Origin of the sequence: Fibrobacter sp. UWB15, assembly GCF_900177705.1 — a bacterium.
Classification (GTDB): domain Bacteria; phylum Fibrobacterota; class Fibrobacteria; order Fibrobacterales; family Fibrobacteraceae; genus Fibrobacter.
This window is the reverse complement of the sequence record NZ_FXBA01000014.1, coordinates 1-57,671: the sequence shown is the minus strand read 5'-3', so window position 1 is coordinate 57,671 and position 57,671 is coordinate 1. Positions and strand designations below refer to the sequence as shown.

At 49.7% G+C, this 57,671-nt stretch carries 44 protein-coding genes and 2 tRNA genes (1 of these 46 running past the window's edge); 25 read left to right on the top strand and 21 right to left on the bottom strand.

The features are described from left to right. Together cas1 and cas9 are read right to left on the bottom strand one after the other, a co-directional pair. Positions 1-589, bottom strand: partial view of a type II CRISPR-associated endonuclease Cas1 gene (gene cas1 / locus B9Y58_RS13775; RefSeq protein ID WP_073058178.1) — the 5' portion only. 308 nt of this gene lie to the left of the window's left edge; 589 of the gene's 897 nt are visible here — the first part of the coding sequence; the start codon lies at positions 587-589; the stop codon falls past the left edge of the window. A 13-nt stretch (positions 590-602) separates the two neighbouring features. Further along, positions 603-4,793 (bottom strand): type II CRISPR RNA-guided endonuclease Cas9, encoded by a 4,191-nt coding sequence (cas9, locus tag B9Y58_RS13770; protein ID WP_073058186.1) that lies wholly within the window; start codon positions 4,791-4,793, stop codon positions 603-605. A gap of 473 nt (positions 4,794-5,266) precedes the next feature. Here cas9 and B9Y58_RS13765 point away from each other — a divergent pair, with 473 nt between their 5' ends. Then, positions 5,267-6,205 (top strand): Rpn family recombination-promoting nuclease/putative transposase, encoded by a 939-nt coding sequence (locus B9Y58_RS13765; protein ID WP_233247993.1) that lies wholly within the window; start codon positions 5,267-5,269, stop codon positions 6,203-6,205. Positions 6,206-6,506: 301 nt separating this feature from the next. Here B9Y58_RS13765 and B9Y58_RS14975 read toward each other — a convergent pair whose 3' ends face one another. After that, positions 6,507-6,842: an endo-1,4-beta-xylanase gene (locus B9Y58_RS14975; RefSeq protein WP_233247994.1), complete on the bottom strand. Its 336-nt coding sequence runs from the start codon at positions 6,840-6,842 to the stop codon at positions 6,507-6,509. A 317-nt stretch (positions 6,843-7,159) separates the two neighbouring features. Between B9Y58_RS14975 and B9Y58_RS13755 the strand changes: the two genes are divergently transcribed. From B9Y58_RS13755 to rplI, 5 genes are all read left to right on the top strand, one after another. Further along, positions 7,160-8,101: an aldolase catalytic domain-containing protein gene (locus B9Y58_RS13755; RefSeq protein WP_073058176.1), complete on the top strand. Its 942-nt coding sequence runs from the start codon at positions 7,160-7,162 to the stop codon at positions 8,099-8,101. Positions 8,102-8,330: 229 nt separating this feature from the next. Then, positions 8,331-9,164 carry a hypothetical protein gene (locus tag B9Y58_RS13750; protein ID WP_085534950.1) on the top strand — a complete coding sequence of 278 codons (834 nt, stop codon included), beginning with the start codon at positions 8,331-8,333 and terminating at the stop codon, positions 9,162-9,164. Between the two features lie 126 nt (positions 9,165-9,290). Next, entirely contained in the window at positions 9,291-9,662 is a 372-nt protein-coding gene (rpsF, locus tag B9Y58_RS13745; protein ID WP_073058172.1) for a 30S ribosomal protein S6, read from the top strand. Next, entirely contained in the window at positions 9,662-9,913 is a 252-nt protein-coding gene (gene rpsR / locus B9Y58_RS13740) for a 30S ribosomal protein S18 (RefSeq protein WP_072801474.1), read from the top strand. Before rpsF ends, rpsR begins: the two co-directional genes overlap by 1 nt. A gap of 14 nt (positions 9,914-9,927) precedes the next feature. Next, positions 9,928-10,377: a 50S ribosomal protein L9 gene (gene rplI / locus B9Y58_RS13735; RefSeq protein ID WP_072801475.1), complete on the top strand. Its 450-nt coding sequence runs from the start codon at positions 9,928-9,930 to the stop codon at positions 10,375-10,377. Positions 10,378-10,506: 129 nt separating this feature from the next. Here rplI and B9Y58_RS13730 read toward each other — a convergent pair whose 3' ends face one another. Together B9Y58_RS13730 and B9Y58_RS13725 are read right to left on the bottom strand one after the other, a co-directional pair. Continuing rightward, positions 10,507-11,145 (bottom strand): 3'-5' exonuclease, encoded by a 639-nt coding sequence (locus B9Y58_RS13730; protein ID WP_233247991.1) that lies wholly within the window; start codon positions 11,143-11,145, stop codon positions 10,507-10,509. A gap of 55 nt (positions 11,146-11,200) precedes the next feature. Next, on the bottom strand, positions 11,201-11,713 hold the full coding sequence (locus B9Y58_RS13725) for a lysophospholipid acyltransferase family protein (RefSeq protein ID WP_073058167.1): 513 nt from the start codon (positions 11,711-11,713) through the stop codon (positions 11,201-11,203). A gap of 82 nt (positions 11,714-11,795) precedes the next feature. On the opposite strand from B9Y58_RS13725, the gene B9Y58_RS13720 reads away from it, so the two are divergent. After that, positions 11,796-11,868, top strand: a tRNA-Cys gene (locus B9Y58_RS13720). A 134-nt stretch (positions 11,869-12,002) separates the two neighbouring features. Here the strand turns inward: B9Y58_RS13720 and B9Y58_RS13715 are convergent. Continuing rightward, positions 12,003-12,653 carry a hypothetical protein gene (locus tag B9Y58_RS13715; RefSeq protein WP_143154723.1) on the bottom strand — a complete coding sequence of 217 codons (651 nt, stop codon included), beginning with the start codon at positions 12,651-12,653 and terminating at the stop codon, positions 12,003-12,005. Between the two features lie 148 nt (positions 12,654-12,801). Here B9Y58_RS13715 and B9Y58_RS13710 point away from each other — a divergent pair, with 148 nt between their 5' ends. From B9Y58_RS13710 to B9Y58_RS13680, 7 genes are all read left to right on the top strand, one after another. After that, positions 12,802-13,464 carry a DNA alkylation repair protein gene (locus B9Y58_RS13710; protein WP_073058164.1) on the top strand — a complete coding sequence of 221 codons (663 nt, stop codon included), beginning with the start codon at positions 12,802-12,804 and terminating at the stop codon, positions 13,462-13,464. Positions 13,465-13,579: 115 nt separating this feature from the next. Beyond that, a complete protein-coding gene (locus B9Y58_RS13705; RefSeq protein WP_073058162.1) occupies positions 13,580-15,553 on the top strand; it encodes a 4-alpha-glucanotransferase in 1,974 nt (657 codons plus the stop codon). A 75-nt stretch (positions 15,554-15,628) separates the two neighbouring features. Beyond that, complete coding sequence (locus tag B9Y58_RS13700; RefSeq protein ID WP_073058160.1) at positions 15,629-16,888, top strand: glycoside hydrolase family 13 protein; 1,260 nt, start codon at positions 15,629-15,631, stop codon at positions 16,886-16,888. A 158-nt stretch (positions 16,889-17,046) separates the two neighbouring features. Further along, entirely contained in the window at positions 17,047-19,692 is a 2,646-nt protein-coding gene (locus B9Y58_RS13695) for a protein translocase subunit SecDF (RefSeq protein WP_073058158.1), read from the top strand. A 164-nt stretch (positions 19,693-19,856) separates the two neighbouring features. Further along, positions 19,857-20,681 (top strand): hypothetical protein, encoded by an 825-nt coding sequence (locus B9Y58_RS13690; protein WP_073058156.1) that lies wholly within the window; start codon positions 19,857-19,859, stop codon positions 20,679-20,681. Positions 20,682-20,864: 183 nt separating this feature from the next. After that, positions 20,865-21,722 (top strand): TIGR02147 family protein, encoded by an 858-nt coding sequence (locus tag B9Y58_RS13685; protein ID WP_073058154.1) that lies wholly within the window; start codon positions 20,865-20,867, stop codon positions 21,720-21,722. Next, on the top strand, positions 21,712-23,046 hold the full coding sequence (locus tag B9Y58_RS13680; protein ID WP_073058152.1) for a hypothetical protein: 1,335 nt from the start codon (positions 21,712-21,714) through the stop codon (positions 23,044-23,046). The genes B9Y58_RS13685 and B9Y58_RS13680 overlap by 11 nt, the downstream gene beginning before the upstream one ends. On the opposite strand, the gene B9Y58_RS13675 is transcribed toward B9Y58_RS13680, so the two are convergent. The 9 genes from B9Y58_RS13675 to B9Y58_RS13635 form a co-directional block, all read right to left on the bottom strand. Next, positions 23,040-24,188, bottom strand: a complete 1,149-nt coding sequence (locus B9Y58_RS13675) for an N-acetylmuramoyl-L-alanine amidase family protein (RefSeq protein WP_073058150.1) — start codon at positions 24,186-24,188, stop codon at positions 23,040-23,042. The genes B9Y58_RS13680 and B9Y58_RS13675 overlap by 7 nt on opposite strands. Further along, positions 24,188-24,658 (bottom strand): SsrA-binding protein SmpB, encoded by a 471-nt coding sequence (gene smpB / locus B9Y58_RS13670; protein WP_073058148.1) that lies wholly within the window; start codon positions 24,656-24,658, stop codon positions 24,188-24,190. Before smpB ends, B9Y58_RS13675 begins: the two co-directional genes overlap by 1 nt. Positions 24,659-24,661: 3 nt before the next feature. Then, on the bottom strand, positions 24,662-25,801 hold the full coding sequence (gene obgE, locus B9Y58_RS13665; protein WP_085534949.1) for a GTPase ObgE: 1,140 nt from the start codon (positions 25,799-25,801) through the stop codon (positions 24,662-24,664). 30 nt (positions 25,802-25,831) lie between these two features. Then, positions 25,832-26,797, bottom strand: coding sequence for an N-acetyl-gamma-glutamyl-phosphate reductase (gene argC / locus B9Y58_RS13660; RefSeq protein ID WP_085534948.1), 966 nt, complete (start codon positions 26,795-26,797; stop codon positions 25,832-25,834). A gap of 122 nt (positions 26,798-26,919) precedes the next feature. Beyond that, positions 26,920-27,417 (bottom strand): YchJ family protein, encoded by a 498-nt coding sequence (locus tag B9Y58_RS13655; protein WP_085534947.1) that lies wholly within the window; start codon positions 27,415-27,417, stop codon positions 26,920-26,922. A gap of 180 nt (positions 27,418-27,597) precedes the next feature. Continuing rightward, positions 27,598-28,218, bottom strand: coding sequence for a methyltransferase (locus B9Y58_RS13650; RefSeq protein WP_072800714.1), 621 nt, complete (start codon positions 28,216-28,218; stop codon positions 27,598-27,600). Next, the gene (rlmN, locus tag B9Y58_RS13645; protein ID WP_073058142.1) at positions 28,218-29,285 is read right to left on the bottom strand and encodes a dual-specificity RNA methyltransferase RlmN; all 1,068 of its coding nucleotides are present in this window, start codon (positions 29,283-29,285) and stop codon (positions 28,218-28,220) included. The genes B9Y58_RS13650 and rlmN overlap by 1 nt, the downstream gene beginning before the upstream one ends. A gap of 101 nt (positions 29,286-29,386) precedes the next feature. Next, complete coding sequence (locus B9Y58_RS13640; protein WP_158278373.1) at positions 29,387-29,728, bottom strand: helix-turn-helix domain-containing protein; 342 nt, start codon at positions 29,726-29,728, stop codon at positions 29,387-29,389. Between the two features lie 193 nt (positions 29,729-29,921). Continuing rightward, positions 29,922-29,995, bottom strand: a tRNA-Arg gene (locus tag B9Y58_RS13635). 185 nt (positions 29,996-30,180) lie between these two features. On the opposite strand from B9Y58_RS13635, the gene B9Y58_RS13630 reads away from it, so the two are divergent. Beyond that, entirely contained in the window at positions 30,181-32,493 is a 2,313-nt protein-coding gene (locus tag B9Y58_RS13630; protein WP_085534946.1) for a penicillin-binding protein 1A, read from the top strand. Positions 32,494-32,576: 83 nt separating this feature from the next. On the opposite strand, the gene B9Y58_RS13625 is transcribed toward B9Y58_RS13630, so the two are convergent. After that, positions 32,577-33,122, bottom strand: a complete 546-nt coding sequence (locus tag B9Y58_RS13625; RefSeq protein ID WP_073058136.1) for a TlpA disulfide reductase family protein — start codon at positions 33,120-33,122, stop codon at positions 32,577-32,579. A 105-nt stretch (positions 33,123-33,227) separates the two neighbouring features. After that, complete coding sequence (locus B9Y58_RS13620) at positions 33,228-34,985, bottom strand: BamA/TamA family outer membrane protein (RefSeq protein WP_085534945.1); 1,758 nt, start codon at positions 34,983-34,985, stop codon at positions 33,228-33,230. A 126-nt stretch (positions 34,986-35,111) separates the two neighbouring features. Between B9Y58_RS13620 and B9Y58_RS13615 the strand changes: the two genes are divergently transcribed. From B9Y58_RS13615 to B9Y58_RS13605, 3 genes are all read left to right on the top strand, one after another. After that, positions 35,112-36,125 carry an FISUMP domain-containing protein gene (locus tag B9Y58_RS13615; RefSeq protein WP_143154722.1) on the top strand — a complete coding sequence of 338 codons (1,014 nt, stop codon included), beginning with the start codon at positions 35,112-35,114 and terminating at the stop codon, positions 36,123-36,125. Between the two features lie 480 nt (positions 36,126-36,605). Further along, positions 36,606-37,889: a serine hydroxymethyltransferase gene (glyA, locus tag B9Y58_RS13610; RefSeq protein ID WP_073058128.1), complete on the top strand. Its 1,284-nt coding sequence runs from the start codon at positions 36,606-36,608 to the stop codon at positions 37,887-37,889. A gap of 167 nt (positions 37,890-38,056) precedes the next feature. After that, positions 38,057-38,893: an ABC transporter ATP-binding protein gene (locus B9Y58_RS13605; protein WP_073058127.1), complete on the top strand. Its 837-nt coding sequence runs from the start codon at positions 38,057-38,059 to the stop codon at positions 38,891-38,893. Between the two features lie 15 nt (positions 38,894-38,908). On the opposite strand, the gene B9Y58_RS13600 is transcribed toward B9Y58_RS13605, so the two are convergent. Continuing rightward, complete coding sequence (locus B9Y58_RS13600; protein WP_233247990.1) at positions 38,909-40,789, bottom strand: BamA/TamA family outer membrane protein; 1,881 nt, start codon at positions 40,787-40,789, stop codon at positions 38,909-38,911. Further along, positions 40,786-44,754: a translocation/assembly module TamB domain-containing protein gene (locus B9Y58_RS13595; protein ID WP_144066158.1), complete on the bottom strand. Its 3,969-nt coding sequence runs from the start codon at positions 44,752-44,754 to the stop codon at positions 40,786-40,788. Before B9Y58_RS13595 ends, B9Y58_RS13600 begins: the two co-directional genes overlap by 4 nt. Positions 44,755-44,936: 182 nt before the next feature. Here B9Y58_RS13595 and sbcD point away from each other — a divergent pair, with 182 nt between their 5' ends. The 4 genes from sbcD (at position 44,937) to radA (ending at position 53,189) form a co-directional block, all read left to right on the top strand. Then, positions 44,937-46,199: an exonuclease subunit SbcD gene (gene sbcD / locus B9Y58_RS13590; protein WP_073058123.1), complete on the top strand. Its 1,263-nt coding sequence runs from the start codon at positions 44,937-44,939 to the stop codon at positions 46,197-46,199. Positions 46,200-46,201: 2 nt separating this feature from the next. After that, positions 46,202-49,321, top strand: coding sequence for an AAA family ATPase (locus B9Y58_RS13585; RefSeq protein ID WP_073058121.1), 3,120 nt, complete (start codon positions 46,202-46,204; stop codon positions 49,319-49,321). Positions 49,322-49,418: 97 nt separating this feature from the next. Further along, positions 49,419-51,719 (top strand): ATP-dependent helicase, encoded by a 2,301-nt coding sequence (locus tag B9Y58_RS13580; RefSeq protein ID WP_073058118.1) that lies wholly within the window; start codon positions 49,419-49,421, stop codon positions 51,717-51,719. A gap of 75 nt (positions 51,720-51,794) precedes the next feature. Further along, positions 51,795-53,189 carry a DNA repair protein RadA gene (gene radA / locus B9Y58_RS13575; RefSeq protein WP_073058116.1) on the top strand — a complete coding sequence of 465 codons (1,395 nt, stop codon included), beginning with the start codon at positions 51,795-51,797 and terminating at the stop codon, positions 53,187-53,189. Between the two features lie 82 nt (positions 53,190-53,271). Here radA and B9Y58_RS13570 read toward each other — a convergent pair whose 3' ends face one another. Further along, on the bottom strand, positions 53,272-54,666 hold the full coding sequence (locus tag B9Y58_RS13570; RefSeq protein WP_083532361.1) for a pentapeptide repeat-containing protein: 1,395 nt from the start codon (positions 54,664-54,666) through the stop codon (positions 53,272-53,274). Positions 54,667-54,785: 119 nt separating this feature from the next. On the opposite strand from B9Y58_RS13570, the gene B9Y58_RS13565 reads away from it, so the two are divergent. From B9Y58_RS13565 to B9Y58_RS13555, 3 genes are read left to right on the top strand one after another with little or no spacing between them, the layout of a single operon-like run. Continuing rightward, positions 54,786-55,979 carry an NAD(P)/FAD-dependent oxidoreductase gene (locus B9Y58_RS13565; RefSeq protein ID WP_073058114.1) on the top strand — a complete coding sequence of 398 codons (1,194 nt, stop codon included), beginning with the start codon at positions 54,786-54,788 and terminating at the stop codon, positions 55,977-55,979. Between the two features lie 4 nt (positions 55,980-55,983). Then, complete coding sequence (locus B9Y58_RS13560; protein ID WP_072800744.1) at positions 55,984-56,430, top strand: SufE family protein; 447 nt, start codon at positions 55,984-55,986, stop codon at positions 56,428-56,430. 21 nt (positions 56,431-56,451) lie between these two features. Beyond that, positions 56,452-57,054 carry a hypothetical protein gene (locus B9Y58_RS13555; protein WP_143154720.1) on the top strand — a complete coding sequence of 201 codons (603 nt, stop codon included), beginning with the start codon at positions 56,452-56,454 and terminating at the stop codon, positions 57,052-57,054. 50 nt (positions 57,055-57,104) lie between these two features. Here B9Y58_RS13555 and tsaE read toward each other — a convergent pair whose 3' ends face one another. After that, positions 57,105-57,512, bottom strand: a complete 408-nt coding sequence (tsaE, locus tag B9Y58_RS13550; protein WP_073058111.1) for a tRNA (adenosine(37)-N6)-threonylcarbamoyltransferase complex ATPase subunit type 1 TsaE — start codon at positions 57,510-57,512, stop codon at positions 57,105-57,107. Positions 57,513-57,671: the final 159 nt, after the last annotated feature.

Sequence of the window (57,671 nt, the reverse complement as noted above, 5' to 3'; positions counted from 1 at the left end):
TGGAAACTAAAGCTCTTGCAACGACTCCTCTCAAAATGGCGTATCCATAATTCAACATGTTGTTTGGTGAAACTCCATTTCTATCACGGACAAAATCAGAAATGTCGGGAAACATCTCTTTCCAGTAGTATGCTGCAGCAACGGCTTCTCGATTATCAACGTCTCCACTTCGTACGGAGTTTGCCCAAGCTGTCATATTGCCTATTTCGGCGTTTCTTGTGGCCTTCAAGATGGCTGCTTGATTCAAAATTTTCTGTTGGACCGTTTGTTGCCATAGTTGCTTTTTTAATGGAAGAGATGCTTCTATCTGTGCTTGGAACCTTTCGCTTTGCAGGGTGTTTCCTGAAAGGGGAAGTAGTAAGCCTGAGGGTAAATGCGTCTTATCGCAGTTGATGATTGCACAATTATTCTCTAGCAGGGCTCCGAGCAAAGCGTTGGTCACTGTAATTTGGGGTGAATCAAGGATTATGTATGCAATGTCTTCAATAGCCGCAGTAACGATTTCGTCATCGCGTTTCTTAATGACAAGCTGGTTGTCCTTTAGGCTTAAATACGCCTGATTCCCAAAATATAATGTCCGTTTAATCATAGGCTATACCCATTTAGTATTCACCTACAGACACAATTTGACCAATATGATTTACACGAACCTTTACAATGCCGTTTAATAAACTTAAACCACCACGTTTCCACGTTTTTCCCAAAAGCTTTTTGTTGTCGTTTAGCATCGTTTCTTGATGATGTCTAAAGAAATAGTCTCTGGTTGTAAATTTTTGTACCCTATACAAGTTTGGACTAATCAATGCATTATTCTTTGAATCTAGTAAATCGATTTTTTGCGGGTCAAAACCGGTTTCTTGATTCGGGAATACAAAGAATTCATTTTGCTTCATTGTGAACAGGAATTGCCATCCTTGCTCTTTGTTGTATTCTTTGTCAATGATTGGTAATCCCTTTGTGGCTCGTTGCGTCGCTTCGTAGAACGAAACGATATGTTCTTGCAAATTGCCGTCTGCATCCTGGAAAATCGCAACATGGTGATTGTTACCAGTATTCACGAAATCATGTCCTTTTCGCAGGGCTACAGCATTGTTTACAGCACGAATAGTAACACTCTTAATAGAAATTCCTTTTTCTTTATTCAGCCAAATAGGGTTATCCATTAAATTGTCAAAAGCTTTCTTTGCATCGTTATCGTACTCAGCTAAACGATCAAGTAATATTTGCTTTATTTTTCCATCAATCACTTTTTCAATAGATTTAGCATCTTTGAAATTTTGTGATGAAACTGCTTTGCGAATAGTATAGGTCGTTTCGTATGATTTCGTTGTTACAATTTCCGGAATCTTTGTTGTGTGCATTTCGTCCAAATAAATAGGCGATTTTGTAAGTGCATTTTTCCCCGTAAACGCTTTCTTAGCATCACCATTAAATGCATTTAGCCTTTCGAGCAAAGCGTCTCGATATTTGGCATTGCATACTGTTGCTATTTTTTCAGCAGTAAATTTTGCATCAATCTTTTCAGATTTTACATTTTCAGCCTGATAGCTTCCGTAAATAGACTCGTTGTGCAACTGTCCACGAGGTGTTAAAGTTTGTTGCTGATTTAACTTTCCATTTTTACCCTTACTGATATTTGTATTTCGTGTTACAACCTTATTTCGCGCCTTAATTGAGATAAGGGTATTTTCCAATTGCTCTTTTGCCTGTGCGCGGAATTCATCCAACGGAATCGGAGGAATGAAACAAAGTTTCCCCTTTTCGTTCCGGTAAAGTTCTTTTTGTTCTATAGTAGCTTCAATCCTTTTCACATCCGCAGGGTTTATATTGCTTAAATCATAATCCGCCAAATCTATGTATTCCTGTTCTGATTTAGGTACACGAGCATTTAAATTGTTCAAATATTGAATATAGCTGCGTTTGGTAAATGCAATCGTTAAAGCGTCCATCGCATGATGGCGATGGTCATTTCGTTTTGTCCAGTCAATTATCTTAAGAATCGTTCTGCCATCTTTGTCTTTATAGGTTTCTGTAAGTCCTTGTTTGTTATACTTATCCCAATTCAATTCTTGCATAACATCAACGAGTTGCCAATCTTCACGGAGACGGTCTGTGATTGCTCCTGTTGTAGGAATCACAAATTTTACAACATCTTCAAGCATCTCGCGAGCTTTCTTCGCAATGTATTGAGAATCGCGTAAATCACGTTCTATGAATCCAGAAGGAATATCGGCTTCATGCATCAGCAAATTTTTGTATTTCGCCTTGCTAATCATTCCTTCGTTATACATTTTGTCTATACGAGACTTGTATTGTTCTGCGCCATTTTCTCCATATTTAGTAAGGACAAAATCGTAAGCGGTAGAGTTGCTTTTCTCTATGTTGATTTGTCTTTTTTCAAGAGTTTTGTTGGCGAAAGAATCGTCGAAACGCTTTGCCTGGGGAATTATATGTTCAATATCAAATTCCTTACTGAACAATTTTTCTTGAGGAATATACGTGTCTGAATAAAGAGTTTTGAATCCGTTAGATTCTAGTTCCTTATACAATCTATAACGAAGTAAATCATTTTTGCTGGGACATTCCAAACCAAATTCGTTTATGAGAATTTTTCTATAATCGTCATAATCTGCGGCACTCTTTTTAATGGCGTTTGTCATTTCCTCCCGTTCTTTGGCGCTCTTCTTCAATTCTCTTGCTAATTCAATTCGAACTTCATCCGGCTTCCCGTAAGTGTCAATAATTAAATTGACCACATTTACCATTTGGTTCAAAATTTTTTCAACAACAGGATTCCTTAACGAGTTCATTGGAAGTGCGTCTAAATGATCTTTATAGACCTTATTTGCCAATTCATCGCGAGTGAGAGAACGTTTTGAGTGTTTGTATCCTGCGGATGTACAAGCGTCGCTATACATTTGACCTTGTTTCATGAAAGGCAAAATCTTTTTAATTGCCTTTGCCGAAAGACTTCCATAAGCGTCTTCAAAGGTAACGCTTGCTAAAATGGCTGCATAGTCTTCTTCCATGTTACAAAGATTTCCAATCTTTGCAATGAGATTTCTGTTGCCAGTAATAGACTTGTCATCTTGGAATGAATATAATAGGTGCCAAAGTTTGAATAAAGGCTGATTTTCGAGTTCTGGAGTTGTCAATGAGGAATTGTAACTCAAGAAGTCTGTTCTGATGTTCAATTTTTCGAATGAGTTCTGAACGGTATTAAAGATTTCTTTTGCAGGCATCTTTTGGAAGTTGAATTCTCCGTAACCACTCATTTCGATAATACGACGATAAGCATCAAATAATTTTGATTGAGTCCGGTTTCCTTCTAGTTTATCGAAGTTTAAATCGTATTCACGGTATTCCTTGTTAAATAGAACTTTTAACGCATCTGATTTGCTTAATTGCTCCTTTACATTCAGTTCAGCAAATAATTTCTCTTTTTCGTCTTGCTTTAATGCGCAATACTCGCCAGTTTCCTTGCTTGTTAGCATCAAATTGTTTAGAACTTGCCATATGCGAAATTCTTGAAAAATTGGAGACGATGCGGGAATAACTTTAGGGCCTGATAAAACAGTTTTTGTTTGCCCATCAATAGTTCTATTAACTTTGCGACCTTCCAGTTCACAAATGCTGATTAAATTTTTTTGTGATTTAAGAGGCCTCTGATAGAATATAGTGATATCGCGAATTTCGTGCTTTAGTTTGGGAGTCAATTCCGGATGAAATTTTACTTGCGTTTCCCAAATCGTCTCAAATTCATCTAAATAGTCTTGACGATAGAAGACCTGATTTTTAAGACTGTAGTTAGGATTCTTGGCCAATTCATTCATTTGGAACTGTCCAACAGTCAAATGATTAATTCGTAACTCCTTACTGCGATCACCAATATTTCCGAGATAACTACTTGTTCCACTTTTTTGACCATTGATATTTTGAAGAACAATTGCTAATTCCTCTAGCCCAATCTTTTCAGAAAGAGCATTCACTCGCCATTCGTAGTCTTCTTTTTTTTGGTCGAATCCCTTTGTTGATCGTTTAATGCCAACAATGTTGAACGGAGTCTTGCAAATAGCCCATGTAGCAGATTTATTTTTCCCTTCTACATTATGCTTTAAGGATTCGGTCAAGACATCTGGATAGAATGTTTTTTGAAAACTCCAAATTTTATCAAATTCCGTTTGCAAATCAGATGGATAGAATTCTGGTTCGTAGCGTTTATCTTGATTGAACAAGGAAAGGACTAGTTGACCAGGAGTTAAATTTTCATTATAGAGTTTTTCAGCAATAGCCATACCGTCAATCAGGGAACCCTCGTCAGAAGACTTTGCTTTTCGATTGCTCTTATAACCTCTTTTTTTGTTGATCATCAACAAAACGCGTGCAAATTCTGTTAAAGAAATCTCTTCAGAGGCTGCTTTGGCTCTTAATCGATAGGTTTCAAATGTTGTGCCGTTTCCTTTTTCGGCAAGAATCGTCGAATCGTCAATAAAGCCATGTTCCTTGAGTAGTTTTCTTAGATGATCTCTACGTAATTTATAACGCTGTAAATTACGTCGCATAGAACGGCTTTGTGTTCGCCCTGCATTGCAGGAAATGCTTTTTCCACCGTTAAAATCTGCTACAGCATCCATGCAGGCTTTTTTTGATGCTGTATTTACAAAATTGTCGAAGCTGATGGTTCTTACGCCTAATTTCACAATAGAAGACTTTTCGCCTTCCTTTTCCGCTTCATTCACCACTGCCCAACCAATCGAATTGGTTCCCAAATCAAGTCCAAGAATCTTTTTCATTTGATTTCCTTTTTCTATTCTCATTTAAAATAAACTTTTTTGTCGAAAAAAGGAATGGAAAAATGCCTTTTTTTGATAAAATTCGTCATTTTTGAAGCGAAAACGCAAAACTACAAACCCATAAATATAGATTATTTTTGTGACATATAATGTCATTTTGAAATTTTTTTGATTTTTCTGCAAAATGTGAAAAATTTATTGACTTTCTGTATTTCTTTATGTATATTATTGTCAAATCTGAAAGCAATTCACAATAAGGATTATTCCGTTGTGAAAACATTTAGAGCGGCGCTTCATCCGAGGCGTCGTTCTCTTTTTTGTCTTGATAAAATTTGATCTGAAAAAAAACTAAAATCTCTTGACAATCACCATCCGCTAATTTATATTTTGTGGTGCTCAAAAGTGCATTTGTATACTTTGGGTGGATAACCGTAAAGTCCCGCCTTTTTATGCTTGTAGGCGGAGAGGAGTGTATGATGAAAGAACGCAAGTCCTTCAAGGACTGTATCGTGAAGCCGGGTGAAACGAGCCCGTACGCAAACCTGCTGGTAGATTTGGCCTTCAAGAAGGCCTTTGACCCGGATAAGCCTACTAGTCGCCAGAATCTCATCAATTTGTTGAATGACCTGTTGGGACCGCAACTTAAACGGCCTGTCAAAAACGTGTGGACTCGTAATGTGGCGAAGAACCTCAGTGGGAGTAAGGCGTCGCGTACGGCAATTTTTGACTTGCATTGTAAGGATGATGCGGGAGATTTGATTGAAATTGAAGTGCAAATTCGTGAAGTGGATAACTTCATGAAGCGCCTTGCGTTTTATGCGAGCGAAATGGTGGCGAATCAGGCAGCGCCCGGAGATGATTGGAATTTTAATGTTCAGCCGACATATGTAATCGCCTTGACGCGGTTCCCTGTTTTCCTTGATGAGCGCGCCGTCCATCGTGCGACGGTAATCGATTTGGAAAGCGGGGTGCAGCTTGTGGATGCCTACAACTGGACTGTAATCGAACTTTCAAAGGTTCCTTTCTTTATCGAGAAGACCTCCAGTGACCTAAGCAAATGGCTGTTTTTCTTCCGCTACCTGAACCAACTCAAGGAACTTCCCGAAGAACTGGACGAAGTGAAGTTTAAGGACTTGACGGAAAGTGCAAAAGTATCTAACTTCAATAAAAAGGAATTTGAGGCTTATCGGAATATGTACCACAAGGTCTGGGATCACAATGCCTTAAGAAAGGGCTTCTTCAAGGAGTTCGCGGAAGACGTCAACGCGAAAGTTGCAGAAGGTGTTTCCGAAAATACGCGTGAAATCGCGAAGAATCTGATAAAGCTTGGCGTTTCTGACGAAAAAATAGTCGCAGCCACGGGACTTTCTCTGGAAGACGTTGTAGTGTTGCGCAGTCAGCTCGAAACTTAATTTCTGCAATTCGCATTGTTCAAAAGAGCGAAAATTTAAAATGGATCGCCGCGCCTCTTTGAGGCTCGCGATGACGAACGTAAAGCCCCGCCTTTGATGAAAGCGATTTGGAAGGCGCGATTATTTCGCGTATTGAGGGAAATCGCTGGGCGAGTAAATTTACCTTGTGTTTTTCTGTTGACTGCTGTCGAATTTTCCAAGGCAATTGAATCCAACGAGTCCAGCGGGTGTGTCGAAATGCCCTGGGTCCACATGTTCTTGATTGCCTTTGGCCAGCGTTCGCGCGCCATTTTGAATGCCGTCACCACGAATTATAGTTGCCGCTATCGCCGCCAAGGGCTTCGACAAGTTTGGAACGGGCGAAATCGGAGTGATGGTTGTTGGCTGATTTTACAGCCTCGTTTACGACTTCGATCATTTTGAGGTCGGGGTAATGTTCTTGAACGGCGTCAATCCAATCGGTCCATGTTTTTTTGATTTCGCTGACATCGAGCGTGCTCAACCACTGTGGATTTTGGGAACCCCACAAGAGTGTTCGGAAAGTGAAATGGGCGTTGTTTGCTTTTGCCCAATTGTAGGCGAGGTCGCAACCAGCCCAGTCGTAATTGCCGCGTTCTTTTTCGACATGCCCCCAAATGCATTGATAATGTGTCCTTGGGGTGGTCTTGTTTATCTACGCAATCAATGCGTTGAATGATGATTGGTTGGAGATGAAAGTTTTCCTGTTTGGGTAGGAAATCATGCTTTTCTGATTGGGAATGTTCCCCTAGATGGCCATTGTGTTCAGTTTCTTTACATACTAACCTGTTGATTTTGAACGATTTATAGTGAATTTAATTTAAATGACGCAAAAATTGCGTTAAAAATAAACTTTTTTGAACGATTTGCTTTGCTGCTCTTGACCGGCTCCTTCGCAGAACCTATCTTTGCGCCAAAACAAATAGGAATCTAATCATGTACTATGAATCTATCAAGGTTTTGGACTGCACCATCCGCGATGGCGGCCTGGTGAACAAGCACGACTTCTCCCTCGAATTTGTGCGTCGCCTTTACACCCTCCTGTCTGCCGCCGGTGTGGACTATATGGAAATGGGTTACAAGAACTCTCCGGAACTTTTTGACCCCAAGGAATACGGCCCGTGGAAGTTCTGCGACGACGACCTGCTCTGGAAGGTGAAAGACGGTATCGATTCCAAGATCAAGATGGCCGTGATGGCTGACGTGGGCCGCGTGAACATGGATGCCGTGAAGCCCGCGAGCGAAAGCCCGTACCAGATGTTCCGCGTGGCAAGCTATGTGAAAAACATCGACAAGGGTATCGAGATGGTGAACGCCTTCCACGACATGGGTTACGAAACCACCCTGAACATCATGGCTGTGAGCCGTGACCGTGGCCCGGAACTCGACGAAGCCCTGCACCAGGTGAACGAAGAATGCAAGGCCGACGTGCTTTACTTGGTGGACAGCTTCGGCGCCTTCTACCAGGAAGACATCGATAAGGAAATTACCCGTTACCGCGGTATCGTGAAGGGCAAGAAGTTCGGCTTCCATGGCCACAACAACCAGCAGCTGGCCTTCTCCAACACGATTCAGGCTATCATCGACCACGTGGACTACCTCGACGGTTCCGTGTCGGGCATGGGCCGCGGCGCCGGCAACTGCACCACCGAACTCTTGCTCGGATTCCTCAAGAACCCGAAGTACGACCTTCGCCCGGTGCTCGACGCCTACCAGGAACTGTTCTTGCCGCTCAAGGAAAAGTACGAATGGGGCTACATCATTCCGCAGATGATTACGGGTATGCTGAACCGCCACCCGCAAGACGCCATCGCCGTCCGCAAGACCGAAGACCGCGACAACTACACCAAGTTCTATAATCATATGATGAATGACTAGGAGGCGAATCCAGCATGAAAGTGCTCGCACTTTCGTATTGGTGAGCCGACGAGTCGCGCCCTTGATTTGAAAAATCAAGGGCCACGACTAATCATGAGTCAAATGCGGCGATAAACTATCCGGGTTTTAGGGCGGAGCCCTAGGAGAAGGGGGAGTGGAAAACGCAGCAGGGCTGCGATTGCAACGAGGGGGATTCTTCCCCCTTTGTTTTTTTTACTAGCTTATACCTGTGCGCTACTTATTCTTGCTGATTGTACTTGTATTTGGGTTGTCTGTCTCGTTTGCGGCAGACGGCGTAGACTCGCTTGGATCAGAGAATAAGTTGTCTGAAATCAGCACGGTTCCCTTGCCGGGGCAGACCGCCTACATGGAACAGGGTCTTTCGTTCGGGCTTGGCTTTGGCGTGTACGACCCGCTGGACGAATGCGACTGCATGGGCGCCTGGCAGGCACAGCTTGAGTACTTTTATAAAGATTGGATAAGCGGGGGAGTCAGTGCGCTCTTTTTCGGGGGCGACCTCGACCGCGACGCGATGATCGTTTACCAGCGGTACCGCCTGAATGTCAGGTTCCACATGGCGTCCGAAGAGTTCGACTTGTATGCTTCGCCGCTTCTGGGTTTTGAAAATACGAGTATCTCGGCGTTTAGAAAGCAGGTGCGCGGAAAGAAGGCGACTTCGGAACGGCAACAGCATTACTGGTGGGACGACGATCCCGGCGACGAAGAAGACGAAGCGGATTCTGTCGAAGTCGAAAACAACGACTGCCAAAAGCTTTTTACGCTGGACGGTTTTTCTATCGGGCTTGCGCTGGGTGGCGGGTATAACCTGTCGGATTTGTTCGGCCTGACCGGCGAAGTTCATGTGGAATACAACTTTACCAAGGAATTCCTGTTGAACGTGGTTCCGGGGGTTGCCTTTAACCTGCGCGAAGTGTGGCCTTGGGCCAAGCGGACGCTCCGTTCGACCTGGATTTCGTTCGAAGTGGGGGCTCAAAAGGCCTTCAACAAGGATATTGACGGGTGGTCGAACACCTTTTTCCTGGGAATTCAGTTCGGGGCGTAGGGTAGACCTGCCTCCGAGGTTTGACACCTAAATCCCGATTTTCTATATTTGGTGCACCGATTTTTATCGGAACCCTCCCGGGGCCAATGTCGGTTTCCCGGGCGATAGACCAAAGGGACTCATTATATGAGACAATACGAAACGATGGTGATCATCGACGCTATGATCTCTGACGACGCTATCAAGGCCGAAATCGAGACTATCGCCGCCAACATCACCAAAGGCAACGGCGAAATCCTCCGCCGCGACGATTGGGGCAAGCGCAAGCTCGCATACTCCATCAAGAAGCGCCAGCATGGCTTTTACGTGATCTTCTACTACAAGGCCGAAGCCGCTACGGTCGCCTCTGTGGAAGCCGCTCTCAAGCTGAACGAAAACGTTCTCCGCTGGATGACTCTCGCTGATTATCCGATGAGCGAAATTGTTTATGACCAAACTCAGACCCAGTCCACCGAAGATATCATCCCGGTTGACGCAGAAGAAGGGGAGGCTGAATAATGGCTTTTGAAGATAAGAAGCAGGCAACCCGTATCCGCCGCAAGAAGACTTGCTGGTTCACGGAAAACAACATCAAGTTCATTGACTATAAGGACGAAAAGACTCTTCGTCGCTTTATCTCTGAACGTGGTAAGATCATTCCTCGCCGCATTTCTGGCACCTCCGCCAAGTATCAGCGTATGCTGAACGAAGCTATCAAGCGTGCCCGTCAGATGGCTATTCTCCCGTTCGTTTCGGACAGTCTGCGCTAAGGAGGAACTAGACTATGGAAATTATTCTTAAGGCCAACGTTCCCCACTTGGGCAAGATGCTTGACGTCGTGAAGGTTAAGGACGGCTATGCCCGTAACTACCTCTTCCCGCGCAAGCTCGCTGTTCGCGCTACCAAGGAAGCCAAGCTCGAAATCGAAAACAACCGCGCTGCCGTCGAAGCTCAGTTCCAGAAGGAACTCGCTGCCGCTGGCGATGTGGCTGCTAAGCTTTCTCAGATTTCTGTTAACCTCGAACGCCGCGTTGTGGAAGGCGAACGTCTGTACGGTTCTGTGACCGCTTCTGACATCGCTGACGCCATCACCAAGCAGGGCGTTAAGGTTACCCGTGCTCAGGTTGCTCTCGAAGAACCGATCAAGCAGCTCGGTGTTTACACCGTGACGATCAAGGTCTTCAGCGACGTTGAAGCTCAGGTCAAGGTTTGGGTGGTTGCAGAGAAAGCCTAAGCTTTTTCTAAATCACTAGAAATCTTAAAAGCCGCTCCTTCGGGGGCGGTTCTTTTTTTATGGACTTGCGTTTATAACAAAAATGCGGACAAATGAATGTCCGCATTTAAAGTTCGATTTGAAAAACGCTTATTTGTTGATGAACTGCGGAATGCCCTTGTACTTTTCCATGTTCTTCATGATGCAGGCCATTTCCCAGTCCTTTTCCTTAAAGCGGCGGCGGAGCAGGGCCACGAACACTTCCATGAGCATCAGGCAGTCGTAAACGGCGCGGTGCATTTTGTCGGATTCAATCTTCATGCTGATTTCGTCGCGGCGTTGGAACATGTTAGCCAAAATACCGAGCTTGTGGGAACTTGCTTCGGGCATGATTGCCTTGGAAATAGCGAGGGAGTCGATCACGGGGTTGCCGGGCACGAGCTGTGGGTTGTTCTGGTAGGCGACACGCAAAAAGCTTGCGTCGAAGTTTGCGTTGTGGGCGAGCAGAATGGAACTCTGGCCGCAGAATTCGGTGAACTTCTTGATGGCGTCACCCACGGCGGGGGCGTCTTGCACGTCGCTGTCGTAAATGTGGTTCACGGCAGAGGCTTCGGCCGGAATCATCATGTTCGGCTTCACGAAGGTTTCGAGCTCGCCGAGCAGCTTGGGCACGACTTTGCCGTTCTTGGTTTCGACGGTGAACTTGACGGCACCGATTTCAATGATTTCATCTTTCTGGTTGTTAAGACCTGTAGTTTCAAGGTCGAAGGCGACAAATTTAGGGGGCATTAAAATCACGATTTATTCCTTAGTTAATAAGTTATCACCTTGGTATGATTTGCAGTCACAAAGATAATTTAATTTCGATGTCAATACGTGTCAGCGGCAGGGGCAAGACGAATTTATCCCATGTTTTTAGTATGATGTGCGCGCCGTACTTGGCGCTGATTTGCCATAGGGGAGTGTTGCTTGATTTGGAAAGCCAGAGCGAGCCTTTTTTGACTACGCCTGCCGGTCCGCGAGGGCCGTCTAGTGCCATGCCTACAAAGCGGCCTTCGCGGAGCGGTATAAGCAAGTGGCGCACGTTGGTGGCGCCGTGGGTGCTAGAGCCGCGTGTGACACTGTAGCCGAGATTTTGGACGATGGTCGCGAAAAGGTCGCCGTCGCTTGATTCCGAAACGAGCGTGTGCACGCCCCAGTTTTTAAAGGCGGCGGCACTCGCGAGTAGATCTTGATGCCATACCCCAAGGATTCCCGGCGCAAATGATTCGGGCGTTTTTAGCCTTACGCGCAGGCTTTTAATCCAGAGGGTTACAAGAAATGCCTTGAACCTGACCTTGAACGGCGGTTTAGTCATGCCTAAAAGATAAAAAAATGCAAAAAATGCCCGGTTTGCCCTTGAAAAAGGGAATAAATTTACCTATATTGCGTTTCACTTTGGCGACGTACCCAAGTTGGTAAGGGGCGGCTCTGCAAAAGCCTTATTCATCAGTTCGAGTCTGATCGTTGCCTCTCAAAACTCCTTCTCACCCCGGGAAGGAGTTTTTTTTGGCTTGCAAGGGAATATCAAAAAAAGACGGACAAAGTCCGTCTGATTTTATACCAAACCACCAGCCTACCGCCTACAGTCTACTTCCTACTGTCTACTAAACCACCGGATTTTTCCTCGGTCTTCCGCGGCCGCGCTTTACGGGAGTTCCGTCGGGCATGGTGGTTGCTTCCGGGTGCCTTGCTTTAAAGAAATCTTGAATCTTCTTGGCGCGTTCTTCGGCTTTTTGCTTGGCGAGGTCTGAGGCCGATACAATCACCGCCTTGGGCTTGTCGCCGCCCTTAAAACCGAACGATGCCTTGAGGACTCTGCCTGATGCAGGTTTCGGAGATTCCGAAACCGTGGCCTTCGGCTTGATAGATTCGGAACTGCTTTTCAGGTCGTAGGCGCTGTAGCCCTTGCTTTCTTCGGTAAAGGCGGTCTTCAGCATCATCTGCTTTTCCAAGGGAAGTTCGCTCATGGACGGGATTCCCGGAATCTGGGTCTTGGGCTTGAAGTACAGGTCGCCCTGCCTGGGAATGGAGCCGAAGATCTCGTTTGCGATGTTCTGGGCTTCTTGGTATTCCCTTTGCTGCTTCTGGGCGAGGCGGTCTTTCTTGGAGGGCCTCGCGGCCCCGTTCTTGCGTTTCCCGCTAAAATCTTTCTTGACTTTTTCGGAATTCTGGATGATTTCTTCGTCGGTGAGGCCGCGGAGTTCCGGCGGAACTTCGATGATTTGAAGCGCAATATTAGACAAATTCTGATCCATAAAACCCCATTTTTCGCCCTTTGTAGGCTTGTCAAGAGTGGAAAAAGTCAATTTATTGTAAAAAATGCGACCCAAATTTAAAAAAAATTGAAAAAAATGCTTGTCAAGACCTAGAAAAAAAATTTTTTTTGGACTATTTTTGTTATACATGCTTCGGTTTACTCAAGAAATATTACTTGCTCTCCGTGCTATCTCTAATGAAGAAGAAGCACATGAAATGTCTAAGAAGGCCCGAGAACAGTTCGATTTCCTTGGAATTCGCCTTGTTCCCCGCCGTGAGGTGACCTACCCCATATTCGACAAGTATCCTCCGAAAGATGGTGACGAATTGGTGGCTAGGGTCGAGGACATGTGGGCACAGCCGTATCGTGAAATCCAGTATGCGGCTTGCGACTACCTGTTCCGCCACAGGGTCCTGCTCGGTGGACAGCACCTTGCCTTCCTTAAAAAGTTAATCAAGACCCGTGCCTGGCGCGATACCGTCGATACGCTCGCCGCTTGCGTCCTGGGTGACTTGGCGCTCCGCTTGCCGGCGCTGCGCTCCAAGATCGCTTCCTGGATTCGCGACCCGAACGTGTGGGTGCGCCGTAGCGCGATCATTTTCCAGATTCAGTACAAGGATCGTACCGACTGGCCGCTGCTCAGACAGTTCTGCCTGACCTGCGCCAAGGATGACGACTACTACATTCGTAACGGTATCGGTCGCGCCCTTTCGGAATACGCCCGAATCAACCCGACCGAAGTTCGTCGCTTTGTGCAGGACAACACCTTTGCCGAACAGACCGCGCAGGAAATCCTCCGCCTGATTTAAACGAAAAAAAACACAATTTATCGCCTTTTTCGCAAGAACTGCGGAAAAGGCTTTTTATTTCTTAACCACTGGCTACTGTCTACCGACAACTTCCGACTTTTTCTAAATTATTGATATGCGTTACGGTGACATTTCATATTTCCAGAGCGGCGTGGCCGTTCCCCTTTTTAGCCTTTATAGCAAGCAGAGCATCGGTATCGGTGAATACCTGGACCTGATTCCCTTTGGCCGCTGGGCCGCTTTTTGCAATTTCAATATTATTCAGCTTTTGCCGGTGAACGACACGGGGGCTGAATCTAGCCCTTACAGTGCACGCAGTGCCTTTGCCTTGAACCCGGTGTTTATCAATGTGCAGTCGGTGGAAGGTTCTTCGGAATACGAAGATGAAATCCAGCAGGGTAAGTTGGAATTCCAGAAGTACGGAAAAATCGACTACTACAATATTTCGACCTGGAAGCGTTTCGTTCTTCGCAAGATTTTTGACAACCGCTACGACGACCTGAAAAAAGACAAGATTCTTTTGCGCTGGATAGACAATAACGCTTGGGCCAAGCCCTACTGTGTCTATTGCACGCTCAAGGCTCAGAACGACGAAAGAAGCTGGAAGGACTGGAAAAACTACCGTGACCCGACAGCGAAGGATATCGAGGCCCTTTGGAAAAAGTTCGCGAAAGACAACCTGTTCCAGGCCTGGATGCAGTTCGAGGCCGAAAAGCAGTTTAGCGCTGCCGTAGCCGAAGTTTCTAAAATGGGTGTCCGCATCAAGGGCGACATTCCGATTCTCATTAACGAAGACAGCGCCGACGTTTGGGCTGACCGCAAGTACTTCTCGCTGGACGACCGTGCGGGTGCTCCTCCTGATATGTTCAGCTACAGCGGCCAGAATTGGGGATTTCCTACGTACCGCTGGGACGTGATCGAAAAAGACAACTTTGAATGGTGGCGCCGCCGCTTGGCTCAGGCAAGCAAGTTCTACCATGCTTACCGTATTGACCATGTGCTGGGCTTCTTCCGCATCTGGTCGATTCCGCAGCAAGAAGTCACGGGCATTCTGGGTTATTTTAACCCGTGCGTGCCGCTCACTTACGACAAGCTCGCTGCCGCTGGCTTTATGCGCGAAACGCTGGAATACCTGCGCCGCCCGAATTACGGCATTGACCAGTTGCGCGAATTCTTGGGCGCTGACGCCGACCGTCTTGCTCCGATTTGCTTTACCCAGCTCGAAGGTCATCCGGACCGCTTGATTCTCAAGTCCGAGTTTAGCTCCGAAAAGGCAATCCTTGGCATGAACGAACCGCAAGAAGTCAAGGACAAGCTGCTCAAGGTTTATTGGAACCGCGTGTTCGTACCCTCGGGCGACGAGAACAATTTCTACCCGTATTGGTACTGGTACAATGCTCCGGTGTTCTTTACCTTGCCGGATTACGAACAGGAAAAGTTGCGTAACCTGATTAAGGAAAACGAAAACGCCCAGAACGGCCTGTGGGAAGCCAACGCTACCAAGCTTCTGTCGGTGCTTTCTCAAGAAACCGATATGTTGGTATGCGCCGAAGACTTGGGTGCCGTACCGCCCTGTGTCCCGACTGTGTTGAACAAGCTCAATATTCTTTCGCTGCGTATTGAACGCTGGGCCCGCAACTGGAATGCTCCCTATTCGCCCTACTACGACATGGACGAATACCCGCGCATGTCCGTGTGCGCCACCAGCTGCCACGATACGTCGACTTTGCGCGGACTGTGGCAAGAAAAAGACTTTGACCGTGACTTGTACTGGTCCCATGCCCACCTGTCGGGCAAGGCTCCCGAAGAAGTTACTCCGTCGGTGGCCCGCCAGATTTTGGCCCACGTGTATACCACCAACAGTCTGTTCTGCATCTTGCCGGTACAGGACTACTTCGCTCTTTCGGCAAGCCTTAGCAAGTGCGCGCCCGAAGAAGAGCGCGTGAATGTGCCGGGTACGGTGGGTGGCAAGAACTGGTGCTACCGTATGCCTTGTTCCGTGGACGAACTGATGGATTACTCGTCGCTTAGCTCCGATATCCGCATGCTCGTGGATGTGCGCAAGCGCCGCCCCATGTGGAAAATCTAATTACAATGTGTAATGTGTAGTGTGGAATGTGTAATTAATAATTTCACGCCACACATTTCGCACCTCACACCGCCTATGTTCGCTCCTGCTTGGGTTAAAGACGCTATTTTTTATCAAATCTTTCCGGATCGGTTCTGCCGTTCGGGGCGTTACAAGGCCGTAGGCAAGTTCGTGGAGTGGGGAAGCAAGCCCACTCGCGAAAACATGTTTGGCGGAAACCTCGCGGGTATTGAAGACAAACTTGAATACATCGCGGGCCTCGGCGTCAATGCGATTTACCTGTGCCCGATTTTCAAGAGCAATTCGAATCACCGCTACCATACGGTGGACTACTTCGAGATTGACCCGGTGCTCGGTACGCTCGAAGATTTTGACCGCTTGGTCAAGAAGGCTCACAAGCTAAAGTTGCGCGTGATTCTGGATGGCGTGTTCAACCATTGTTCTCGCGGATTCTTTCAGTTCAATAGCCTGATGGAGCTGGGTGAGCATTCGCCGTACGTGGATTGGTTCCATGTAAAGGGCTGGCCGCTTAACGCCTATACCGACAAACCGAATTATGAATGCTGGTGGAATTTTCCGGCGCTCCCGAAATTCAATACGGACTGCCCCGATGTTCGCGAGTACCTTTTTAGCGTAGGCGAGTACTGGATGAAGCGTGGCATTGACGGCTGGCGCTTGGATGTTCCGAATGAAATTGACGATGACAGCTTTTGGCAGGAATTCCGCCGCCGCGTGAAGAATGTGAACCCCGAAGCCTATATTGTGGGCGAGATTTGGGACGAACCTTCTCGCTGGCTAAAAGGTGATCAGTTCGATGGCGTGATGAATTACGTGTTCCGCAAGGCGACGATGCAGTTCCTGTTCGACGAGAATCCGATTTCGATCAAGGAATTCGGCGAGCGCTTGCAGAAGGCTTTCCCCGAAGGCCGCGGCGACATTCCCATGAACTTGCTCGGAAGCCACGATACCACGCGCCTGATGTCGCAACCTTGCGCAAGCCTCGAACGAATCAAGCTCGCGTATACGATTCTCTTCTTCTTGCCGGGTGCCCCGTGTATTTATTACGGCGAAGAACTTTCGATGAAGGGCGGCAAGGATCCTGACAACCGCCGTAGCGTGCCGTGGAGCAAACTTTCCGAGATGCAATCCAAGCCGCTGTATGAATTTATCAAGCAGATGATTGCACTCCGCAACAAGAATGCGGTACTGCGCGAAGGAAAACTCGAAATCCGCTCTGCCGACAACGGCTTTGCTATCGAGCGTACCCTCGGCAAAAAGACGATGACCCTCGTTGTGCTGCAAGAAGGTGCCGAATTTAAATTCAACATTGTTTAAAAACCTAAAACAATCAGATTTTGCGTTAGCAAAATTGAATTCGTGTGAATTTCGGCTGAAAAAGGAGATTCCGGCTCAAGGCCAGGAAGACATGATTGCATAACTTTTTCTATCTTTGCGCGCAAAACTTAGTGAATAATGCCTTATAGGGATTACAAATGAATAAGAAAAAATTCGGCATGCGAGAACTCATTATTCTCCTCGTCATTGTTTTGTCGGCCTACACGGTATGGCCTTCTATCCAGGTTCACACCAAGAAGGGCGAAGAAAAGCAGACCTTCCTCAAGGAAAACCCGAAGGTGGGCGCAAAGTCCATCAACTTCGGCTTGGACCTTGCCGGCGGTACGGCCATTACGCTCGAAATCGACAAGTCGAACATCAAGGGCGACGATATCAAGGACATTCAGGAACAGTCCCTCGAAATCATCCGTAACCGCGTTGACCAGTACGGTCTTTCTGAACCGCAGATTTCCCCGTCCGGCGACGACCGAATCGTGGTTGAACTGGCAGGCGTGGATGACTCCACTGCAAAGGCTCTCGTGGGTTCGACCGCTAAGCTCGAATTCAAGATTCTGGCCGAAGCTGAAAAGTTTACCCAGGTGGTCGGCCTCATTGACCAGTACCTGACCCGCCAGACGACCGACATCGTGGCTGACTCCGCCGCTACGGATTCCACTGCCAAGGATTCTACGGTCGCCAAGGCTGATTCCGCCAAGGATACGACCAAGACCCTTTCCGATGACGAATTGCTCGGTAAGGCTCCGGCAGCCGAAGTGGCCGCAACCGATTCCGCCAAGGATTCTGCCGCAGTCGAGGCTCAACCGGCATCTGAAGTCGGCGTTGCTCTTAGCGCTTACTACCTGAGCTTTGGTAACGGCGGCTTTATCGCCGAAGAAAATGTGGAAAAGGTGAAGAAGCTCCTCGCAACCGACGGTGTGCAGAAGCTGATTCCGCGAGATGTCGCTTTCGCTTTCGGCAGCGGTCTCGAACCGGTGCAGCGTGATTCCAAGATCAAGGCCAAGCGCCTTTACTTGCTCAAGCGCCGTGCCGAAATGGCCGGTGACGATGTGGTCGATGCTCGCCCCTACCGCGTGTCTGACGGTGTGAGCGCCGGTGAAGTGGCCGTGAGCCTCAAGTTCGGTGGCATTGGTCCCAAGAAGTTCTCTGCTGTGACTGCCGCCAACATCGGCAAGCAGATGGCTATCGTGCTCGACAACCAGGTGATTTCTGCTCCGGTGATCCGCGACCGTATCCCGAACGGCGAAGCCCAGATTACGGGTCTCGACGACATGGCCGAAGCTAACCGCCTCTCCGTGGTGCTTCGCGCCGGTGCCCTCAAGGCTCCGATGAAGATTATTGAAAGCCGCAGCGTGGGTGCAACCCTCGGTGAAGAAAACATTGTGCAGGGTTTCGGTTCCGGTGCTATCGGCCTTATCCTCTGCTTGGTGTTCATGGTTGCCTACTACCGCCTCGGTGGTCTTATCGCTAGCTTTGGTATGGTGATCAACACCTTGGTGACCGCCGCCGTGATGTCTGTGTTTAACGCTACGTTGACCTTGCCGGGTATCGCAGGCTTCATCCTCGTGGTCGGTATGTCTCTCGACGCCAACGTGATTATTTACGAACGTATCCGTGAAGAACTCAAGAACGGCCTGACCGCCCGCGCCGCCGTGGCCAAGGGTTACGAACGCGCCTTCGGTGCCATCTTGGACTCCAACTTGACCACCGTGCTTACCGGCCTTATCCTTTATAAGATTGGTACCGGTTCCGTGAAGGGTTTCGGTCTTACGCTTACGATCGGTATTTTGACTTCCTTGTTCTGCGCTATCACGGTGACCCGCTCCATCTTGGATTGGAAGCTTGCCAAGCGCGACGCTACGACCCTTTCTATCGGTGGCGGCTTCAAGGCTATCAACGAAGCTAACCTCCAGATCATTCCGAACCGCCGTCGTTTCGGTCTCATTTCCATGATCCTGATTGTTGCCTCTATCGCCTTCATCGCCATCAAGGGCTTTGACTTCAGCATCGACTTCACTGGTGGCCAGGTTTATACCGTGCAGTACCAGGATAGCGATAAGCATGAAAAGGACTTGAGCAAGGCTTTGTCTGCTGCCGGTATTTCTGGCACGAAGGTCCGTACGCTCGGTGGTACTTCTGCTAACTCTTACCAGATTAGCATGCGCGCCTCTGATGACGCCCAGTTCGAACTCAAGATGGCTCAGGCCTTCGAAAAGGCCGGTCAGAAGTGCGAAATCGTCGCTAAGGACAATGTGGGTCCGACCATCGGTAAGGAACTCCGCTTTAACGCAATCCTTTCTGTGATTCTCGCATGGCTCGGCATTTTGATTTACGTGTGGTTCCGCTTCGGTAAGTTCGGTCTCGGCTTCGGTGTCGCGGCCGTGCTCGGCCTGGTACACGATACCGTGATTACGCTTGGCTTCATCTCCGCCTTCGGTCTTTCCTTTGATGGCGCCTTGATTGCCTCGCTCCTCACCATGATCGGTTACTCTGTGAACGACACCATCGTGAACTTCGACCGTATTCGTGAAAACACTGCCGTGTATGGTTCCAGCAACTTCGCCGAAACCATCAACAAGTCCCTGAACCAGTGCTTCAGCCGTACCATGGTGACCTCTCTCACGACTTTGTTCGTGTGCGTGATCCTCGCCGTGATGGGTGGTTCTTCCATTCGCGACTTCGGCTTGGTGCAGTGCTTCGGTATCCTTGTCGGTACCTACTCCTCCGTGTGCATCTGCTCTCCGATCGTTCTGTGGTGGAGCAAGCGCTTCAAGAAGGGTGTGTAGTTTAGACGAGAGAACGCTCGCGTCGCTCGCTACAGACTAGAGACTAAAGACCCCGGCGAAAAGCCGGGGTTTTCTGTATTTGCATGCTTTTTAAATGAAAAATGGCTGGGGGTTGTTCTTTTTTTTTAGAATAAGTGATATATTTATGAATAAGGAGAACTTGTATGAAATATCAAAAGAGTTTATTTGTATCTGGTTTTGCCATGGCCTTCGGGCTGCTGCTTGGACTTGGGACCAATGCCCTGGCTAAGGAATGGGAACAGTCTTTGGTGGTTAACCTAACCCGTCATGATGTGCACGGACCGATATATGGCTATACTCGATGGGGCTTTTCTAAAGACAGCCTTGTTGTGGATAGTTCTGGTGTCGTGGGTAAGGGAATCACGTATTGGCAGGTGGATGAATCTTGTGTATGTGTTTTTTTGTTTGGGGGCTGTGGGTATTATCTATATCATTGGAACTTCTTTGATTATGACCAATCATTTTGGAACGTTGCTCTAGTCGAAGGCTTAAAAGCGGGAATTGCCTTAGACTTGAACGATACGACTGCTTTTGCAGAGATTACTTATTATGGGTCTGATTTGCTTGAATCCTATAAGTTTTCCGAGAAACGTGGTTCGTCTGCAAATGATACGAACTACTTTGTCTATAGAAAAGATTCTACATATTACGCCCTTTGCCAATATATAACGGTGTATAATAGTTCTATTGATAATAAAGGTGAAATGGAAGAAGGTGTTCCTGCCTATTTTGCACATCAGTGCATTTTCCAGGATGATGGTACGCCTACGTTTAGCAAGATTCCGATGTATACGGGCGAATTACCGGAGGGAAAGCCTGTGAAACCGCCTTCTGTTATTGCAAAGTCGATGCATAAGAAGGTTGAACCTAATGTGGACCACAAACCTTATTTGGTAAACGGTCAATCGGCTAGGAAAAATTCAGCGAGCGGTGTTCGCGTCGAGAAGGAACGCGTTTACCGACAATAAAAAATCAGCTGATGAGGCAGCCTTTGGCTGCCTTTTTTAATTGGTCTTTACGGCGTGTCCACTGGATACGCAGGGTGTACACAAAAGTGCTTAATTTTTATAAATTTTGCGTAAAATGGTAAAATTTGGCGAAAAACGTAATTTTTGTACACAAATTGATTTTAAAAACCTATATTTGTCTTTGTGAAAGATATTGTTGAGTATACGGATTACCGCAAGTATATCCAGGATTACTATGAGGAACAAAAGCGTTGTTCCGCCTTTTCCTGGAGAGAGTTTGCGAGGGCTGCGGGGTTCTCGTCGGCTGTATACCTGAAGTATATTTGCGAAGGAAAACGAAATCTGAGTTTAGGGTCCGCCGGATCGGTGGCGAACGCCATGGGACTCGCCGGATTTGAATGCACCTATTTTGTTTTAATGGTCTCGTATGCCCATGCGAAGAATGACGCTGCAAAACGCGATGCCTTCGAAAAGCGCTGTGCCTTGGCGAATGCACATAAGGTGCATGTGCTTGGAAATGAGGAATTTGATTATTATAAGTCTTGGAAAAATCCGGTGCTACGCGAATTGGCTCCGCATATGCCCGGTGCAAAACCGCTAGAGATGGCCCATGCCTGCGAACAGCCGATTACCGCGGCAGAGGTAACTGAAACTTTGAATTTCTTGGTGAAGGCGAATCTCTTGAAAAAAGACCGGGACGGCAATTATCGTCAGACGGAAAAGTCCGTGTCGATGGGAGCGACTGATGCAGTCTCCGTGGCAGCAAAAGACTTGCAACGACAAATGGGTGAGTTTGCGCTCAAGGCGCTGGATTTGCCTCTTTCGGAACGAGACATGTCTGGCGTGGTCTTGGGACTTACGCAGCATGCCTATGAACGGATTAAAAAAGAGATTGTCGACTTCCGCCGTCGAGTGGTCGCGATTGCTACCGAAGATGATGAAACAGAACGGGTGTATCGCCTGAATGTGCAACTGTTCCCGATGAGCGACCGTTTGAAAAAGGACAAGGATTTTAAAGGAGCTGAACAAAATGAGAAATAGTTTTGGGACGTTAACCATTCCGCTTATTTTCGTTGCACTTGCATTGACTTCGTGCTCCGAAAGCAAGCCGGTTGCAGGCGGTTCTTCGGATGATTCTGGAATCGTCGCTATCTCGAATAAGGAGGTGGCGGGTGTTTCGCAGAAGGGCCCGTTCGTGAAGGGCTCCGCCGTGACGGTGCAGGAACTGGAGGGCGAAACGCTGAAACAGACCGGCAAGAGCTTCAAGGGGACCATCATGAGTGACAAAGGTGACTTTGTCATCAATAATGTCAATCTGGAATCGCAGTATGCAATTCTTGAGGCTACGGGCTATTATCGCAATGAAGTTTCCGGGAAAACGTCTGGAGGAATGTTGACGCTGCGAGCCTTGACGGACCTTTCTAAAAGGAATTCGGTAAACATCAACATGCTCACGCATATGGAATATGAACGCGTGATGTATCTAGTGGGTACGGGCCTCAGTCTGCAAGATGCCAAGAATCAGGCTGAAGCAGAAATTTTCAGGGCTTTTGGAATCCAGGACGAATTTGATAGTCCTGAAGACTTGGATATTTTCCGCGAAGGCGATGGAAATGCAGCATTGCTTGCTATTAGCATTCTGATGCTCAGGGATCTTTCGGAAGCGGAATTTACCGAATTCTTGATTGATTTTGCCGCAGACATTGAAACTGATGGAACTTGGGATAATGAAGACGTCAAATTGGAATTGGCTACATGGGCAAATAGAATGGGCTATATTACTCGAGTGAATCTTCGTGAAAATATAGAAGCGTGGAATTTGGGAACAGTCCCTGATTTTGAAAAGTATTTGCGCAACTTTTGGTACTTGGTTTTTGGACTTGATGAGTGCGGAGCCGAACAAGAAGGCGTGATGTCTGCGATAAAGAATGATTCTATTTGCGATAGAAATATCGTGAAACAGACAGGAAATTTTATTACAACAATTGGTATCTGCGGCAAGAACGATCGCTATGTTTGTAAAAGCGGTGTTTGGACTCTTGCAAGCGATTTTGAAAAGGATTTTTATGGCTCAGGAAAGGCAGATGGTGGTGAAGATGGCGAAATATGGGTGGGCCCTAATACAGGGACGTATTACGTGTATGATGACAGTTTGAAGGAATGGACAGTGAGAGGCTTTGTGTCAAAGCCTTATTTGGAACAAAGTGACACGGCTGGTGTTTCTGCTTTGATGACAGTGGGTGTGGGGTGTACGGTTAAGCGAAAGGATGAAGTTCGAATGGGCAAGGATGGGTTGTATTATGTATGCAAGTCAAACCAAATATGGTATGATGCCCAAGAATTTGATTATGATACTTCTTACTGACGTCCGAGGGTTTCGCGGTAATTGTGAACGGCATTCTTGTAAGCGCTGACGGCTTTTGAAATGCGTTCTGCAATATCGGCTTGAGCCTTGTTGGTCATCATGTAGGCTTCTTCTTCGGGGTTGCTGATGAAACCGATTTCGAAGAGCACGGCGGGCATTAGAGCGCCTACGAGCACCATGAAGCCTGCACCGCCGACACCACCGCCCTGACGCTTGATTTTGCCGTCGTCGAAGGCCTTGAGCATTTGTTCAGTGAACATGTAGCTGTTCTGCTTGTACTTTTCCAAGCGGGCTTCGAGCTTGAACCATTCGAGCGGTGAAAGTTCTTCTTTGGCGTTCTTTTCGCCGTAGAGCGTGGCCACCTTGTTTTCGCGGCGGGCAATGGCCTTGTCTTCTTCGCTTTCGGGCGCGCGGAGCACGTACACGTGGTAGCCCTTAATCTGTTTCTTGCGTTCGGGCGAGGCATCAATGGCGTTGCAGTGTAGGCTGATAAACAGGTCGCCGTCCCACTGGTTTGCAAGGTTCGCGCGTTCGCCGAGTTCGATGAACACGTCCTTGTCGCGGGTCATTTTCACATTGAAGCCTTCTTTTTCGAGTTCCTTTTTCAGGAGCTTGCCGACGGCGAGTACGATGTCTTTTTCGTTGGAATTCTTGCCCTGGGCGCCGGTGTCCTTGCCGCCGTGGCCGGGGTCGATCACGATGGTCTTGACTTCGCGGGTGCCGGCGGTTTCGTTTTTCGGCTTGGTGGCGGTAACGGGGACTGCCGCTGCGGCGACCTTTGCAGAGGACGATGAAACTTTGACGAAGGAACTGCTGCTTGCAGGAACGGCTGCAGCGGCCTGCACATTTTCGACTCCGTACAAACTAGCGACATCCGCAGAATCCAGCAGGATGTGCCCGTCTGCAATTTCGGGAGCGTGTTTAAGGTCGACTGATTTGCCGTGACTGCTCACGTAAGGGAGCCCGATAGCGAATTTGACCGTGTCGGTTTCGCCAGCGAGAATGAATGTCTTTTGAACGGGGAACCAGTGGAAACTGGCCTTATGTTCCTTGGCGACTTGTTCGGCATCGACTGTGTTTGCGGCCCAGGCAGAGACTGCGAGAGCGAAACAGACAAGTATATGCCAAACAAAAACCTTCATTACTTGTGAGCCTTTGCCGCACGGGCCATTTCGAGTTTTGCGTCGCGGTTGATGATATCCTGACGCTTGTCGCGCTGGTCTTTACCGCGGCAGATTCCCATTTCGAGCTTGGCGCGGCGATTCTTGAAGTAGAGCTTCAGGGGGATGAGCGTGCAGCCCTTCTGCTCCTTGGCCTTGCGCATCTTGGCGATTTCGTGCACATGGGCGAGTAGCTTGCGGCGCCTAGCAGGGAAATGGTTGAAGCGGTTCGCGAACAGGTATTCGTCGATGTGGGCGCCGACGAGCCAGATTTCGTTCTTGGTGTCGTCGATGTCAATCCATGCTTCGCCCAAAGTGCACTTGCCATCGCGGATAGATTTGACTTCCGAACCGATCAGCATGATACCCACCTCAAACGTCTCGTCGACGAAGTAGAGGTGGTTTGCCTTGCGGTTTACGATGACCGGTGTACTCTGTTCTTTTTTCGCCATTCGTTAAGCCTTCTTCTTGCTACGGGCTGTTTTTGCACTGGCGGCCTTGGAGCCTGTTTTAGCGGAAATTTTCGATGCCGAGCTGGCCTTGCTCTTTGCGATTTTCTTGCCGGTGCCGTCGATGCCGGTGGTAGCACTGCTGAGTTTCTTGCTTTCCCAGCCGACCTTCTTCTTTTGCACGTGGGGCACGGCTTCGTCCAGAGCCAAGGTGAGTTCCTTGCAGCCGTCGCCTGTTACGGCGGAGGTCACGATGACTGCTTCCTTGTGGGCCTTGAACTGTTTGATCGCTTCGTCGATGCCGAGGTCGCTCTTGTTGAGGGCAATCACGTAAGGCTTCTTGGCGAGCTTCGGGTGGAACGCCTTGAGTTCTTCCTTAAGGACGCTGAACTGCTCGTAGGCGTTTTCAGCAAAGCCGTCGATGACGAACAGGAGCGTGTGCGTACGTTCGATATGCTTTAAGAACTGGTGGCCGAGGCCCTTGCCTTCGCTGGCGCCTTCCAAGAGACCTGGAATGTCTGCGACTACAAAGCTGTGGCCGTTCATCTGCACGATGCCGAGCACCGGTTCGAGTGTGGTGAACGGATAGTCGCCGACTTTCGGGCGACCGCTCGAAATCTTGTTCACGAGGCTCGACTTGCCTGCGTTCGGGAAACCGACGAGGCCCACATCTGCCATAAGCTTGAGTTCCAAGAAGAGTTCGCGACGTTCGCCTTTTTCGCCGGGTGTGCACTTGCGCGGGGCCTGGTTGGCAGGCGTTGCAAAATGCTGGTTGCCCATGCCGCCCTTGCCGCCGCGAGCCGCAATCCACTTCTGGCCGGGTTCGGTAAGGTCTGCGAGAATGCGACCTTCGGCATCTTTTACGATGGTGCCGCGCGGAACATCTACGATCAGGTCTTCGGCGCTACGGCCGGTGCAGCGCTTGGCGCCACCGGGTTGTCCACTTTGCGCCTTGTACAGGCGAGCGTTGCCCATGTCGAGGAGGGTGGAAAACTGTTCGTTCACCTGCAGAATCACATGGCCGCCGCGACCGCCGTCACCGCCATCGGGACCGCCGAGGGGTACGAACTTTTCGCGGTGGAAACTGCAAATGCCATCGCCGCCCTTGCCGGAGCGAACTTCAATTGATTTTTCGTCTAGGAACATGGGAAGTGGTTCGTGGTTGGTGGTTAGTGGCTAGGAAAGGCTTACGCCTTCATCGATTCCCAGGGCGATATTCATGTTCTGGATGGCGGCACCGCTTGCGCCCTTGCCGAGGTTGTCGATAATCGTCGTCACCTGCATCACGGTTTCGTTGCCGAACACTTGGATGCGGGCGTTGTTCGTATCGTTGCAGACGGTAGCGTCAAGGCGGCCGTTAAAGAGCACGGGGGCAGCTTCATAGGGCATCACCTTCACAAAACGGGAATCTTCGTAATGCTTCGCCAAGATTTCGGTGAGTCCTTCGGGGCCGACCTTCTTGGTGAGTTCATTTGCAAAGATGGCGACGGTGACCGCCATGCCCTTGTAATAAGGGCCAAGCACCGGGTTGAAGAACGGCGTATTTTCGAGTTCGCAGTACTTCTTCATTTCGGGGAGGTGCTTGTGTGCGAGCGCGAGCGCGTATGGGGCGGGCGCCATGATTGCCTTGGATTCACCGGCTGCATGTGCAAGAGCTGCAGCTTCTTCGTATTCGGCAATTAGCTTCTTGCCGCCGCCGGAATAACCGGTGATGCTGTAGGCGGCAAGGTTTGCACTCTTCGGGAGGATTCCTGCGGCAACCAGCGGGTGTACGCCGAGAATAAAGCCCGAGGCATGACAACCGGGGTTCGCGATACGCTTGGCCTTTGCAATTGCTTCACGCTGGGCGGGGCTGAGTTCCGGCATCCCGTAGGTCCAGTCGGGGTTTACGCGGTGAGCCGTCGATGCGTCGATCACGCGAGTGTTCGGATTTTCGCAGAGGGCGGCACTTTCGACAGCTGCTGCATCGGGCAAGCACAGGAACGTCACGTCGGACTCGTTGATGAGACGCTTGCGTTCGTTAATGTCTTTGCGGAGTTCGGGAGAAATGCGCAACACTTCGATGTCGGTGCGCTTTGCGAGTCTCTCATAAATCTGCAGGCCTGTGGTCCCTGCTTCACCATCTACGAAAACTTTGAACATTTGCTTAATGATTTAAGGTTGAAGATTATTATTTAGTAGGAAGTAGACGGTAGGAAGTAGGAAGTTCTATAATCGCGGCAAAGCCGCCTAATTAAAACTGTTTACCGTCTACTGTCTACTGTCTACTTATTCGCGCCGCAGCACTTCTTGTACTTCTTGCCGGAACCGCACGGGCACGGATCGTTTCGGCCAACGACCGGACCTTCGTGACGGACAGTTTCCTGCTTCACGGCACGACCGTCGTAGAAGAACCATGCGCCACCGACCTTGTGGAATTCGCCAAGTTCGTGGTGGTTACGGGTGATGTTACCCTGCTTGAAGCGTGCGATAAATTCGACCCAGCCGATGTTCTTTTCTTCTTCGGTCTTGGTCTGCTTGATTTCGATGCCGAGCCATTCGGATTCCTTGCTCCAGGCGGTCACGCTCGGTTCGTCGAAATCACCACGCTGCGTGGGTTCGAGAGATTCCTTGAGCCAGCCGATTTCCTGCTTTACGTAAGCAGTGTAACGAGAACGCATCAAAGCTTCGGGGCTTGCTGCGAGAGCCTTCTGCTTGATGATCGGTTCACAACATTCGCAGTATTCCTTACCGGAACCGCAGGGGCATAAATCTTTTGCCATAATTCAATCCTTGTGTCTACGTTAGAGCGGCTTGGCCGCCGTTAAAATTTGGTGAAAAAAATAGAAAAATTGAAAGGGTATAGACCCTGTCAAGCTGAGCTTGATAACGAAAAAGACGAGAGTTTTTTATTCTCTCGTCTCTAGTTTACAGCTCGCCAAGCGAGCATACATTCGTCTAGCTTACAGGCACTTTTTAAGGAGCCAGATTTCTTCCTTGCCTTCGCGACCGGCGATGCTGTTTGTGGGCTTGATACGTTCGACGACATCGAACACGCCGCCGAGACGGGCCATGAGTTCGCCTTCGCTGGTGGCATGCGGCGGACCCTGCAGAGTCTTGCCGTTCATAAGCGGGTACAAGAAAAGAATCAACAGACCGTCGTCCTTCATCATCTTGTAGCAGACTTCGAAGAATTCGTCGCGGCGACCCGGGTGGATTGCCGTAAAGCAGCAGTAATCGTAAACGATATCAAAAAGCTGACCGCCACGCTTGTCGTCCTTGGGAGAAAGCGAGAACAGGTCAAGGTCCAAAGAACGCAGGTTCTTGTGTTTGCGGCTCAAGTGGTCAAGTTCATCGACGGCAGAGGGGGCAAAGTCGACTGCCAGCACGTCGTGTCCGCGCAAAGCCCATGCTTCGGCATCGTAGCCAAAGCCTGCGCCGGGAACCAGAACGGAGCCCGTAGCGGGACAAGAGGGGTGCTTGAAAAATTCCGTCAGAGCGGGCGTCACCTTCTTGAGATTCCAGTAGTCCTTGCCTTCGGCATAAAGATTATCCCAGAAATCCGGGAGGTTCTGCGTTAACATTATTTACCTTCCTTTTTGTACGCAAGTTGCCCGCAGGCGGCGAGAATGTCGCGGCCGCGCGGGTTGCGGATCGTGATTTGAATTTCGGCAGCCCTAACCATTGCCAAAAAGTCTTCTACCTGTTCCGGCGTGGGGGCATGCAGCGTGGGGTCGTCGCCGTCGTTTAGTACGATGGCGTTCACTTTCACGCGGCGGGGGGCGCAAATGCGAATGAGCTCCTTGGCTGCCTTCGGGGTGCAGGTGATGTCCTGAATCAGGACAAATTCAAACGTTACATAATTATCGGTTCTGCGAATGTATTCGTCAACCGCTTCCAAAAGTTTTTCGATGGGCCAGGTCTTGTTCACCGGCATCACAGACGAACGGTATTCGTTATTGGTGCTGTTCAGACTTACGGCGAGGCAACAGGGGGTATTGCGGTCCACCAGTTCCTTGATCTTGGGAACGACTCCGCTCGTGCTTACGGTCATGCGCTTAGAACCCATGTTGAACAGGCTCTGGTTATGGAGCGTACAGCAGACGCGGTGCACGTTTTCCAGGTTGTTCAGGGGTTCGCCCATTCCCATGAAGATGATGTTGGTGACCTGGGCCGTTTTGCCTTCTTCGTTCAAAAGGCCAGAATCCTTCAGGTACCAGTTCACGTTGATGATTTCTTCCAGGATTTCGCCTGCTTCCAGGTTTCGGGTAAAGCCCATTTTGGCAGTACGGCAGAAGGCGCAATTCATGGCGCAGCCGACCTGGGTCGAGACGCATACGGAATAGCGACCGTTTGCAGGAATCATCACCGTTTCGATATGGTGGTCGTCGTGGGTCTTGAAAAGCCACTTGACCGTGCCATCTACCGACACCATGCGCTGTTCTTCGGTCAATGCACGAAGGCTGAACTGATTTGCCAGTTTTTCGCGGAGGGCGGGGGAAATGTTCCCCATTTCGTCGTAGCTTTTGACTTGCTGGCAAAAGAGCCATTTTTGAATCTGGCTTGCACGGAACGGTTTTTCATCCTGATCGCGGAGCCAAGCTTTGAGCTCGTCCTCGGTCAGCGTCTTTATGTTCTTTGGCCATTCCATCGGGGGCTAAAGATAGCAAAAAAATACATTTTTGTTAAGGGTAAAAATAGCTGTTATTACCCCAGTTTGTTTTGTTTTGGCGGTGCTTTTGACGGGTCGGATTACTTCTGTTTTTTTGCGTTATTGATGTAATCTGTCATATTTTGCCTTGTTTCTGCAGCAATACTCGACGGAATTTTAAAGAGGCGCTTCTTGTTCTCGATTAGGGGGTAAAAGCGGTCTACTTCATAAAACAGCTGGGATAGTGATTTGTTGTAGGCATTGGCCAGCGCACATATGGTATTGATGGACGGAAGTCTTTTTCCGACTTCGACTTGCGATATGAATTGCCGGGTAATGTTTGACTTAATGGAAAGTCCGTTTTGGGTAAGGCCCCTCTGTCGACGACTTTCCACAAAAACAAGCCTAATGGCTTCGCTGAGAATGTAATCCTTGTATTCCACAAACAACCTCGAAAAAACGTGGATAACCAATCACTCTCTTGTTGCCAATTTTAGAATTAGATGGCCTTGGGGCGTGCAAACAACTATTTGCAGACTTTGCAAAAATATCTTAACGGCTTTTACGGGTTGTGGAAACGGAAGATTGTATAGAAACAAGAAAGACGTCTCACTTATCGTGAAACGTCTTCCTTTCTGCGGGTGCCAGGACTCGAACCTGGAGCCTTTTGGTTCGTAGCCAAACGCTCTATCCAGTTGGGCTACATCCGCTTGATTGATGGCCCAAAGATAGTTTAAAGTGCGGGTGCTGTCAAGGGTTTTTGTTGAAAAATTTTTAAGAATTTTTGAATTGTAGACGAATCACCCCGCTTTTGCGTGGTTTTAAGGAGCGGTGCGTAATCGGATTGCCATACAATAACTATCTTTTTGGCCAAATTTTTTAACGGTATTGGACCATGGATAAAGTCAAACCCGTATTACTTTCGGTTCTGAATATTTTGAAGGGCTGGTTTACTGACCGCAGGGTGGTCAAGTGGCTGATCATTTTTGCGGTACCCGTGCTTGCTGCCTTTATCGCCGTGATTGCGGTCTACAATCACTTTTCGCCGGAACTGCCTTCGCTTTCGCAGCTCGAGCAGATCAATCCGAGACTTGTCACGAACATTTACGACATGAACGGAAAGATTGCCCACGAATATTTCGTGGAACGCCGCGAATGGACGAGCTTCGACTCGATTCCCGAAAATGCGATCCACGCCGTGATGGCCACCGAAGATCGAGCCTTCTATAGCCACTGGGGCATGAACGTGTGGGCAATTCCGTCTGCCGTTATGGAAAGCGCCTTGTCGGGCAAAAAGCTCCGCGGAGCATCGACCTTGACGCAGCAGCTGACCAAGCTTTTGTTCCTCACGCCGGAACGTACGATTTCGCGTAAAATCAAGGAAATGATGACGGCTATCCGTATCGAACAAACATATACGAAAGAAGAAATCCTTGAATTCTACATGAACGAAGTGTACCTGGCTGGCGGTAACTACGGTTTCCAGGCGGCAGGTAAGTTCTACTTCGGTCGTCCGCTCGATAGCCTTACGATTCCGGAACTTGCCGTTTTGGCCGGTATGCTGCAGCGCCCGGAAGCTTACCGCCCGGACCGTCACCCCGAAGCTGCGTTTGAACGTCGCAATACGGTGCTTTATGCCATGCGCGATGCCGGTTATATTAACGATGACGAATACCACGAATATATCAAGACGCCGATTACGCTTGCCGAAAAGGAAACTTCGAACGAATCGGGCCTGTACTTCTACGAAGAAATCCGCAAGTACATGGAAAAGAAGTACGGCGAAAATTCTCTGTATGCCGACGGTGTCTCGATCAACTCGACGATTGACCCGGACATTCAGGCCTTTGCCGACAGCGTTGCCCGTGTGCAGGTCGAAAAGGTCCGCCGCCGCGTCAAGTACCGCGCTACCCGCCGCCTGTACCTGACTAAAAAGTATAACATGCCCGAAGACAGCGTGGTCGCTCACTTCGATAGCGTCTACACGCTCTTTAAAAAGGAATACCTGGCTGACGACTTGAAGCGTCCTGCCGACAAGCGCCGTTTTCCGGACTCTATCCTTTATCACCATCCTGAAATTGCAGCTATCTTGATCGAGAACGAATCGGGTGCAATACGCGCCATGGTGGGCGGTTCCGACTTTAACCAGTCCCGCTGGAACCGTGCGGTGCAGTCCCTGCGTCAGCCCGGCTCGTCGTTCAAGCCGATTGTGTATTCGACGGCCATGGACAACGGCGCAAGCCCCTGCGACTCGGTGAACGACCAGCCGGTGAGCATTCCCGATCCGGACGACAAGGACAAAAACAAGGTTTGGCGCCCGGCGAACTTCGAACACGACTTCGAAGGCATGATGACGCTCCGCCGTGCCCTTTACAAGTCCAAGAACTTGCCGGCTATTTTGACAGGTATGAAATACGGCCTGAACAACGTGGTCAACTACGCCCGCAAGTTCGGCATTGTGCGTGCCCCGTTGATGGCGGTGCCTAGCTTGGCCCTGGGGTCCGTGGGGGCAACGCTTATGGAAATGACGTCTGCCTATACCGTGTTCCCCAACGGCGGTAACCGAATCGAACCGTACATGATTGAATCCATTGTGGACCGCAACGGCGAAGTCATCGAAAAGAATTCCAAGGTCGAACACGAAGTGTTGCGCCCGGCTTCGGCCTACTTGATGGTCGACATGCTCAAGGACGTGAACATCCGCGGTACGGCCGCCCGCGTGTGGGCGAACGGATTTACGCACCCGAGTGGCGGTAAGACCGGTACCACGAACGATTATACCGACTGCTGGTACATTGGCTTTACCAAGCAATATACGATGGGCGTGTGGGTCGGCTCCGACAGCCCGGGTACTTTAGGTGCTGGCCACACAGGTACCGAAGATGCCTTGCCGGTATGGATTGCAACTATGAAACAGTTGCACAAGGACTTGCCGCGTAAGCCGTTCCCGGTTCCGAGCGGTGTGGTGAGCAAGGGCATTTGCAACCATACGGGTAAGATTGCCGGCGAATTCTGCTCCGAAAAGACCTACTGCTTGTACACGGCGGGCTACGCTCCGACCGAAGTCTGCGACGGTAACCATTTCGAAGTCAAGACCAAGTCTGCCGACGACGCAACGCTCTTCAGCAACAAGGGTGCAAGTACAGCCCCCAAGCCGAGCAGCAGCGGTAATGGCCCCGCCAAGAAGAACACGCGCAAGATGTTCTAGATAAGGTATTGTGAGTAAATGAGAAACGCCCCTTTTCGGGGCGCTTTCTTATATCTGAAAGTTTCGCAAGGGCGAACTTGTCACTACTTAAACATCTTATTGAGCGTGGCGCGCATGTGGTTCATGTTCGCTTCGTTCAAAGTTTCGTAGCGGTAGAAGGTTCCGTCCTTCTGCACCACGTACACGACCGGAATGTAGCCGGTGCCGTAAGCGGGGCCGAACTTGTAGTCGCTATCCTGGAATACGGGGATTGCTACGTGGAACTGGTCGATAAACAGACGGATGTCGTTTTTCTTGATGCCGCCACCGAGACCAATGGCGATGCCGGTTAAACCCTTGGGCTCGTATTCCTTGACCAGGTCCTGGATTTCGGAAATGTGGCGCTGGCAGTGCGGGCACTTGGGGCTAAAGTAATAGATCAAAAGAGGCCTGTTTGCAAACTGGCTGAACAGAATCCCCGGATCGCTAATGCCCGAAAGCGGCTTAGAAAAGTCCATCTTCATGGGCTGGTTGGTGGTAGAATCCTGCATCAACTTCACGTCGGCCATCTGGGGTTCCGGAGCGAGCTGCGCAAAAGGCGCAACCGCTGCAATGGCTGCAATAGATAAAATTTTAGAAACGAAATTCATAACCCTTAAAATACGAAAAAATAGGTCGAAAGGACAGGTTTTCATAAAAAAAATGCGATTTTTTGCGAAAAATCACACTTTTGACTGCTGAATAAGGTTGCCTGACTACAGGTTGTAAGTCGTGATAATGGAATAGTGGGGTTCGCCCTTGCGCACGCCGTTCAGCGGGAAACTTACGTCGACTTTGTTCACGAGCCTGCTAATCGACTTGGTCTGCGCAAAACGCATGCCGAAGCCCACGAGGTAAACCAAGTCCTTGCGGTTGATATCCCAAAGATCCCAGGCGGTTTCGCCGACGCTTTCGAAGATGGCGAATACGGGCATGAGCGTTGCAATTTCAAAGTCGGTAAAGTAGCGCTGTTCCAGGTTCGCGAATACGCGGGCCTGCCCGGCGTAGAATCCGGTGGGGAATCCGGCGAATCCGTTCGCGCCGCCTAAGGTTAGCTGCTTGCCGTAGCGGGCGTCTTCGTAAAAGTCTACAAGGCCTGTGAGCGCCATCGAGAATTTCTCGTTCGGGTGTAAAATGTATTCGCCCGAAAGTTTGCCGTAGTAGTCGTGCCTTTCGCCGTGGTCCAGGTAGAAGTTCATTTCGGACTTCATGGTGAGGTGGTGCATGTTGCTGCCCAGCATCAGGTTTGCCCAAAAATCGAGACGGATGTCGTTGTCGGCGGCGCCGAGCTGTTCGTAATTCTTGGAAATTTGCGCCTTGAGTTCGTAACCTTTTTCAATATCTTCGGTCCACTTGGCGTTATGGAAATTCTTGATTTTCTCGTAGCGGATGTTTGAAAGGGTCAGGTAGAAACCGAGACGGGAATCTTTCTGTTCGGGGAGCCAGTCATTGACGGCTGTAGCGGAATCGATGGCGTAGGTGGTGTCGCCGTCGGTAAAGGCGTAGGGGTAAAGCTTGCCTTCGCTGGCGGTGGTATAGTGGTAGTCGTAGGTGGCGCCGGCGTAGAGCTTGCGGTAAGTCCCGCCGAAGGAGCGGCTGATTCTAAAGCTCAGGGAGTCGTCGATAAAATCCTTGACGGCGAACAGTTTTACGACTTCGTTGCCGTTATACAGCGGGAATGAATCAAGCAGGGCTTTTTTGTGATTGTAGATGGGTTTGTCTCCGTATTTCTTTTGGGCATCGTACATGGTGGCGCCTGGCGGCAGTTCTCCGCTACCATAAAAATAGGCGTCGCGCTTGTTCTTCAAGCCTTCGATGATGTAGGCCCACTGGTTTTGGCTTCTGCTCAAGAACGGGATGTACATCTTTCCGTAGGCGAGGTAGCCGTCGGTGTTGTAACTATATAAGAAATCCAAGTGGTTATAGCGGAACAAAAAGTGCGGGTCGCCGTATTCCACTTGCCACATGTCGCGGAATTCGTTGTGGCCGAAATAGAAACCCAGCTTTTGACCGAGACCGAGGAAGTTGCTTTCTTGAACGCCGATACCCCAGTTTAGGTTTTTATAGTTGTATTCTTTTCCGGCAAAGCCGAATGTGGTCGGGATGGAAAGTGTCCAGTTGTCGCTGGTCTTGACGGTGGCGATATTCTTGCCGTCTTCGTTAGAAATTTTGATGCTTGCGTCCGAAAGAAAGTTCTGGCTGCGCAGGAACCGTTCGGCCTCTTGAATCTGGATGGGTGTGACGGTTTCGCCTTCATCGAAAAGGAGCAATTTCTTGACGGTCACTTCGCGGGTTTCGATGTGGATCCAATTCAATAAATCGTAGGCCCACTTGTCGTACTGGGTGTGGTACCTGGAATCGTCAAAGGCGTCGCCAATGTTGTATCGGATAGAATCAATCTTGAATGCACCGGGAGTGTCCTGTGCAAAGGCTGCAAGAGGTACAAAAAAGAGAATAAACAAAATAATCGGCATTGCGAGGATAATATAGAAAAAAGTGTAGTTTCACTCTGCTCCAAGCCGATCCATGGGGTCGGCATTTTCAATTCTTGTGACATTTAACTAAATTTGGCAAAAACGTTTGAGGTTACTGGAGGTTCTGTGAAGATTTTAAAAAGCGCCGTCGCCCTGTCTGTTCTCCTGACCATGCTCGCTGCATGTGGCGATGAATCAAGTAGCTCCGCTCTCGATCCAATCGGTGAAATCTCGTCGAGTAGCAATGAGGAGCTCGGTTCCAGTTCCTCGGTGGCGGAGAAGAATTCTTCTAGCTCTGTTGGCAGTAAGAATAGTAGTTCGTCGGTGGTTGAGTCGAGTAGTAGTGAAATTCTTTTTTGTAACGAGGGTGATCGGGATACGGTTGTTAAAGATTGGGGGGTAAAATATTATCGTTGTGAAAATAATGACTGGGTTGTAGATACTGTTATTTATGTCGATTCTCCCAAGGTTTATCCGAATATGGACAGTCTCTTTGCTACGGAGTATAGTCCCATCTATAGCGAGTTTGAAGACCCTCGTGATCATCAAGTGTATCGGACGACAATCTTAATAGACCGTAATGGCTCTGATAAAACAATAGAGGTCTTTGCGCAAAATTTGAATTATGGGGAGATGATAGATACTAGCGTACTTGTGCGTGATGACAACAAGGTTGAAAAGTATTGTGATTTAAATGATGAATGGTTTTGTAATAATGGCTGGGGGGGGCAATATGCTTGGAGTGAGGCAATGGGCTTGCCTGCCAAATACGATTCTGTTCTTTGGAAAGATACTGTAGGTGGCGATACCCGTATACATCAGGGAATATGTCCAGAAGGTTGGCATATCATGAATGGTTATGAATGGAAAAATTTTGCATCAACTGCGGGACAAGATCTGGTTTCAAAGGCAAACTGGAAGTTGAATGAACGGTATGTAAATTCCTCTGGAATGTCGGTTCTTTTCAAAATGAGAGCGTATGAACTTAGTTGGATGCAAGCGTATTTCTTGCTCCCTAATGAGTCTAGTGCTATTGGAACTTATGCGGTTACCATTACAGATAAATATGTTTGGTTCGGGGATAATGATCATTTAGGGAAGCATATTCTCTATAGTGTTCGCTGTGTAAAGGATTACTAATCCTTTATTAATCATCCATCAAAAGTTTAACAAAAAATAAGGGCTTTGGGGAAAAGCGTGCAAGGCTCGACTGCGCGGGCGCTTGCGTACGCATAGGAGAGCCGTAGCAGCGGACGCCGTAGGCTGAGCCGGAGCGTTGCTTGCTAAGCGTTTTCTCGGATGGAAAGGTGACCCCGGAACAAGTCCGGGGTGACATCCGGGGGAAGACAAGTAAGTAGGAAATCACTAGGCCAACCATAAAAGAGCGTCGGCCAAGGAAAGGGTGGGCGCAGGGAGGGAACCGTGCGGCCTTCGCAAAAGTGTGCAAGTGAGTGTCGCACAGGCAAGTTTACTTGCCTGTATGACTGAACGTAGCCACGGACGCATAGCGTCCACTCCGAGCTGGGTTCCCTCCCGCATTATTGGTTTCTGGAGGGCGGAACCCTTGGTTGGGTAATATTTTTTCTATATTTGCCCCCGTACAAATCAAGGAGTAGCTAAATGCTCAAATCTACACTGCAACAGACCGATCCGGAAATCTACAACATCATTCAGGAAGAAGCCGAACGCCAGGAATATGGCATCGAACTCATCGCTTCCGAAAACTACACCTCCAAGGCCGTCATGGAAGCCATGGGCTCCGTGCTGACCAACAAGTACAGCGAAGGCTACGTGGGCAAGCGCTACTACGGTGGTAACGAAGTGATCGACAAGATGGAAGCTTTGGCCATCGAACGTTGCAAGAAGCTCTTTGGTTGCGACCACGTGAACATCCAGCCGCTGTCCGGTTCTCCGGCCAACGCTGCCGTGTACTTCGCCGTCCTCAAACCGGGCGACAAGGTCCTCGGCCTCAAGCTCGACCACGGTGGACACCTTTCTCACGGCCATCCGGTGAACTTCTCCGGTATGCTCTACAACTTCGTGCAGTACGAAGTCGATAAGGAAACGGGCCGCATCGACATGGACAAGGTCCGCGAAATCGCTCTCCGCGAAAAGCCGAAGATGATCCTCGCCGGTTTCTCTGCCTACAGCCGCAACCTCGACTGGAAGCGCTTCAAGGAAATCGCTGACGAAGTGGGCGCCCTCACCATGGCCGACATTTCTCACGTCGCTGGCCTCATTGCAGGTAAGGCAATCGATTCTCCGGTGCCGTACTTCGACATCGTGACGACCACGACCCACAAGACTCTCCGTGGCCCGCGTTCCGCTATCATCATGTGCAAGGACCGCACCATCCAGAAGATGGTGAAGGGCGAACTCAAGGAAGTCTCCCTCGCCAAGGAAATCGACAAGGGCGTGTTCCCGGGCATGCAGGGTGGTCCGCACGACCACATCAACGCCGGTAAGGCCGTTGCATTCCTCGAAGCTCTGCAGCCGGAATTCCAGACCTACGCCAAGAACGTCATCAAGAACGCTCAGGCCATGGCCGACGAAATGATGAAGCTCGGTTACAGGGTTATTAGTGGCGGTACCGACAACCACCTCATCGTGGTGGACATGACCTCCAAGGGCGTTTCCGGTAAGGAAGCCGAAGTGGCCATGGAAAAGGTCGGCATCTCCTGCAGCCGTTCTACCATCCCGTTCGATCCGCGCAAGCCGATGGATCCGTCCGGTGTGCGTCTCGGTACTGCCGCTATCACGACCCGTGGCTTTGACGAAGAAGATACCCGCGAAGTGACCCGCATCATCGACCGTGCTATCAAGGCTAAGGATGACGATGCTGCTCTCAAGAAGATCCGCGAAGAAATCGTGGCTCTCTGCAAGAAGCACCCGCTGTACAAGTAATTTTGCGGAGCAAAATTACTTGGGCTATGAGCTCGGTCGCTACGCTCCCTTTGAGGCGTGAGCGCGGACCTTCGGTCCTTTGAGTAAAATAATGGCGCCTTTGGCGCAAGATATTGAAAAAGTGGTTCGCGTGGGCGGGCCACTTTTCGTTTTCTATATTTAGCCTCATGTTTGCGATTAAGGTCCAAGGTGTTTCGTTTACTTACCCCGGTGCGTCGGAAAAGGCGCTTGACTCGGTAAAGCTTGAAATTCCCGAGGGGAGTTTCTTTGCGCTCTTGGGCCCGAACGGGGCGGGAAAGACGACGCTTTTGAGACTCTTGTGCGGGCGATTTGCGGGCTTTTCGGGAATTCTTGAAATTGCAGACGCCATGCGCGGCAAGAACGGATTCTTGGATCCTCTTGCCTGCGGAATTTTGCTTGAAAATCCGGGAATTTACCCGAAGCTTTCGATTGCGGAATACGTCGATTATTTCGTGGGCTTTTATGCGGCGCGCAATCCCGAGTGGAATGAGTCTGCTGCCCGCGAACGCATCAAGTTGCTTTCGCAAAAGCTAGAGTTGCCGGATTCTGCAACCCGCATGGGCAAGCTTTCGCTGGGTAACCGCCAGAAGGTGCAATTGCTGCGTGCCATGGCTCCGAGCCCGCGCCTTTTGATTTTGGATGAACCGGTGGCAAACCTGGATCCGATGGCGCGAGAATCCGTGTGGAGCCTGCTAGCCGACTGGCGTAAAAACGAAGGCGGTACCGCTATCGTTTGCTCGCATATTTTGGCCGAAATGGAAGAAGAAGCGACCGATTTTGCCATTATCGACCGCGGGCGAGTCCTTAAAAGCGGTCGAGTGGCGGACCTTGCCGGCGAATCGGCGACTTTCAAAGTGGACTCTGCCGCATCGTTAGAGCAAATCCGCGCAGCCCTTGCCGCGGCCGGAATCAAAGCAAATGTCGAGCCCGAAAAAGCGGACCTTGCGAAATTATATCGCAGCACCGTAACAAACAATGTGTAATGCCGGCTTCGTCGCTTAGAATGTCTGCGACAGGTCGAAGGCGAATCTGCCCCAGCCGAATTTTTCTGGATTCCAGTTGCTTAAATCCTTCTTGAACGCGTAATCTAGGCGGAACGTCAGGAACTGCCAACGGTAACGCACACCGGCGCCAAGGCTTTCGCTTTCACGTTCTTCGTACAAATCTTTTTCATGGTCGGTCACGAGTGTCCAGTCGTAGAATTGCACAATCTGCCAGCGCTGCCAAGACTTCCATGGGAACGTCCAGCGGATTTCTTCGTTGAATCGGTAGTAGAGAGGTGTGAGACCCGTATTGATAATTTTGTCGCCGTTTTCGTCGGTAGATTCGTTGCTTGCGAAAATACTTCTAAAGCGATAGCCGCGAACCGAACGTGTTCCGCCCTGATAGAAGATTCTGGCATCGTCTTCGATTGCCTTGGCGAAGAACTTGCCGACGCTTCCGCTCACGGCTCCGTTAAAAGTCCAGAAGAGCGGATGGTAAAGGTTCACGGTCATTTCGCCGTAGGTATACGGGTCGCCCACCATCGTCAGGTTTTGAATATCGGCCTTCCAGTTAGTGCCCGCGCCAAATGTCGGTGCAAAGCGCACGCCCCTCGTGGGGTTAAAGTAATCGTTGGTGTAGTCGAATGTCAGTGCAATTTCGCCCTTGAGCTTAAAGAGGCTTGAATCATTCTTGTTCACGTATCGGGTATCGAGCGTACTGCGGAAGCGAATTCTCTTGGTAAGGCCGAAGGTCAAGTCGCCACGGTTAATCACTTCGTAACGTTCTTCCAAACTGTCGGGGTATGCCGGCGGATTGATTTTTTCGTGGTTTAGCGTAAGGCGGTCTTCAAAACGGATTGCCGTCGGAATGAAACTGAACGAGGTTCCGAACAAGAGCGGATTTGCATAGCCAATAGATGCTTCTTGCTTGTGTTGAGCAATTTGGGCGCTCGTTGAAAATTCATGAAGTTTTCCAAAGAAGTTCCTGTGCTTTGCAGAGGCTTGTGCACCAAAACCATAAATTTCTTCGAAGAAAAATCCGTAGCGCATTTCTCCAGGTACGCGTTCCGTCACGTTCAGGTAAACGTCCGAAAGGCCGTCGCTCCTAAGAGAGTCGCTCATCTTGATTTGCGTAAAGAGTTGTGTCGAGAAAAGCTTGTTTCTGAAGGTGTTGTACTGGTTACCGTCAATGATTTCGCCTTCGGGAATTCGCCACAGGCTCGAAAGCCATGCGGTATCGGTAAGGCCCATTTCTGAAACAACGATGTTCGGGTTGCGCTTGTCCTTGGTGCGGTGGCTTGAAGAATTCATATTGCCCATGATGACTTTCGCACCGGGGTCAATGGTGATTTCGACGTAGATTTTCTTTTGCGTGGTGTCGATTTTTTCGATGGAAGAAAGCGTCGTGTGCAAGTATCCTTCGCCGCGGTATGCCTTTTGGATGTCTTCCATGTCTTCGGCGATATCGTCTTGGTTGTAAAGGTGGTCTTGCGCGATGTTTAATTTGGTCTCGTCGATTTCGACTTTGCGGTTTTCGGGAACAATCAGCTTTGCACCGCTAAAACGGTAACGTTCGCCGTCGCGAATGGTAATGTAGTAGCCGCGAATACAGCTGTCCTGGTTGACGTAGTTGCGCTGGATATCCATGGTCAAGTTGAGGCTGTAGTAACCGCGAGAGTAGTAGAGCGCCTTGATGTTTTCCAGCGAAAGGCGCATCATGAAGTCTTGCTTGGTGGTATCCATTTTACCGAATTCTTCGGGAATGTCAAGCTGTTCTTCTAGCTGGAAATTCGAGAATGCCTTGTTGCCCTTGATCTCTAGGTACCAAGGGTGCTTATCTTCTTCGGCAAAGCAGAGAAATGTGAGAGCTAAAAGAAGGAGTAGGATTTTTCTCATTTTGGATCCTCCTTTTGCTTAGAGGGCGATTCTATGGCCTCGCACCGTCCGATACCTAGTAGACAGGGGTTCCAGAATCGATACACATAGTTGATACCGATGTTCTTTTCCAAACGGTCGTTGCTTCCGGCTCCGGTACTGGTCAGGTATTGCTTGGAGTTCAGCATGCCGTTCAAGTACAAGGTGGGCGACAGATGGTTCTCGTGAGAATATTCGTCTTCTTGGAACACGGGTAGTGTGTAGTTGACGCCGAATTGTAGAGACTGGTCGTAAGTGGGGTTATCGCTTTGGTCTTGTGTATAGCCGAAGATCAAACTCAGGTTTTTGACCCAGCGGTCAAGCGAAACCGGTATCTTGAAATAACTGGAGTCCTTATCGCTAGTGGTGTTGCTTTCGAAGAACATCACCTTCATGTCGATATCGCCAATGTAGTCGCCGCCCAAGGTCTTGTTGGCTGTGGTCGAAATGACTTTACCGATTGCCTTGCCGGCAAGCTTGTTCCAGTCGGTTTCTTCGCCGTTGTCGTTTGCGATACAGCCTAGCAAAATGTTGTAGTAAATCGATGCGGTAGAAGATTCGTTGCCGCAGTTAGAAGACGGAATGGCCTGTAGGTTCGAAATGGTGCCTTGTAGGTCGAGGTTGATGGGGCATGTTTCTTTTTCTGTTTCGCTCGTTTCTGAACAGTAAGGGAGCTCTTGGCTACTGGAAACGTCGACCACGCCCTTCTGCCAAGGAACAACGTTCCATGAAATCATGAAGGAATTCAGTTCGAATTCGTAGATGTCCTTGACTCCGATAAAGCCGGTATTCGTGTTGGTGATGTCTCCGCGCAATAGCGGACGAACTGTGTTGCCAAGCACCCAAATATCCACGGTTAACGGAAGTGTTGCAAAGGGGGTTACGACAGCAATCGAATCCTTTTGGGAGTCGCTGATGTGCATAGACAAGTTGATCGGGCTCGATACGGAAATTTTTTCTTCTTGTGCTCCGCTCTTGCGTAGCTTGGCCACAAAGTTGTTGAACATGGTCAGGTACTTGTCTAGAGCTGTAGGTGTTACGTCGATATCCAGGTCTCTGTAAAATACCATCTTGTCAATAGAAATATCGCCTGTAATGGTGCTGTTCTTGATAATGCCTTCTTGGCTGTGCGGAATAATGAAACCGACGTTACCGCGGGCAATTGCCTCCGCTTCGCCGTAAATGACGTTGTTGAATTTGTAAGAAATTTTGGGAATGTTTGCGGTGATGAGCAACTCATCTTCGTTGTCGGTCATGGTACTGCTGATGTCTTCAAGCACAAGATAGTGAGAGGCAGTCTTGATGGAATAACGATCCGAATGGACGTTGATGGAATCCAGCCTCATGCTGTCTAGGTTAAACTGCAATGTACCCGAGATGACTTCGTCGTTTTCGTTGCGGGTTCTCGCTTCGTAAATGTTCAGGAGTCCGTTTTCGACATGGCCACGCATGTAGATGGGGAACTGCACCTTGGTCTTGGGCGGCTCGTAAATGGTGGAGTCTAGCCGGAGGTCTGCGGTGATGCCGGTGAGGCCTTTGCGGAGTTCGGCGGAAATGTCGATGTGCAAGTCCGTATTCTTGATTTCGCTGACTGTCCCCGGAATGAACCAGGAACCGTTCGCGTCTACGGTGCCCTTGAATATGAAGTCGTTATCGATAAAGCCTTCGGCCCAGAGTGTGCCTCCGTTGTCGCTTCCGTGCGAGAAACTCACGTGTCGCTTGTCGCTAAAGACGTTGTCGATAATCACTTGCGTGTTGCCGGTCCAGCCGCCGCCACCGATATCAAGGTAAGAGTTCAGTTCGATTTTGTCGTTTTCTGCAAAGATATTCAGCTTACGGATGTTGAACAGATCCGGCGGAATCTTTCGGAAGTTGATTTCTGCAAAACTCAAGTTGCCAATCAGCTTGTTGCCTTGGCTATACGTCAAGTCGCCGTTCAGCATACCCGAAGTAAGCGTGCTGTCGTTAAAGCCTTCTAGCAGTAGCGGAATACTGAATTCGTGAGAAGAAATGTTGGCGAATAGAACTTGGACGGGCAGGAACGTGGTTGGCCTGAAGTTGGGGTTGGAATCGTTAGGCAAAATGAAGACGGTGGATGCCGTGACGGAGTTCCTGTTGTGAATGGCTTTGAAGTTGTCGACGAAGAGCGTGTCTTCGTTTTCACGAATCGAAGTCTCGAGGCTCACGTTGAATGCGTCCAAACCGCCGTCCACGGAAAGGTCGAGTTTTCCGATACGGTTGTCAAAATCGTGGTGCCATTCGCCGCTGACCTTTCCGCGAATGTTCCTGCCTAGCTTGATGTCCGAGAAGGGAATCGTCTCGAAGATCACCTTGTCCGCTTCGACATCGAGAGCGATGGTGTCGCCGATGTGTACATACGCGCTTGCTTGCCCGCCATGCTGTTGCCGCACGTTCCACGATGTGTGGGGGTGCGGATCGTTCCATTTCACGTCGCCGTCGAAGTCGAAGGTTTCCTGAGGAGTGTAAATGACTCCGTTAGAGAAATCGATTCCCTTCTTGTTGATGGCGAGCATGACTTGCAGCGAGTCTGCAGTAATGTGGTAGGCGTTGATGATGGAGTTGATCTTGGCAAGGATTTTCAGGGAGTGCCCGTCAAAGGAACCGAAGGCTTTGGAGCGGGCACCTAGAGTGAGATTGCCTTGTGTCCAGTCTAGAGCCCATGGTTCGTAGGGCGAAATGTCGCCGGTAAACGTGAGCGATAACGAATCCTTGAAATTGACGATAGCGTCGATTTGGGAGCCTTGGCGGGTTTCTACGGAAACCGTCAGTTCGTTGTCGTAGAGTTCGCCCGATTTGATTTCCATGTCGAGCGGCATCATCTGTGGACCGAACTTGGCACTCATGTGTCTGACGCGCCCGCTAAAGAAGGCGTTCTTTTCTTTGTCCAAGGAGCCGTTCAGCTGGATGCTTCCGCCTTCGTCGTTTTGCAGCAGTACATCGGCCTCGATGTTGTCCAAGTCGCCAGAAAGATCGATGGTCACGTTTTCGGCAAGTAGCGGCCAGAAGGCTCCGATGCGCGTCTTGATGTTCGCTTCGTAGTTCGTGCGTTTCTTTTGCAAGTCAAAACTTGCGTTGGCGCTTACTTTAACTTTCCCGAGTTCGGGAACGGCCTTGGGGAGTTCTACGGGAATCCAATCTTCGGGATTGTCTATGGTAACGTCTGTTTTCGTCTTGATGCGGCCCAAGTTATTTTTGGGCGCTTCCGCACTTAAGGCGACGAAATCTTTTTGAGTCTTGACTATGCCGGATATCTTTAGCATGTCGCTGCTGAAGTCTGCATCGAGATCCAACTTCGCCGGACTCGAAATAAAGTCTCCGCTGATATTGTTCGCCTTGAGGGCAACCGTTTTTTCGCCACGGCTTTCTACGGAAATATCGCTCGCTTGCCAACTCTTGCCGTCAGAGAGAGAAACCTGCGCTTCCTTGATATTGACTTGGACTGGTATGGGGAATTTCAGTTTCTCCGGGAATTGGGGAATTTCGCCTGGTTTCTTTTTCGGGGAACTTTCTTTGGGCAATTGGATGACGGCTATGGCCGAATCCATTTGCAGGTTGACACCCTTTGGTTGCCCGAGCAAGGTAATTTCCAGATTCGGGTTCGAAACCTTAATGTCTTGACCGTCAAAAGAAACTCTAATGGAGTCGAAGTGGTGAGTCAGAAGATCGTCCATGCGGTGGCCATAAGGCGATATGGTGACCCCGGCAACGGTGTGTGGCGTCGATAGGAATCGTTCCAAAAGTGCATGCAGGAACCAGACGCCAAGGGCAATGGCGCCAACAACAGCCGTGGCGAAGGCGGCTGTTCCTAGAAATGTCGTCGGTCTCTTGATCAACTTGACTCCAATTATAGAAAATACAAGGATTCCAGTCTTGAAAATTTCCGGGCATGACGTCTGTAACTTGTTGAATGTCAAGGAGTTAGCCACTTTGAAAATAAAGATTAGTAAACGAAGAAATTTGTACCGGTTTTTGCGGTGTTTTTGGTGAATGTTTGTGCAGTATTTTTTATTTTTTTTGCCGAAATGTTTTTTCGGTTTGACATTTTGTGCCGCTTTTTCGATAGTATATTTGGAAATGAAAATCATCGCCTTCAGGGCAAAGGACTAAGATGAAGCTGATACATACCGCCGATTGGCATTTGGGCAACTCCATGCACGACATCGACAGGCTAGAAGAATCCAAACAGTTCCTGGATTGGCTCAAGGGGCAAATCGTGGATTTCGGGGCCGAATGCCTTATGGTTGCAGGCGATATTTTTGACACGACGAACCCTTCTGTAGAGGCTCGCCGCCTTTATTTTCGCTTTTTGGCCTCTTTGCTGGACACCCGTTGCAAAAATATTGTATTGGTGGGCGGCAACCACGATTCGGGGGCCTTGCTCGATGCCCCGCGTGATTTGCTGGAAGCGCTTAATATCCAGATGGTGGGCTCCCTTGGAGAACGCCCGGTCGAAGAATTGGTCAAGGAACTGAAGGACGGTTCCGGTAATGTAATTGGTGTCTGCGCGGCAGTCCCTTACGTACGCGAAATGGAATTGCGCCGTTTCAAGACGGAATCGATGGAAGATTTTGCGCAAAATACGTTTAAGGGCTTGTACGGTACCGTGTACGGGGTTGCCGAAAAGGTACGTAATGGTCGCGATATCCCCATTGTGGCGACGGGACATTTGTATGCCGCACAACTAGAAGGCCGCCCGGATAACGATGATGGTAGCGATGCCAAGGCTCATGGCATGCGCGACATTGTAGGCAACCTGGGAACCATTCCGGTGTCTGTTTTCCCGGAAGGCTTTGACTACGTGGCGCTCGGGCATATTCATTATACGACCATGGTCGCAAAAAATCCGAAAGTCCGTTATTCCGGTTCACCGTTTGTACTCGGCTTTGACGAAGCGGAAAGGGATCACCATATCTTGCTGGTGGAACTGGCGACGGGAGCAGCCCCTGTCGTGGAAAAAGTTGTCACTCCGCAGTATTATAGCTTCAAGCGCATATCGGGATCTATCGATAGCGTTAAGGTTCAGCTGAAACAGTTGGCTAAAACACCGTCCGAAAAGCCGTTGAAGGTAGAAGTGGTCTATGATTATACGCCGGGAGTGAACGTTCACGAAGCTCTTGCGGGAGTCATGGAAAACGCCTCCTTCGATGTGGTGAGCTGGAAGGTGAACCGTGCGGCGGCGTTCTCCGCCGAAAACTTTTCCGATGATACCCTTGAATCGGTAGATGTCTTGGATGACGAAGAAATCTTTAGACGCCTCTTGATGAGCAAACTCGGTGTAACCGAAGCGAATGATGAGTTCAATAAGGATTTTGAAAAGTATCTTCCGCTTTTTAAGCAGGTAGTGGAAGAAGTTGATGGCGAGGAGGCATAAACATGAAAATTTTAAAAGTTGAATTCGAAAATATCAATAGCCTTGCAGGGCAGTGGTGTATCGATTTTACGGATCCTTCCTACAGCGAGTTGGACCATAGTCTTTTTGTCATTAGCGGAAAGACGGGTATGGGTAAAACCAGTATTCTTGATGCCATTACGTTGGCTCTTTATGGTGCTACGCCCCGTCAAGGCTTGGTATATAACGGCAACGACGGTAATGCCGTCATGACGTCTGACAAGGGCAACTGTTTTGCCCGAGTAACCTACAAGTGTCAAAAGGGTGTTTTTGTTTCGGAATGGAACCAGCGCCGAGCCCGTGATAAGGCTGATGGCAATCTTCAGCCGGCTCAAGGTGAAATCTATCCCGTAGACAATCCGCAGCAAAAAGTGTTCAGCGGTAGAACGGGTGCCAATGGTGAACTGGGAAAGGCCAATGCCGAAATCATTCAGTTGGATTATTCGCAGTTCTGCCGCTCCATTATGCTTGCGCAAGGTGAATTCAGCAAGTTCTTGAACAGTAGCGAAAGGGAACGTGCCGACATTTTGGAAAAATTGAACGGTACGGAAAAGTACCGCCGCATCGGTAAAAAAGTGGGAGACCGCAGGAGCGGAGCAAGGGATGCGAAAAATAGTGCGCAGACTGCTTTCGATACGCTAAATAATGCCATGCCCAAGGCAGAAAAAATCGCTGCTGACGAGGCCTTGCTTGCGGAATTTGCTGAAAAAGAAAAGAATTTTGCCGCCCAAAAGACTGAACTGGAGTCAAAAATCGCCTGGCGCAACGCCCTGAATAATGCCCTGGATCGTATGAATAGGGTCGAGGGAGAACTTGCCAAGGCAAAACAGGGGAAGTCGGACTTTGCCGAAAGCGAAATCCGTCTTGCTCGTGCCGAAAAGGCGAGGGAATGCGTTTCCCTTTATACGGAATTGAATGGCCTGCGCACTCGTAAGGCTACCGATGAAAATGCGTTGAAACGGTTGATGGGCGACCTTCCGAAAGCTACGGAAAGCCTGAATAAAAGTAGCGAACAAAAGAAAAAGGCCGAAGAAGAAAAAGTGGCGGCGGAACAGTTTATTGCGGCCAATGAACCTGTTTGGAACGAAATTCGCAAACTTGATGAAAATCTGAGAAATGCGAAGTCCGTGATGAATGATTCTCAATCGCGTAAGGAAAAGGCTGCTCAAGACCTCGCTAATGCTGAACGGGAATTTCGTCTGGTAAAGGCTGCTATTCAAGATATCGACCCGAAGGTGCGAGAACTCAAGGCTGTTCAAGAGGCTAACGCCGGCGATATCAACCTTCGGCAGGTCGTGCCTCAGAGTGAATCCCTTGTAGCGCAAATCCGCAAGTTTGACAGCGAAATTTCCGTCGCACAAAACGCTAAAAAAGTGGCCGTAGATGATTGTGCTAAAGCCGAAGAAGAATTGAATCGACTGTCCGAGAAAAAGCAGGGCTTGCTCCAGGAGCAGCAAGACTTGTTCAAAGATGATGTCCTGGTACTTGCGGATGTAATCCAGAAGCATTTGGTCGATGGTGAAGCCTGTCCGGTTTGCGGATCCAGGGAACATCCTGCCTGCAACCACGAAAAAAACACTTCCGTAGACGGATCTCGTGTATTGGGCGTCGCTGAAAAGATTCGCGAACTTAACGCCAAAATGCAAAAGGTGGAGTCTTCTCTAGGACAGTTCGAAGTTGCGAAGACACGCGCGAAGACCGCTGAAAAGGCTGCTGTAGAAAGCATTGATTCTCTGACGAACCAAATGCAGGAATCTGTTCAACAAGTCACTTTGCTTTGGAAGCCTTGGGCCGAATTCAATATGGATTCCGTTTCGGCGGTGTTGAAAGACTTGAAACTGCGACTGTTGACGTTCGAAAAGAACCAGGCGGAATTAGACGCTTTGGCGAATAAACTTGATATTGCGCGGAACAACGAAACTCTTTATAACGACAAGGTGACGCAGGCGCAGGCAAACCTGGATGCAGAAACGAAGTCGTTCGGTAAATTTGTGGCGGAATTCGAAAAGTTGAAGGCTGCCCGAATCGAAAAGTTTGGCCGCAAGAACGTAGATGTGGAATCGGCGGCGGCAACGGACCGAAAAAATGCGGCAACGGAGGCCTATAACGCAGCAGATAACGCTCTTTGTGCTTCCGAAAAGTCTTGCAGCGAACTCAATACGAGAATTGCTACGCTTAAGGATTCTCTAGCACAGACTGTCGGCAATATCGAAAAGGCTTCTGCCGATTTTGCGGAAGCCCTCAAGGCAAAGGACTTTGCAGACGAATCTGCTTATTTGGCTGCGGCCATGCCCGAAACGGAGTTTAATCAGCTGCAAGCCCGCAAGAAGGCTGTAGATGAATCTCTTGCGTCGGCGAGCCGCTTGCGCCAGGAGGCTTTTGAAAATCTTGAAAAGGTCAAGGCGGAACGTTCCGACGAAAAGCCTCTCGAAACGCTCCTTGATGAAAAGAAAAAACTGGAAGATGACTTGACGGTTTGGCAGCAGAAAGCTGGTGCCGCTCAGGCCCATGTCAAGAGCTATAGGCAGAACCTGGCTCAATTGCAGGTACTTGAAAAAGACCTTGAGGCGAAAAAGGCTGAATTGGCCCGTTGGGATGCCATGGGCGAATTCTTCGGCGTCAAGGACGGCAGTGATTTTGCCACCTTTGTGCAGGGGTTGACATTTAAGTCGCTGCTTAAATTGGCAAATAGGCATTTGGCGATAATCAAGGACCGCTTCAGGCTGGTGGCGAAAGGTAACCTGGGCTTTGAAGTGGAAGATGCGGAATTTGACCATAACCGTGGAATCTCGAATCTGTCTGGCGGCGAAAAGTTCCTGGTGAGTCTCTCGCTGGCCCTCGGTATTGCAGACTTTGCCAGCCGCAATGTTCGCGTAGAATCCCTGTTCATGGACGAAGGCTTCGGTACTTTGGACGATGCCACCTTGGAAGATGTGATGAATTGCCTCCGTAGCCAGCAGCGCGAAGGCAAAATGCTCGGAATTATTACCCACGTGGAATCGGTGGTGAACAGCATTGGCCAAAAAATTGAACTCGAAGCTGCTCAACAGGGGCATAGCATCATCAAGGGGCCAGGTGTGAGCCGGGGCACTGCAGTGGCCTGACTTGACAAAATCTGAAAATTACTATATTTTTGTGCAGTAAAACAAATGTTCACTATGTAGCGCTTTGTATAGTGATCATAAAGTTTGTGAGGTGCACATGGCCCTAGAAAATATGGATTTGGAACAACGACAAGCGGTGGAAACCACCGAGGGTTATGTGCGCGTGGTGGCGGGGGCTGGGTCCGGCAAGACCCGGACGCTGACCCAGCGATACCTGTACCTGGTGAAGGAGATGGGCATTTCGCCGTCGAACATCCTTTGCGTCACGTTTACCAACAAGGCCGCGAACGAAATGAAAAAGCGAATCCGCACGGTGTTGGGCGGCGACGACAGCGGCTACATTTCTACGTTTCACGGTTTTTGCGTGCGATTCTTGCGCGAAGAAATCCATGTGCTGAATTATCCGAAAGAATTCATGATTCTGGACGAAGACGACCAGAAGTCCCTTTTGCACAAGGCCTACGCCGATTTGGGCTACTCGCTCAAGGATTTGAAAATCAGCAGCGTCATCGACTACATCGGGGGCCGTAAGGCGGCCGACATCAATTACGTCTCGCTTTTTGCGGAACTGCCATCAGAGGGCATGACCACTAAAGATCACCTGCTTGCGCTTTCGGATGCTACCGATGACAAGTGGATGCGGGTTTATTACCGCTACCTTTACGAACAGAAAAAGAATTACGCGCTGGACTTTGACGACCTGATTCTTTCGACGCTCTACATTCTCGAGAACTTTCCGGAACAGCTCGACAAGTGGCGCAAGCGCATGATGTACATCATGGTCGACGAATACCAGGATATCGATGGTCAACAGTACCAGCTGGCGGATTTGCTGGCGAGCTACCACAAGAACCTTTTTGTGGTGGGTGATCCGGACCAGACTATTTACGGTTGGCGCGGCGCCGATGTCAACCGCATTCTGGAATTCGACAAGACCCACGAAAACACCAAGACCATTTTGCTGCAGAACAATTACCGCTCCACGCCGAGCATTTTGAAAGTGCCGGATGCGGTTATCAAGAACAACAAGTTCCGAATCGAGAAAGTCTTGAGGCCACAAAGGGTTGGCGGCAAGACGCCTGTCTTTTACCATGCCAAGAACACCCGCGAAGAAGCCAAATGGATTGTAGAGCAAATCCAGAATGCCGTGCAAGCGGGTAGTGTCCATTACAAGGATATCGCAGTGCTTTACCGTATGCACTCGCAGTCGCGTTCCGTAGAAGAAGCATTGATGGCCGAAAACATTCCTTACAAGGTTTACAGCGGTGTCGGATTTTACCAGCGCAAAGAAATCAAGGATGTCATTTGCTACTTGCGTATGCTGGTATACGCTGATGATTTATCGTTTGTACGTACGGTGAATACGCCCAAGCGCCAGTTCGGCCCGAAGAAGATTGCGACTTTGCAGGCCTTTGCCGATGCCCGCGGAGTCGGGCTTTACGAGGCTCTGCTTGAAATCGTTTCGGAGGCGGGCCTTTTGAACAATGTGGCGGCCGATGTTTCGTCGCAGGCGGAACTTTCTTCTGTCGGCGACGAAAGTCAAAAAATCGATTTCGACTGCAAGGGATTCCTGGCCCGGAGCAATGTGGTCGAATACGTGAAGCTGATCGAGAAGTACCGTTCCCGCTACAAGGACATGAGCGTCTCCGAAGTCCTCGCGAAAATCCTGCGCGAAACCAAGTACGAAGAAATGCTGCGTTTAGACGGTGACGAAGACCGCCTGGACAATTTGGCGGAACTCAAGCAAGGCATTCTGGAATTCGAAAATTACTACGAAGAAGACGCTTCGCTAGATGAATACTTGCAGAACATCGTGCTGTTCACGAATACCGACGAAGACACCGAAGAAAAAGACCGCGTGCAGCTCATGACGATTCACAACGCGAAAGGCTTGGAATTCCCGTACGTATTCGTGTGCGGCTTGAACGAAGGTTTTTTCCCGGTCAAGCGCGTGCAGAACAAGATCCAGCTCGAAGAAGAACGCCGCCTGGCCTATGTGGCATTTACCCGCGCCGAGAATGTACTTTGCCTAAGCGATGCCGAAGACGGCGTTGCAGGCGAAAGCGGAACACGTTACCCTTCCAGATTCCTGCTTGAAATGGATATGGGCGGTTTGAACATCGCCCGCGGCATTTCAGAAGATTTTCTTGAGGCCGCGAAAGCCTACATTGCAAATATCGATCGCGACCGCGAATTTTTGAGCGACGAAAGCCTTGGGCTTGTAAAGAAGGCGCCTTCGGCCGAGTTTGCCGTAGGCGACCGCGTGGTGCATAAAATCTTTGGTGCAGGAATCGTGAAGGCGGTAGACGAAAAGAACTTCTGTTACGAAATCGCTTTCGAAAAATTTGCGACCCCGCGCTCTATCCAGTTTGACTTTCCTTTGACGAAAATTCCGTAATTACTTTAGTGCTTTTTTGTGCATTTGCGTGCGTTTGACAATTTATGTCAGGCGCATTTTGTTATATTAGTGCACATGGTAGCACTAAACAAATCGAAAGCGAAAAAAGAAATTGAGTTCCTTTGCACCGAATGCGGCAACACCACGCCTAAGTGGGCGGGCAAGTGCCCGTTCTGCGGTGCATGGAGCAGCCTCAAGGAACACGTGGTCGAAAATATTCTCGAGGGCGGTCGAGCCTCTCGCGGCTTGGGCGGTCCGGTGCATAAGGTGGTGCCGCTCAAGGATGTAGCGACCGAAGATACGCGGCGGCTGAGCTCCGCCAATGCCGAATTTGACCGCGTGCTGGGGGGCGGGCTTGCACCAGGTTCCCTGGTGCTCATTGGTGGCGATCCTGGAATCGGTAAGTCCACGCTCGTGCTTTCGACGCTCGCCACCATGACAGCCGCCGGCGTCAAGACGCTTTACGTGAGCGGCGAAGAGAGTGCGGTTCAAGTCAAGCTCCGCAGCGAACGCTTGAATGTCGCGGGCTCCGACATGCTTTTGCTATGCGAAACTAGCCTCGAAAAAATCCTCTCACAGGCGCAGGAACTCAAGCCGCAAGTGCTAGTGATTGATTCTATTCAGACTGTCTACAAGAGCGATTTGTCGGGCACTCCAGGGTGTGCTACACAGCTTCGCGAATGCACGCTCGATCTGATGGTGTTTGCCAAGAATACAGGCTGCATCACGATTCTGATCGGGCATGTGACCAAGGATGGGCAAATTGCGGGCCCGCGTATTTTGGAACACATGGTCGATACCGTCGTGTACTTCGAGGGCGACCGCAATCACCAGTACCGCATTCTCCGCACCATCAAGAACCGTTTTGGCGCAACAGACGAAATCGGTGTATTCGAGATGACGGGGCACGGGCTTTCTCCGGTCGAAAATCCCAGCCGTGTGTTCTTGCAAGAGAATGTTCCGCCGACGCCCGGGAGCGTGGTTTGCTGCACCTTGGAAGGCTCCCGCGCGATGCTCTTTGAAACGCAGGCCTTGGTAAGTTCTACGACCTTCGCTGTTCCCCAGCGAGTGGCTGCGGGAATCGATTCCAAGCGGCTGACGATTATTCTTGCTCTGCTGGAAAAATTCGGTGGGGTCGTCGTCGGTGCATCAGATGTGTTTGTTTCGATTGCCGGCGGGCTGAAGGTCTCCGACACATCATCGGACCTCGCCTTGGCGCTAGCCATCGCGAGCAATCACCTAGGTATCCCGCTGGGACGCCAGGCTATCGCCATTGGCGAACTGGGACTGTCTGGCGAGGTCCGTTCCGTGAGCCTGTTGGAAACACGGCTCAAGGAAGCCCGCCGCCTGGGAATCACCGAGGCGGTCGTGCCCGCGGGTGGACGCCTCCCCGAAAACACCTCCGGCATGAAAATCGTGCAAGTCAACACCCTCTCCGAAGCTGTAAACTGGTTGATGGACAAAAAGTAATTACCGCGGGCGAAAGTGAGCGGTCTTATAACAAAAGCCCCGGTTCTTCACCGGGGCTTCTTAAATCCGTTAAGGTTCTAGACTACTCTTCGTCGTCAGCGGCTTTTTTTCTTTTCTTCTTCTTGCCCGAAGAACCTGTGCCTTCGACCTTGATGTCGGCGGCCTTTTCACCACGCTTGGTGAAGCCGTACTGACGCGGGTCAAAGCCTGACGGGAACTGGGTCTTGTTGTCGTAGATTACCTTCTTGGCGGTGAACTTTTCGATCTTGGCGCCTTCGAGGTTTGCGCCGGAGAAGTCCACGTCTTCCATCTTGGTGTCGGCGTCAATCTTGATGCCCTGCATGTTGGCGTTGGTGAAGTTCACCTTTTCGAGCTTGGCACCGGCAAAGCTTACACCGGCGAGCTGGGCGAGAATGAAGTCGGAACGTTCAATGGTGGAATTCGCGAAGTTGGCCTTGGTGAGGTCAGCTTTGTCGAAGATGTTCTTGCGAACGTAGGCGCCGTCGAACACGGCCTTCAGGAGTTCTGCGTTCTGGAAAGCGTTCTTGCTCACTTCGGTATCGTAGAAGGATGCCTTAGAAAGCTTGGCCTTCGTGAACGAGCTCTTTGCGACGGAGCCCTTGTCGAAAATCACGCCAGTCAGGTCCTGGCCGTCGAACTTCATGTTCTTCACGGTGGACTGGGCAAACTTGGCCTTCTGGAGCTGAGTCTTGGAAAGGTCGACGTCATTGAAGGTCGTCAAGGAAAGGTCGGCGTCCTGCAGGTTCACGTTCTTGAATTCTGCACCGCTGAAGTTAGCCTGAGAAAGACCTGCCTTGGCGAAGTTCACGTCAATGAGGTCGACGCCCTTGAAATTGGCGGCGATCAGGTTACAGGCGGTAAAGTCGGTCTTGACGATGGTGGCCTTGCGGAGGTCGCTGTTAGCCATCAAGGAACGGGAGAAGTTTGCGCGGGTCAGGTTGGCCTTGCTGAAGTCTGCAGCGGTCAGGTCCACATCCATGACGGACGCCTGGGTGAGGTCAGACTTGCTGAAGTCAGCATTGTCGGACACCTTCATAGCGTCGAGACGCGCGTTTTTCATGTTGGTCTTCGGGAACTTGCTGTCCAGAAGGGTTGCACGATAAAGGTTGGCTTCTTCGAAGTTAACGCCTTCGAAGGAAGAAGAGCGAATGTCGGCACCACTGATGGTTGCCTTGGAAAGGTCTGCACCTTCGAAGTTTGCTCCGCTAATCACGGCGTTCTGGAAAGACACGCCCGGGAGCTTGGCGCCCTGGAAGTTCGGACCTTCACCGGTAGCACGGCGGAAGTCGGTCGTGTGTGCAACGGCCTTGGAATTTTTGAAATTAAAGCCGTCGATACGCTTGTTGCTGAAAGAAACGTTCAGGTCCTTGCCTGCCCAGTTGTCTTGGGCAAAAACATTGAGAGCAAGCGCGCTCACAAGGCACAGGCCGAACTTGGATACACTCTTCATATTCATATAAATTCCCTTTTAAGGATAAACCAAATAACGGATAGCTCTAAAATAACTAAAAAAAATGGCAAATAACAATAAAAAAGAAAAAAACTTCATAAATAAATGCTAATTTGTTCCCCGAAATGGCAAATTTTACCTCAAATCGGTACGATGTGGTGGTTTGCGGGGCCGGTCCTGCCGGTCTCATGGCTGCCTGTACCCTTGGCCGCTTGACCTCCGGTACTAGACGGATTTTGCTTCTGGACAAAAAGGAACCTTGGAAGGAACCGATTTTCTGTGCCGAAGCAGTGTCTAAGGATCGCCTGAACGCGTTGTGGCCGGTAGACAATTCTTTTGTCCGCGGCTCCCTTTCGGGTATTTACTTTACCTCGCCCAAGCGCTACCGTGCTGAATTCTACAGCAAGGACTGTGGCTTGATTCTGGACCGAGCCAAGTTCCACCATTCCCTTTCGGATGGCTGCGTATCTGCAGGCGTGGAATGCCGCTATGATGCGCTGATCAAGAAATTGGAAAAGGCCGAAGATGGTTGGAATCTTTCAGTGTCGGTCGGCGGCGAAATCGAAACCTTGTTTGCGGAGGCCGTCATCGATGCGACTGGTCCGAGCTGCAGGCTGACTCGCGAAATCGAGTGCCTTAAGGGTATCGAGTCTGGCGATACCGATTTGGAACCCGCTATCTTTGCGGTGGCCGACGGAATTGAACACAGCAAGGAACACATTGAACTGTTCTTTGGCTCTGAATTTGAATCGGGCTACGGCTGGATATTCCCCCGCGACGGCAAGGAAGTGAATATCGGTTTCGTGCTGGGGAAGGATGTGGATCACAAGGTTCCCTTGCGCCAAAAACTGTTGGACTTCATTGCCCGGGATTACCCGAATGCAAAGGTCAAGGCCGTGTATGGCGGCATGATCGCTTGTGGCCAGTCGACAAAGCCTATGGCCAAATGCGGACTCTTTAAAGCCGGCGATGCTGCTAGCTGCGTGAACCCCATTAGCCGTTCGGGTATTGTGGAATCGCTCCTTTGCGGACGGATTGTCGCAGAATCGGTCCGGGAATGGCTGGGAGATTCCGGAATGAATCGTAGCGCCATTGAGGCGAAGGTTCTTGACCGCTGGATGGCTGCCCTCGGCAAAAAGCATTTGCAGGTGGCTCACGCTAAAGTTGGCTTTAATAAAATTAGTGACAAGCAGTTTGACCGTGCGGCGTTCAAGCTTTCGAAGCTTCCGCGCGAAAAGCAGACCTTGTTCCGTATATTCTTCAATGTTTTGTGGGCTGCACCTTCCTTGATCTGGAAGATGCGTTCCTTCTTGCGGTAGGTTTATGAGCGAATTAATGGATGCACGCCTAAGCGAGATTCGCGAAAAGTTTGCAAGCTTTAGCGACCCCGATGACAAGTGGAAATTCCTCTTGGATTTGGCTCGCGCCCACAAGGGAATGGACGCCGCCTTGAAGGCCGAAAAGTTCATTATCCAGGGTTGTGCCTCTACCATGTACCTGGTTCCGAATTTTGACGGCGCCAAGATCCATTTTGAAATGGATGTGGAAGGCGGTACCACGAATCCGCTGATTAGCCGCGGTCTTGGAGCCTTGGCACTCAAGGTCTACAACGACATGGCTCCCGCAGACATTCTCGCCGTGGATCCGAAGTTCTTTCAGGATATAGGCCTTAACGTGGGACTTTCTCCTACCCGCTCCAACGGCTTTGCGAGCCTGGTCAAACAGATTTATTTATATGCAAGGGTCTTTGCGGCCCTCGCCAAAAAATAGGTATGAAAAAGTAGGTTGAACATGTTTAGTTTTTTGAATGGCAAAAGCCCCTTTGATGAAGCAGAAGAACGCCTGGAAGCAGGCGACACCGTCAACGGAAAACCGAGACTCCCGTCGGGCCCGATTATGGGTTGGCAAGATGGAGTGTTCCTCTTGGTCATCATCGGCTTGATCGTGGGCGGCTATCAGTATTACCAGTACGTAAAACGCAACTGTACCGAAACATTCGCCAAGTGCGACGCCCTGTATGTGGCTGCTACCGAAGACGCCACCAAGTTCGCCGAAGTGGAAGCCTGCTACGAGGCTACCTGGGATCTCGCTTTCGTGAGCGACACGATGGAAGTTCTTCGCCAGAATCGCTTGGGTCAGATTGAAGATCTGCGCAATGCTCAAAAGGATTTGCTCACTAGCGCCAATGACGCTCTCGATAAGGGCGACACCGCCGCTGCCGCAAAGATCGTGACGGAATACAAGGGAGCCATGCTCCTTTATACCGGCGACAAGAGCGAATGGGACGAAATCGTGAAGATTGCCGAAATCCAGGCCGCCAAGGCTGCCGCAACCGCCGCCGCTGCAGAGCCTGCTGCCGATTCCGCTGCTGCTGATTCCTCCGCCAAGAAATAATATATTGCAGGAGTAACGAAAAACCCGCCTAAACGGCGGGTTTTCGTTTTTTAAAGGGTCGTGACCACGATTTCCCTCTCGGTTTCCGAGAGGATTTTTATTTCAATCTTGTGCGTGAGACCGGGGTCGTTATCTTCCAAGCGTTCCGGCCATTCGATCAGGCTGATTCCCTTTTCGAGGTAGTCGGGGTCGAGGCCGACTTCGTTCAAGTCGGCGCCGCCGTCCAGGCGGTAAAGGTCGAAGTGGAAAATCGGCGGGTTGTTGGGGTATTCGTGAAGAATGGTGTAGGTGGGGGAGCAGACAGACCCTTCGAAACCGAGACCTTTGCAGACCCCGCGACTGATGACCGTCTTGCCGGCGCCCAGGTTGCCATAAAGAGCTACCTTGTCGCCCGGCTTCAGGCTCCGGCCAAATTCGATGGCCCAGTTGTATGTTTCTTCTTCGCTATTGAATATCACTTCTTACTTCCAACTTCCAACTTCCTACTTCCTACTTCCTACTTCCCACTATACTACAACTTCTCTTTAAACTGTTCGTAGGTGAACTTGTGGAGCAAATGGAACTTGCCCTGTTCGTCGAACTTGCCAATGCTCGGGTGACGCACTCCGTTGAAGAAC

Coding starts and splice junctions, on each gene's coding strand:
- B9Y58_RS13585 (WP_073058121.1), top strand. CDS start 46,202: ATGAAAATTTTAAAAGTTGAATTCGAAAATATCAATAGCCTTGCAGGG.
- rlmN (WP_073058142.1), bottom strand. CDS start 29,285: ATGGAATGGCCAAAGAACATAAAGACGCTGACCGAGGACGAGCTCAAA.
- B9Y58_RS13655 (WP_085534947.1), bottom strand. CDS start 27,417: ATGGCAAAAGATTTATGCCCCTGCGGTTCCGGTAAGGAATACTGCGAA.
- sbcD (WP_073058123.1), top strand. CDS start 44,937: ATGAAGCTGATACATACCGCCGATTGGCATTTGGGCAACTCCATGCAC.
- argC (WP_085534948.1), bottom strand. CDS start 26,797: ATGTTCAAAGTTTTCGTAGATGGTGAAGCAGGGACCACAGGCCTGCAG.
- B9Y58_RS13695 (WP_073058158.1), top strand. CDS start 17,047: ATGAATAAGAAAAAATTCGGCATGCGAGAACTCATTATTCTCCTCGTC.
- B9Y58_RS13680 (WP_073058152.1), top strand. CDS start 21,712: ATGAGAAATAGTTTTGGGACGTTAACCATTCCGCTTATTTTCGTTGCA.
- B9Y58_RS13565 (WP_073058114.1), top strand. CDS start 54,786: ATGGCAAATTTTACCTCAAATCGGTACGATGTGGTGGTTTGCGGGGCC.
- B9Y58_RS13675 (WP_073058150.1), bottom strand. CDS start 24,188: ATGAAGGTTTTTGTTTGGCATATACTTGTCTGTTTCGCTCTCGCAGTC.
- B9Y58_RS13570 (WP_083532361.1), bottom strand. CDS start 54,666: ATGAATATGAAGAGTGTATCCAAGTTCGGCCTGTGCCTTGTGAGCGCG.
- rplI (WP_072801475.1), top strand. CDS start 9,928: ATGGAAATTATTCTTAAGGCCAACGTTCCCCACTTGGGCAAGATGCTT.
- B9Y58_RS13555 (WP_143154720.1), top strand. CDS start 56,452: ATGTTTAGTTTTTTGAATGGCAAAAGCCCCTTTGATGAAGCAGAAGAA.
- B9Y58_RS13650 (WP_072800714.1), bottom strand. CDS start 28,218: ATGTTAACGCAGAACCTCCCGGATTTCTGGGATAATCTTTATGCCGAA.
- cas9 (WP_073058186.1), bottom strand. CDS start 4,793: ATGAAAAAGATTCTTGGACTTGATTTGGGAACCAATTCGATTGGTTGG.
- B9Y58_RS13700 (WP_073058160.1), top strand. CDS start 15,629: ATGTTCGCTCCTGCTTGGGTTAAAGACGCTATTTTTTATCAAATCTTT.
- glyA (WP_073058128.1), top strand. CDS start 36,606: ATGCTCAAATCTACACTGCAACAGACCGATCCGGAAATCTACAACATC.
- B9Y58_RS13705 (WP_073058162.1), top strand. CDS start 13,580: ATGCGTTACGGTGACATTTCATATTTCCAGAGCGGCGTGGCCGTTCCC.
- B9Y58_RS13630 (WP_085534946.1), top strand. CDS start 30,181: ATGGATAAAGTCAAACCCGTATTACTTTCGGTTCTGAATATTTTGAAG.
- rpsR (WP_072801474.1), top strand. CDS start 9,662: ATGGCTTTTGAAGATAAGAAGCAGGCAACCCGTATCCGCCGCAAGAAG.
- B9Y58_RS13710 (WP_073058164.1), top strand. CDS start 12,802: ATGCTTCGGTTTACTCAAGAAATATTACTTGCTCTCCGTGCTATCTCT.
- B9Y58_RS13620 (WP_085534945.1), bottom strand. CDS start 34,985: ATGCCGATTATTTTGTTTATTCTCTTTTTTGTACCTCTTGCAGCCTTT.
- B9Y58_RS13560 (WP_072800744.1), top strand. CDS start 55,984: ATGAGCGAATTAATGGATGCACGCCTAAGCGAGATTCGCGAAAAGTTT.
- obgE (WP_085534949.1), bottom strand. CDS start 25,801: ATGTTCCTAGACGAAAAATCAATTGAAGTTCGCTCCGGCAAGGGCGGC.
- B9Y58_RS13605 (WP_073058127.1), top strand. CDS start 38,057: ATGTTTGCGATTAAGGTCCAAGGTGTTTCGTTTACTTACCCCGGTGCG.
- B9Y58_RS13730 (WP_233247991.1), bottom strand. CDS start 11,145: ATGCCCCCTAAATTTGTCGCCTTCGACCTTGAAACTACAGGTCTTAAC.
- B9Y58_RS13725 (WP_073058167.1), bottom strand. CDS start 11,713: ATGACTAAACCGCCGTTCAAGGTCAGGTTCAAGGCATTTCTTGTAACC.
- B9Y58_RS13715 (WP_143154723.1), bottom strand. CDS start 12,653: ATGGATCAGAATTTGTCTAATATTGCGCTTCAAATCATCGAAGTTCCG.
- B9Y58_RS13755 (WP_073058176.1), top strand. CDS start 7,160: ATGTACTATGAATCTATCAAGGTTTTGGACTGCACCATCCGCGATGGC.
- radA (WP_073058116.1), top strand. CDS start 51,795: ATGGTAGCACTAAACAAATCGAAAGCGAAAAAAGAAATTGAGTTCCTT.
- B9Y58_RS13765 (WP_233247993.1), top strand. CDS start 5,267: ATGATGAAAGAACGCAAGTCCTTCAAGGACTGTATCGTGAAGCCGGGT.
- B9Y58_RS13600 (WP_233247990.1), bottom strand. CDS start 40,789: ATGAGAAAAATCCTACTCCTTCTTTTAGCTCTCACATTTCTCTGCTTT.
- B9Y58_RS13625 (WP_073058136.1), bottom strand. CDS start 33,122: ATGAATTTCGTTTCTAAAATTTTATCTATTGCAGCCATTGCAGCGGTT.
- rpsF (WP_073058172.1), top strand. CDS start 9,291: ATGAGACAATACGAAACGATGGTGATCATCGACGCTATGATCTCTGAC.
- B9Y58_RS13690 (WP_073058156.1), top strand. CDS start 19,857: ATGAAATATCAAAAGAGTTTATTTGTATCTGGTTTTGCCATGGCCTTC.
- smpB (WP_073058148.1), bottom strand. CDS start 24,658: ATGGCGAAAAAAGAACAGAGTACACCGGTCATCGTAAACCGCAAGGCA.
- B9Y58_RS13580 (WP_073058118.1), top strand. CDS start 49,419: ATGGCCCTAGAAAATATGGATTTGGAACAACGACAAGCGGTGGAAACC.